This is a genomic window from Prescottella defluvii (genome assembly GCF_000738775.1).
Taxonomy (GTDB): Bacteria; Actinomycetota; Actinomycetes; order Mycobacteriales; family Mycobacteriaceae; genus Prescottella; species Prescottella defluvii.
In genome coordinates this window covers 1-57,068 of sequence record NZ_JPOC01000035.1, presented here as the reverse complement: position 1 = coordinate 57,068, position 57,068 = coordinate 1, and the positions used below count along the sequence as shown (strand labels likewise).

The following is a 57,068-nucleotide window of genomic DNA, read 5'->3' as shown; positions in this document are numbered from 1 at the left end:
GCGGCAGCGGATCCGACGACGAGGCCGAAGTGCCCTGCGCGCAAGGTCGATTCGAACACCTCCGCACGGGGTGCGGCACGCTTGATCCCACGGACGGCGAGCGGCTGACCGATGTCGTCGACCTCACCGACGAACGCCAGGATCGGGCACGAGATCTCGGCGAGACTCACCGGGGTGTCCTTGATGACGAACCCGCCGGTCATCATCCGGTTGTGGACGATGAACTGCTTGAGCAGTTCGGCGACCGCCGGGCCGGACCACGCCACCCAGCCGTCCTGCGCCAGGAATCGGCGCTGCTGCTCACGCGGCAACAGGGCCTCGCGGTCGTGCAACTGCCACAGGAAGTCGAGTCGGGATTTGGCGGTCTTCACGGGGTCGAGCAACTGGAACCCGGTGCGCGCCATCCATCCGGCGATGGACAGCCGGTTGAACACGTGGTCGGCGAGGACGTCGGCGGCCTTGGTCGCGATGCCCTCGGGGATGTTGAACGGCAACGCGGCCAGCGTGTCGACGGGAGCACCGAAGGTGATCAGGGACGCGATGTTGCGGCACCGCCGGAAGGCCGCGGCCTGGTAGCAGAACATGCCGCCCTGCGAGTAGCCCGACAGGTGGACGTCACGACCGGTGTGTTCGTGGACACGGTCGATGATCTCGCTGATCGCGACGATGTGGTCCGCGAGTGTGCGGTCCCAGCCGCCCTCCTCGGTGTCCGGGGAGCCGAAGTCGACGACCCACGGATCGAGACCCATCTCGTGGAGGATCCCGACGGCTCCCTGGTCACGGGTGACGTCGTACACGTCCGCCGACATCATCATCGGCGGCACGAGCACGACCGGCGGACCCACCGGATCCGGCCCCGCGCCCGCGAAGTAGCGGCGCAGCCGATACATCGGGGCGCGCTCGACGATCTGGAACGGGGACGGTGTCGCCCCCGTCTCCAGACCGCCGAGACGGACAACTTCGAGACCGTTCTGCGCCGTGGCAACCGCTCGCCGAAGCGAACCCACCACATAGTCGGAGCTCAGACTCACCAGCACTCCCCCAGCAACCCATCGTGACTTGAATCACATCATCGTCGATGAGCCTTTCACATTACTGCGTATGTGGGACTGCGGTTACACCGAGTCGATCTCCGGTCCGGCTAGGCGCGGGTCCACTCCCGCAACGCATCCGCCGAACGACGGACGCCGCCCAGCTGTTCGGCGACCCGCACGCCCGCCGTGCCGCCGCGCGCGTTGCGCGACGCGATGGAACCGTGAACGGTGAGCACATCGCGCACCGCGGGCGTGAGCGCCGCATCGACACCGGCGAGTTCGTCGTCGGTGAGTTCAGCGAGGCCGACGCCACGTGCCTCCGCGACCCGGACGCAGGCGCCCGCCGCCTCGTGGGCAACCCGGAACGGGACTCCCTGGCGCACCATCCATTCCGCGATGTCGGTGGCGAGCGTGAAGCCGGCGGGGGCCAGCTCCTCCATCCGATCGGTGTGGAACTCGAGGGTGGCGACCAGGCCGGCGATCGCGGGCAGCAGCAGCTCGAGCTGCGCCACCGAATCGAACACCGGCTCCTTGTCCTCCTGCAGGTCGCGGTTGTACGCGAGCGGCTGCGCCTTGAGCGTGGCCAGCAGACCCGTGACGTTGCCGATCAGTCGTCCGGCCTTGCCGCGGGTGAGCTCGGAGACGTCCGGGTTCTTCTTCTGCGGCATGATCGACGACCCGGTCGACCACGCGTCGGCCAACGTGATGTACCCGAATTCCGGTGTGCTCCAGATGATGACCTCTTCGGCCATCCGGGACAGGTCCACCGCGATCATCGCGAACACGAACGCGGCCTCGGCCGCGAAGTCCCGCGACGACGTCGCGTCGATCGAGTTCTCCGCAGCGGAATCGAACTTCAACTCCGCGGCGATCGCATCGGGGTCGAGCCCCAACGACGAGCCCGCCAGGGCACCGGACCCGTACGGGGACACCGCCGCCCGCTTGTCGAAGTCCCGCAGCCGCTGCACGTCGCGCAGTAGCGGATGCGTGTGCGCGAGCAGGTGGTGCGCCAGCAGGACCGGCTGGGCCGCCTGCAGGTGCGTCTTGCCCGGCATCACCGCGTCGGGATGTGCCGCGGCCTGCGTCGCGAGGGCGTCGACGACGTCGAGCACACCGTCCGCGACCCGGCGGGCCGCGTCGCGCAGCCACATCCGGAACAGCGTGGCCACCTGATCGTTGCGCGAACGTCCGGCGCGCAGCCGTCCGCCGACCTCCGGGCCGACGCGCTCGATCAGGCCGCGCTCGAGGGCGCCGTGCACGTCCTCGTCGGACTCCGCCGGGCCGAACGCGCCGGAGGCGACGTCCTCACCGAGCCGGGTGAGGCCGTCGAGCATCGTCGCCAGGTCGGCCTCACTGAGGAGCCCGGCCTTGTGCAGGACCTTGGCGTGCGCCTGCGAGGCCCGCACGTCGTACGGGGCCAGGACCCAGTCGAAGTGCGTCGACTTGCTCAGCGCCGCCATGGCGGCGGCCGGTCCGGACTCGAACCGGCCGCCCCAGAGGGCGCCCTCGTTTGTTCCGTGGGCGTCGGTCATGACCTAGAGACCCAGGTCGCGCTTCGCGGCGACCTTGGAGGACAGGCCGTGGATGTTGACGAAGCCCTTCGCGTACGACTGGTCGAACGAGTCGCCCTCGTCGTAGGTCGCGAGGTTGAAGTCGTACAGCGACTCGGGGCTGCGGCGGCCGTTGACGGTGATGGCGCCACCGTGCAGGAACAGGCGGATGTCGCCCGTGACCCGCTCCTGGGTCTTCGCGACGAAGGAATCGAGCGCGTCCTTGAGCGGCGAGAACCACAGGCCGTCGTAGACCAGTTCGCTCCAGCGCTGCTCCATCTGACGCTTGTAGCGGCCCAGCTCACGCTCGAGGGTGAGGTGCTCGAGCTCCTGGTGCGCGGTGATGAGCACCATCGCGCCCGGGGCCTCGTAGATTTCGCGGCTCTTGATGCCGACGAGACGGTCCTCGACGACGTCCAGGCGGCCGACACCCTGCGCGCCCGCGCGCTTGTTGAGCTCCTGGATGGCCTCGAGCACGGTGACGGGCTTGCCGTCGATCGCGACGGGCTTGCCGGCCTCGAAGCTGATGATCAGCTCGTCGGGGGCGTTCCAGTTGAGCGTGGGGTCCTGGGTGTAGTCGTAGACGTCCTTGGTCGGCGCGTTCCACAGGTCCTCGAGGAACCCGGTCTCGACGGCGCGGCCCCACACGTTCTGGTCGATCGAGAACGGCGAGCGCTTGGAGACGTTGATCGGGATGTTGTTCTCTTCGGCGAAGGCGATCGCCTTCTCACGGGTCCAGGCGTAGTCGCGGACCGGTGCGATGACCTCGAGGTCGGGAGCGAGGGCGCCGAAGCCGACCTCGAAGCGGACCTGGTCGTTGCCCTTGCCGGTGCAGCCGTGCGAGACGACGGTGCCGCCGTGCGCGCGAGCAGCCTCGACGATGTGCTTGACGATCAGCGGACGGCTGATGGCCGAGACCAGCGGGTAGCGGTCCATGTACAGCGCGTTGGCCTGGATGGTCGGCAGGCAGTACTCGTCGGCGAACTCGTCGCGCGCATCCACCACGACCGACTCGACGGCGCCGCAGTCGAGGGCACGCTGACGCACGACCTCCATGTCCTCGCCGCCCTGGCCGAGATCGATGGCGACGGCGACGACCTCTTTGCCGGTCTCCTTGCCGATCCAGCTGATGGCCACCGAGGTGTCCAGCCCGCCGGAGTAGGCGAGTACGACGCGTTCAGCCATGGTGTGTGTGCTCCTTAGAGAGAGAAGTGTTCGGGAAAGAGTCTAGTGGTCAGGCCAGGCGCTCGATCGCCGCGGCAAGCTCCGCCCCGGTGAGCGGTTCGCGGGCCACGACGAGGATCGTGTCGTCGCCGGCGATGGTGCCGACGACGTCGGGCAGCGAGGCCCGGTCGAGCGCGCTGGCCAGGTAGTGCGCGGCTCCCGGCGGGGTGCGCAGGACGGCGAGGTTGCCGCTGGCGTCGGTCGAGACCAGCAGCTCCCCCAGCAGTCGGGACAGGCGGTCGGTGCCCCCGGAGACGCCCCGGACGGGCGAGCCGTCCTCCGGCACGACGTACACCCCGGCCCCGCCGTCGGCGGCCCGCAGTTTCACCGCGCCGAGTTCCTCGAGGTCCCGCGACAGGGTCGCGTTGGAGACCTCGATTCCCTCCGCGGCGAGCAGCGCCGCGAGTTCGGCCTGACTGCGGATGTGCCGCTCTGCGACCAGAGCGGTGATCCGCGCCTGCCGGCCGGCGCGCGTGTGCGCGACGGCAGCGGCAGGCGGAGCCGAGTGGGGTCCCGGGGCGGTGGTCACGGCCTGGCCCCGGACCGATGTTCGAGCAGCCAGACGAGCAGCGCCTTCTGCGCGTGCAACCGGTTCTCGGCCTCGTCCCACGCTGCCGACTGCGGCCCGTCGAGCACCTCGTCGGTGATCTCCTCGCCGCGGTGCGCCGGCAGGCAGTGCAGCACGACGGCGTCCGCCGCCGCCTTCGCCAGCAGGTCCCCGTTGATCTGGAACGGGCGGAACGGTCCGATGCGGTCGAGACCGTCCTCCTCCTGACCCATCGACGTCCAGGTGTCGGTCACGAGGACATCCGCACCGGCCACGGCGGCCTGCGGGTCGTCGGTCAGGGTGACCATCGCGCCCGTCTGCTCGGCGCGCGCACGAGCCGCGTCGACGACCACCGGGTCCGGCGCGAACCCCAGCGGTGCGGCGATCGTGACGTGCATACCGGCCGTGACACCACCGAGCAGCAACGAGTGCGCCATGTTGTTGGCGCCGTCGCCGAGGTACGTCATCCGCAGGCCCTTCAGCTCGCCCTTGCGTTCGGCGACGGTCTGCAGATCGGCGAGCACCTGGCAGGGGTGGAACTGATCCGAGAGCGCATTGACGATCGGGATCGTCGCTCCCTCGGCCATCTGCTCGAGCCGCTCCTGCCCGAACGTGCGCCACACGACGGCGTCGACGAACCGCGACAGCACCCGGCCCGTGTCCTGCAGGGTCTCTTCGCGACCGAGCTGGGTCTTGCTGCCGTCGACGACGACGGCGTGTCCGCCGAGTTGCGCGATGCCCATCTCGAACGAGAACCGGGTACGGGTCGAGTTCTTGTCGAAGATGACACCGACGCCACGCGGACCGTCGAGCGGCCGACGCGAGAACGGGTTCGCCTTGAGCTCCCGGGCGAGCGCCAGCACCTCGGCCTGCTCGGCCGGGGTCAGGTCGTCGTCCCTCAAGAAGTGCCGGATCGTCATGCGCTACTTGCCTCCACTGGTTGCCGCGGTGGCGCTGTCGAGGATCTCGGGCAGCGCCGCGACGAATCCTTCCGCCTGCTCCTCGGTGAGGATCAGCGGGGGTGCCAACCGGACCACACCGGGCTGCGCGGCGTTCACGAGATACCCGGCCTCACGGGCCGCGGTCTCGACCGCCGGCGCGATGTCCGCGGTGAGCACGACGCCCAGCAGCAGGCCCGAGCCCCGGACGTGGTCGACGAGCGGATGCCCGAGACCCTCGATTCCGGCGGAGATGGTCTTGCCCAGGTTGTCGGCGTGCGACAGCAGATCCTCGGCGGCGATCGTCTGCAGCACCGCCAGCGCCGCCGACGCGCACACCGGGTTACCGCCGAACGTGGTGCCGTGCTTGCCCGGACCGAACAGTTCCGCCGCCGCACCGGTCGCGATGCAGGCGCCGATCGGCATGCCGCCACCGAGGCCCTTCGCCAGCGTCATGACGTCCGGCACGATGCCGGCGGCCTGGTGCGCGTAGAACCAGCCGGTGCGGCCGATGCCCGTCTGCACCTCGTCGAGGATGAGCAGCGCACCGCGGTCGGCGGTGATCTTCCGGGCGCCCGCGAGGTAGCCCTCGGGTGGAACGACGACGCCGCCCTCACCCATGATCGGTTCGAGGAACACCGCGGCGGTGTCCTCGTCGACGACCCGGTCGAGCGCCTCGAGGTCGCCGTAGGGCACGTGCTCGACGCCGGGCGGCATCGGCTCGAACGGCGCCCGCTTGTCGGGCTGACCGGTGAGCGCCAGTGCCCCCATCGTCCGGCCGTGGAACGCCTTCTCGGCGGCGATGATCTTGCGCCGGCCCGTCGCCCGGGCCAGCTTGAACGCGGCCTCGTTGGCCTCTGTGCCGGAGTTGCACAGGAACACCCGGCCGGTGACGGAACCGGCGGCGTCGCCGGCACCCAGCTGAGCGAGCAGGTGCTCGGCCAGCGCCACGGCAGGCTCGCTCGCATAGAGGTTCGACACGTGACCCAGGGTGGACAGCTGCGTGGTGACCGCCTCGACGATCGCCGGGTGCGCGTGCCCGAGGATGTTGACGGCGATACCGGCGAGCAGATCGAGGTACTGCTTGCCGTCGGCATCGGTGACGACCGCGCCCTCGCCACGGACCAACGCCACCCGGGGAACGCCGTAGGTGTTCATCAGTGCGCCGGACCAGCGCTGCTGGAGATCCGTCGTGGCAGTCATTCCAGTCCTTCCGTGGTTACCAATTGCGGGGCGGGGACGACCATCGTGCCGATGCCCTCCCCGGTGAAGAGTTCGAGCAGTACGGAATGCGCGACACGGCCGTCGATGACGTGTGCGGTGGGCACGCCGCCCTCGACGGCGCGCAGGCACGCCTCCATCTTGGGGACCATGCCGGCGTCGAGGCTCGGCAGCAGCTGACGCAGCGCGGCCGTGTCGATCTCGGACGCGAGCGAGCTGCGGTCCGGCCAGTCGGTGTAGAGACCCTCGACGTCGGTGAGGACGACGAGCTTCTCGGCGCCGATGGCCTCCGCGAGCGCCGCCGCGGCGGTGTCCGCGTTGATGTTGTGTACGACGCCGTCCTCGTCGGGCGCGATCGTCGACACCACCGGAATGCGTCCGGCCGCAATGAGATCCAGCACCGCGGCCGGGTTGACGGTGGTGACGTCTCCGACCAGCCCGATGTCGGTGGCCTCGCCGTCGACCCGGACGGTGCGCCGGGTCGCGGTGAACAGCCGCGCGTCCTCGCCGGAGATCCCGACGGCGAACGGACCGTGCGCGTTGATCAGGCCGACCAGTTCGCGGCCGACCTGACCGAACAGCACCATCCGGACCACGTCCATGACCTCGGGCGTGGTGACGCGGAACCCGCCCCGGAATTCGCCCTCCATGCCGAGGCGCTTGAGCATCGCGTTGATCTGCGGTCCGCCGCCGTGCACGACGACCGGGTGGATGCCGATGGTCCGCAGGAACGCCATGTCCGCGGCGAACGCGCGCTTGAGCTCGTCGTCGATCATGGCGTTGCCGCCGTACTTGATCACGACGACCTTGTCGTGGAAACGCTGCAGCCACGGCAGTGCCTCCGCGAGGACGTACGCCTTCTGGCTCGACGTCAGGTTCGCGATGCTCGGGTCGGTGACCGCGGCGTCTCCGATACCGCCGCTCATGACGAGTACGCCGAATTCTCTTCGACGTATGCGTGCGACAAGTCCGTCGTGCGGATGCTCGCGCTGGACGTTCCGACCCCGAGCTCGACGGTCAGTTCGATGTCCATGCCGGACAGGTCCACCTCGCGGGCGCCGGGCGCGCCAACGCCGTCGATGCAGACCGGGTTGCCGTTGAACGACACCGCGATCAGGTCGGGGTCGAGGGTGATCGGCGCGATGCCGACCGCGGCCAGCACCCGGCCCCAGTTGGGGTCGGAACCGAACAGCGCAGTCTTGACTAGGCTGTCGCGGGCGATGGTGCGCGCGGCGACGAGCGCGTCCTGCTCGGACGCGGCACCGCTGACGGTGACCCGGACCCGCTTGGTGACGCCCTCCGCGTCGGCCATCATCTGCTCGGCCAGGTCGTCGCAGACGGCGAGGACGGCGGCGTTGAGCTCGTCCTGCGACGGAGCGACGGAGCTCGCGCCGGACGCGAGCAGCAGCACGGTGTCGTTGGTGGAGGTGGCGCCGTCGACGTCGAGCCGGTCGAACGTCATCCGGGTGGCGTGCCGCAGCGCCTCGTCGAGTTGCTCGGCGGTGGCGACGGCATCGGTGGTGACGACGCAGAGCATGGTCGCCAGGGACGGGGCGAGCATGCCCGCACCCTTCGCCATGCCACCGACGTTCCACTTGTCGGCGTGGTGCAGTGCCGCCTGCTTGGGCACGGTGTCGGTGGTCATGATGGCGTGCGCGGCGTCGGTGCCACCGGAGATGCCGCCGGCCAGTTCGTGCACGATCTCGGTGACCCCGGCGAGGATCTTGTCCATCGGCAGCCGATCGCCGATCAGACCGGTGGAGCACACCGCGACCTCGATCGCACCGGTCTCGGTGCCCCAGTCGCTGAGCGACGCGGCGACGTGCTCGGCGGTCTTGTGCGAGTCCTGGAAGCCCGGCGCGCCGGTGCAGGCGTTGGCGCCGCCGGAGTTGAGGACCACGGCCCGCAGTCGTCCGGTGGTGAGCACCTGCTGCGACCACAGCACGGGTGCAGCCTTCACCTTGTTCGCGGTGAACACACCCGCGGCCGCCAGCTCCGGGCCCTCGTTGAACACGAGCGCGAGGTCGGAACGGCCACTGACCTTGATACCCGCCTTGATACCCGCGGCGCGGAAGCCGGCGGGCGCGGTGACGCCCTGCGTGCGCAGCAGCCGTCCGCCGGCGATGTCGATCGCGTCGGTGAAGTCGGATTCGGTTGTCACGGAGCAACTCCCACAGTCGAGAGACCATCGGTCTCGGGCAGGCCCAGGGCCAGGTTCATGGATTGGACGGCACCGCCGGCGGTGCCCTTGGTGAGGTTGTCGATCGCGGCGATCGCGACGAGCAGACCCGCATCGGCATCGACGGTCACGGCGATCTGCACCGCGTTGGAGCCGACCACGGCGCCGGTCTGCGGCAGCTGCCCCTCGGGCAGCACGTGCACGAACGGCTCGTCCTTGTACGCCTTCTCGTAGACGGCCCGGACCTCGTCCGCGGTCGCGGTGGTCGGCGCGGTGCACGTCGCGAGGATGCCGCGCGGCATCGGCGCGAGAACCGGTGTGAACGAGACGGTGACGTCGGTGCCCGCTGCCGCGGACAGGTTCTGCTTGATCTCGGGGGTGTGCCGGTGCGCGCCACCGACCGCGTAGGCCCTCACCGAGCCCATCACCTCGGAGCCGAGCAGGTCCGCCTTGGGCGCCTTGCCCGCTCCGGACGTACCGCTGACCGCGACGACGTTGACCCGCGGTTCGACGACGCCCGCCGCGACGGCCGGGGCCAGTGCGAGAGAGGACACCGTCGGGTAGCAGCCGGGCACCGCGATCCGAGTGGCACCGACCAGCTTGTCCCGGCCGCCCGGGAGTTCGGGCAGGCCGTACGGCCAGCTGCCGGCGTGCGGGCTGCCGTAGTACTTCTCCCACGCGGCGGCGTCGGTGAGCCGGAAGTCGGCGCCGCAGTCGATGACGACGGTGGACTCGGGCAGCTGCTGCGCGATCTCGGCGGACTTGCCGTGCGGCAGGCCGAGGAAGACGACGTCGTGCCCGGAGAGGGTCTCGATGTCGGTGGGGCCGAGGACGCGGTCCGCGAGCGGCAGCAGGTGCGGGTGGTGCGTGCCGAGCGTGCTGCCGGCGTTCCCGCCGGCGGTGAGCGCGCCGATCACGAGCGAGCCGTCACGGAAGGCGGGATGCCCGAGCAGTAGGCGCAGGATCTCGCCGCCCGCATACCCGCTCGCACCCGCGATCGCGACCTTGATCGTCGGCCGGCTACCGGCCACCGAAGCTCCAGAGTCTGCAGAAGTACCCATACGGATGATTATGCACCATCATGCAAATCTATTCATCCAGAGATGGTGACCGGTCGGCCACACGCAGGCAGCGCGCCGGTCGACCCTGTCCGATCATTCCACTCTTCCGCTACCGCGACCCGCTCCCGATCACTGCCGGACAGGTGTGAGTTCCGGGCGCTTCGCGATCCGACCGGAACCCGACGACGTCCCACGCAGGCGCCGGCCGAGCCACGGCCCGAGGAAGCGCACCGCCCACTCGGCGTCCGCGCGAAGCCGCCCCGGCACGGTGACCGGCGGGAGCGGACCCAGGCTGTCCTGCCACGTGAGGTCGGTGCCGGGCAGCCCCAGCACGGTGGCTGCGGCGGCGGCCAGCCGGTCGTGTCCGTCCGCGTTGAGGTGCAGACGATCCCAGCTCCACAGCCGCGGATCCGTGGAGACCGGGTACATCTCGAGGTCGATCACCGCGACGCCGTGCCGTGCCGCGGCCGCCCGGATCTCCGCGTTCAGCGCCGATATCCGGGCCATGATCGCGCGGCCACCCGGCATACCTGCACCGAGCGTCGGAAAGGCCATCGTCAGCACCTGCGCGCCCGACGCGGTCAGCGCATCGAACGCGATCTCCAGCTCTGCCGCGATCGCGACGGGTTCGAACTTGGGTCGCAGCAGGTCGTTCACTCCCGCGACGACCGATGCCAGGTCGGGCTGCAGCGCCAGCGCGGGAGCCAACTGCTCCTCCCGCACCTGACGGGCCAGCCGCCCCCGGATGGCGAGGTTGGCGTACCGGACGTCAGGGTCGGCCTCCGCGAGTCGTTCGGCGAGCCGATCCGCCCAGCCGCGGTAGCCCGCGTCGTCGTCCCCGTCGTTGAGTCCTTCGCTCTGGCTGTCCCCGATCGCCACGAACCGACTGAACACGGGTATCCCCCTCATCTCTACTGCACCTGTGCGACGAGCCTAGAACTTCGCCGTCACGGCCGATCCGGGGGTCACCGGTCCTTCATGGATCGGCGAATCTCGTCGAGCCTGTCGCGGCCTGCCTTCTCCCGTGCCTGCCACTGCTCGTCGAGGTCCCGGCCCGCCCGGCTCTCGCGCTCGAGTTCCTCCGAGCCGAGTGCCGTCCCGAAGCGTTCCTCGATCCGGTCACGGACCCGATCGAACATCGGGACTCCGGCCTCGGTGTAGTCCGGCGACGGAACCGACGGCCCGGAACCGGCGGCCATCGTCAACGGCGGCGGCACCTCCGGCGGGATCGCCGGACGCGAAGGGTCGGGAGGCAGGTCCGGGGTGTGGCCGCCACCCGCGGACAGCGCCGCAGCGGCCGCATGCACCGGAGACAGTCCGGGACGGTCGCCGGTGACCGCCAGCACCACCGCGAGCAGTTCCGCGTCACTCGCGCCCCGAAGCTGCGCGATCACATCATCCATCTCGACCATGAAGGGCTCCTCCCAGTAGCGCTTTCCAGGCTACCGAGAGGAGCCCCTCGTCGGTCGATCTCCGGACTCAGCCGCGGAGCACGGCTCCCACCGCGTCCGCCGCGGCAGCGACCGCCGCGTCGCGGGCCGCGCTGGCCTCGTCCTCGGTCAGCGTGCGATCGGCACCGCGGAACCGCAGCGCGAACGCCAGCGACTTGCGTCCCTCACCCACCTGCTCGCCCTCGAACACGTCGAACAGGCGGATGTCCTCGAGCAGTTCGCCGCCGCCCGAGCGGAGTGCGGCCTCGACGGCTGCGGCCGGCACCGCCTTGTCCACGACCACCGCGACGTCCTGCAGCACGGCAGGGAACGGCGACACCCGCGGGGACGGCAGCACCTCGGTGATCGGCAGGGCATCGAGGTCGATCTCGACGGCGCACGTCCGGGCCGGGAGGCCGGACCGCTCGAGCACCGCCGGATGCAGCTCACCGGCATGGCCGACGACAGCACCGTCGAACAGCACCTCGGCGCAGCGACCCGGATGCCACGGCAGGTACTGCGCGGCACGCAGTTCCACGGTGACACCGGCGGCGGCCGCGATGGTACGGACCGCGGCGAACGCATCCGACGCCTCCGCGGCACGGCCCGCACCCCACGGACCGGACGGCTCCCGCTGACCCGACAGGACGGCCGCGACATGCAGCGGCTGCGCCGGCAGCGACTTCAGCAGCTCGGCGATCTGCTCGTCGGTGGGACGGCGGTCCACCGGCAGCGCCTCGACCGGCTTGGTGTCCGGACCCGGCAGCACCACCTGCGCGATGCCGTACAGCGCCAGGTCACGCTGGCCACGAGAGGCGTTGCGTGCCAACACCTCCAGCATGCCGGGCAGCAGCGTGGTGTTCAGTTCGGGGCGGTCCGACTCGAGCGGGTTGAGTACCGCACTGGTGTTGCGACGCGGGTCGTCGGCGTCGAGTCCCCACGTGTCGAACACCGCGTGCGGCAGGAACACCGGCGGCAGGATCTCCACGTAGCCCGACGCGGCGAGCGTGCGTCCGATGGCACGGCGGCGACGCTGCCGCGGAGTCAGTCCCCGGCCCGCCGGCGCCTGCGGCAACACGGACGGGATCTGCTCGAGCCCCTCGAGGCGCAGCACCTCCTCGACCAGGTCGGCGGGCTGGGTCAGGTCCGGACGCCACGACGGCGGGGTCACGACCAGCTGACCGTGCCCGGTCTCGCTGACGCCGACCTCGACGATGCAGCCGATCTGGGTCAGGCGTCGTGCGGCGGTGCCGTTCGGGTAGGTCACGCCCGCGACGCGGTCCGGCAGGTCGATGTCCATGCGGATCTGGCCGACCCGGATCACACCGCCGACGTCGCTGAGGACGGGTTCGATGGTGCCGCCCGCGATCTCCACCAGCAACGCGGCCGCACGATCGAGAGCCGGCAGCGCCACCGCCGGGTCGACGACCCGCTCGTACCGCTTGCTCGCCTCACTCGTCAGCTTGTGCCGGCGGGCGGTCTTGAACACCGCCAGCGGATCCCACGTCGCCGACTCGAGCAGGATGTCGGTGGTGCCGTCATGGACCTCGGTGCTGGCACCGCCCATGACACCCGCGAGCGAGATGGCGCCAGAGTTGTCGGCGATGACGACGTCCTCGCCGTCGAGGGTGCGTTCCACGCCGTCGAGGGTGGTCAGCTTCTCCCCCGCCTGCGCGCGGCGGACGACGAGGCCGCCGTCGACCTTGACGGCGTCGAACGCGTGCAGCGGCTGACCGAGCTCGAGCAGGACGTAGTTGGTGACATCGACGGCCGGCGAGATCGGACGGACGCCCGACAGGAGCAGGCGCCGCTGCAGCCACCACGGGCTGACGGCCTTCGGATCGATTCCGGTGATCCGGCGGGCGGTGAAACGGGTGGCCTTCGACTCGGGCCGCAGTTCGATCGGCCACGCCTCGCCACCGTCGGCGGGCAGCGCCGGGACCACGGCGGGATCGGCGAACTCGAGATCGAACCCGCAGGCGAGCTCACGGGTCAGTCCGCGGACCGAGAAGCAGTAGCCACGGTCCGGGGTGATGTTGAGCTCGATGATGGTGTCGTCGAGGCCGAGCAACTCGTTCGCGTCGGTGCCCGGCGCAGCCGTCCCCGGCTCGAGGACCAGGATTCCCGAATGGTCCTTGCCGATGCCCAGCTCGGACGCCGAGCACATCATGCCGTTGGAGACCTGGCCGTACGTCTTGCGGGACGCGATCGCGAATCCACCGGGGAGCACGGCACCGGGCAGCGCCGCGACGACCAGGTCACCTTCGGCGAAATTACGGGCGCCGCAGACGATCTCCTGAGGCTCGTCCGCCCCGACGTCAACCTTGCAGAAACGGATCGGCTTCTTGAACTCGGTGAGCTCGGTGATCTCCAGGACCCGGCCCACCACCAGCGGACCGGACACCGGCTCGAGGACGTCGACCTCCTCGACCTCGAGACCGACGCGGACGAACCCGGCGTCCAACTCCTCGGCGGTCACCTGCCACTCGGGCGTCGCCCGCTGCAGGATCTCGGTCAGCCACGATTGCGCTACTCGCACGTCTTCTCAGCTCTCTCGTTCTCGTCGCGATCAGGCCTGGACACCGAAGGGCAGCGTGAATCGCACGTCGCCCTCGACGATGTCCCGCATGTCCGGGATGCCGTTGCGGAACTGCAGGGTTCGCTCGAGGCCCATGCCGAACGCGAAACCGGAGTACTCGTCGGGGTCGATTCCACACGCCCGCAGCACGTTCGGGTTCACCATGCCGCAGCCGCCCCACTCGACCCAGCCGGCGCCACCCTTCTTGTTCGGGAACCACACGTCGACCTCCGCGGAGGGCTCGGTGAACGGGAAGTAGTTGGGGCGCATACGCGTCCGGGTATCCGGGCCGAACAGCGCACGCGCGAACGCATCCAGCGTGCCGCGCAGGTTCGCCATCGTCAGACCCTTGTCCACAGCGAGACCCTCGACCTGCGAGAACACCGGGGTATGGGTGGCGTCGAGCTCGTCGGTGCGGAACGTGCGACCCGGGCACACCACGTAGATCGGCACCTCGCGCTCGAGCATCGTGCGCACCTGCACCGGCGACGTGTGGGTGCGGAGCACCTGACGCGAGTTCGGCGGAGCGATGTGGAAGGTGTCCTGCATCGTGCGCGCCGGGTGATCGGGCAGGAAGTTCAGCGCGTCGAAGTTGAAGTGCTCGGTCTCGACCTCGGGGCCCTCGGCGATCTCCCAGCCCATCGCGACGAACACGTCGGCGATCTGGTCGGAGATGATCGTGATCGGATGCCGGGCGCCCGCCGGACGTCGATCCGACGGCAGCGTGACGTCGATGGCCTCCGCGACGAGCACCGCGGCATCGCGCTCGGCGAGCAGAACCTCACGCCGGGCATCGAAGGCGGTGGCGACACGGGTACGCGCGACGTTGACACGTTTACCGGCGTCCGCCCGCTCGTTACCCGGAAGGGCACCCAGACCACGCTTCGCGAGCGCGATCGGCGCCTTGTCACCGAGATGTTCGACCTTCGCCTTGGCGAGCGCATCGAGGTCGGCGGCGGCCGCGAAGGCATCCTCGGCCGCGAGCGCCGCGGCGGCCAGCGCCTCCTCGGTGAGCGCGTTCGCATCGACAGTCGGCGGGGCTACGCCCTCATTCTTGGCCACGACCGGTGCAACTCCTTGTCTATCGATGGATACAGCGCGCGAGCGCAACACTCGAATCCTAGGCGATTGCCCTGCGCCGACTCGAACGAGTTCGAGGACCGGTCACGGGCTTCGATGCTGCACGCGCGCGCTGGCGTACAGACAGATGGACGCGGCCGTCGCGAGGTTGAGGCTCTCGGCGCGCCCGCGGATGGGAATCCGTACTCGGTGATCGGCGCGAGCCGCGACCGCGGGATCGAGACCGTGCGCCTCGTTGCCGAACAACCAGGCGGTGGGACGATCCAGCAGGGCGTCGGCCTCGTCGAGATCGACTTCACCGTCGGCGGCGGTCGCGAGGATCTGGATGCCGGCACCGGACAGCGAATCGAGCACGACGTCGATGTTCCGCTCACGCACGATCGGCAGGTGGAACAGACTCCCGGCGGAGGACCGCACACACTTGCCGTTGTGCGGGTCGACGCTGTCGCCCGCGAGAATCGCCGCGTCGGCGCCCACGGCGTCCGCCACCCGGATGACGGTGCCCGCGTTGCCGGGTTCACCGATCGCGACCGGCACTGCGACCAGACGCGGTGTGCCGGACAGCGCGGTGTCCAGCGGTACATCCAGCAGGTCGCAGACCGCGACGACGCCGGGAGGGGTGACCGTATCGCTCAGGGCCCGGATCGCACGATCGGTGACCAGCGAGGCCCGAACGCCGGCGACGTCCGCCTTCTCAATCAGATCGGGATAGCGCTCGGCCGCATTCTCGGTGAAGAACAACTCGTGGACCGGACCGGACGCGAGCGCCCCGGCGACCGCGTTCTCGCCCTCCGCGAGGAAGCGGCCTGCCTTCCTGCGCTCTGCGCCGCGCAGGAGCTTGACAGCAGAAACGACCCGCGGAGTCCGTTCGGTGAACGGCTCCACGGGTCGATTCCGGAACTGCTGACTCAGGCCGCTTCTCCGGCAGGAGCGTTGACGTCGGCCGGCAGAGCCGCCTTCGCAACGGCAACCAGGCCGGCGAACGCCGCAGCGTCGGACACTGCGAGCTCGGCGAGGATCTTGCGGTCAACCTCGACACCCGCAGCCTTCAGGCCCTGGATGAAGCGGTTGTAGGTGATGTCGTTGGCGCGAGCCGCAGCGTTGATACGCGCGATCCACAGCTTCCGGAAGTCGCCCTTGCGCGCGCGACGGTCACGGTAGGCGTAGGTCATCGAGTGGAGCTGCTGCTCCTTGGCCTTGCGGTACAGGCGCGAACGCTGTCCGCGGTAGCCGCTCGAGGCCTCGAGAATCGAACGACGCTTCTTCTGGGCGTTGACTGCCCTCTTTACGCGTGCCACTGCAAAATCCTGTCAATCTTCGGGGCGCGGAAGCGGCCCCGTGTGGTCAGTAGGGGGAAGGGCTCAGATGCCGAGCAGGCGCTTGATGCGAGGAGCATCCGCGTCGGCGACGACGGCCTTGCCATCGAGGCGACGGGTCACGCGGGAGCTCTTGTGCTCGAGCAGGTGGCGACGTCCGGCCTTCTGGCGCAGGATCTTTCCGCTACCGGACACCTTGAATCGCTTCGCGGTGCCGCTATGGGTCTTCGACTTGGGCATGGAGTCCTCAGTTCTTGTGTTCTCTGTACTTCGGTCTTGCGTGAAGTGGTCTCGCTAGCCGCTCGGCTCGGGAGCAGCGCCAGCGTCACCGGTCGCCGGATTCGACGACGCAGCCTGGACGCCTTCCTGGGCCTTGGCGCGCGTCTTCGCACCCTTGTGCGGTGCCAGCACCATCGTCATGTTTCGACCGTCCTGCTTCGCGGAGGTCTCCACGAAGCCGAGGTCGGCGACGTCGGCACCGAGACGCTGCAGCAGACGGAACCCGAGTTCGGGCCGAGACTGCTCACGACCACGGAACATGATCGTGACCTTGACCTTGGATCCGGCCTCGAGGAAGCGGATGACGTTGCGCTTCTTGGTCTCGTAGTCGTGATCGTCGATCTTCGGACGGAGCTTCTGCTCCTTGATGACGGTCTGCTGCTGGTTCTTGCGCGATTCGCGCGCCTTCTGCGCCGTCTCGTACTTGAACTTGCCGTAGTCCATGATCTTGCAGACCGGCGGACGGGCATCAGGAGCCACCTCGACCAGGTCGAGGTCTGCCTCGAGGGCGACGCGGAGCGCATCTTCAACACGCACGATCCCAACCTGCTCACCGCCGGGTCCGATGAGGCGAACCTCGGGAACGCGGATGCGATCGTTGATGCGGGTCTCAGTGCTGATGGGGCCTCCTAGGTTGAGCGGTGCAGTCCGGTGACCGCGCCGCAGCCCGTGCGCCCTCTACCCCAACAAGAAAGCCCCGCGTCAGCGACTGATGTCGCCGTGCGGGGCCCGATGTCGACCGGCCAGACGCCACTCCCGATCCATCGGGACTGCCATCCCCTTCGCGAGAACGAAGGAGCCGACGGATGCTAATCAACTGACCGATACGATCAGCATTGATCCGTGCGGCGACCGGACCACTGAACTGCACCTGACGGTGCCGCGCAGAGGTGGGAGTCGGACTCCACTTTGCTGCCCTGGCCGAAGCCGAGGGCGGTCGTGAGGAACAGCGTAGCATCGATCGAGGCGCGGATCGAATCGCCCCCGCCCGCATCACCCTGCCGCGGCGGCCCCACACGCGGATGGAATCCTCTTCACCATGACGCAGAACCCTGATCCGGCCGATTCCGTCCAGCATGCCGAGGACGATCTCGACGACGTGCGCGATCTCGCCGAGGTTCCCGCGATCGAGGTGATCAGCCGCGCCGCCGTGATGCTGATGAGCTCGGCCGCGGAGAAGCTCGGCCTGTCGGATCCGAACCCCGACAACAGCCCCCACCTCGACCTCGACGAGGCCCGCCGCCTGATCACCGCACTCGCCGGACTGGTCACCTCCTCGGTCGAGTACCTCGGCCCGCACGCCGGCCCGATCCGCGAGGGCCTGCAGGCTCTGCAGCGCGCCTTCCGGGAGGCCTCGGCGCACCCCGACGAGCCCGGCAAGGGCCCCGGCGAGAAGTACACCGGCCCGGTCTTCTGACCGTCCAGCGCCCCCCTGGCCCCACTGGCCCCCTGCGGCACGCCAGCTATTGGACATATGTCCGGTTTCCCCCTGACCGGCGGAAACACCCGAAAAAGGTGCCGGATAATCGGTTCGGCAAAACCGCTCCCGTTACAGCTCCGCATTGATACCGTGATCGCCGTGTGACACAGGTCACGCGCCACCACGCAGGGTTCTCCCGCTCGGGGAATCCGGTATCGAAGGAGCTCCACATGGACACGGCATCGCTCACCAGCCTGCTCGGCGGCCTGCTCGGCAACCTCGACCTCGGCTCGCTGACCAGCCTGCTCGGCAACGTCGACCTCGGCTCGCTGACCAGCCTGCTGGCGTCCTAGCAGTAGGTCGTCAGGCAGGTCCGGTACCGCAAGGACCGGACCTACGGATCCACGAAAGCGGTGGGGGACCTCGGTCCCCCACCGCTTTCGTGTGTCACTTCTAGCCGACGGCAGCAGCCTTCGCGACCCGCTTGCGCGGCGTCACTCCGGCCTTGCGGCCGGCGGCCTTGGGGGCCGCCCCGTTGCCGCTCGCGGACGGTGCTTCGAGAACTTCCTTCAGGAACCTGCCGGTGTAGCTCTCAGGCACCGCAGCGATAGCTTCCGGTGTCCCCTCCGCAACCACCGTCCCGCCGCCGGACCCGCCTTCCGGGCCCATGTCGATGATCCAGTCCGACGTCTTGATCACGTCGAGGTTGTGCTCGATCACGATGACGGTGTTGCCCTTCTCGACGAGCCCGTTCACGACCTTCAGCAGCTTGCGGATGTCCTCGAAGTGCAGACCTGTCGTGGGCTCGTCCAGCACGTAGACGGTCCGTCCCGTCGACCGCTTCTGCAGTTCCGCGGCGAGTTTGACGCGCTGCGCCTCGCCGCCGGAAAGGGTGGGCGCGGGCTGCCCCAACCGGACATAGCCCAGTCCGACCTCGACGAGCGTCTTCAGGTACCGGTGGATGGACGTCACCGGTTCGAAGAACTCGGCGGCCTCGTCGATCGGCATGTCGAGGACCTCGGCGATGGTCTTGCCCTTGTAGTGCACCTCGAGGGTCTCGCGGTTGTACCGCGCGCCGTGACACACCTCGCACGGCACGTAGACGTCGGGCAGGAAGTTCATCTCGATCTTCAGGGTGCCGTCGCCCGAACACGCCTCGCAGCGACCGCCCTTGACGTTGAACGAGAAACGTCCCGGCTGGTAGCCACGGACCTTCGCCTCGGTGGTGGCCGCGAACAAGGTGCGGATCTTGTCGAAGACACCGGTGTAGGTGGCCGCGTTGGACCGCGGCGTGCGACCGATCGGCGACTGGTCGACCTGCACCAGCTTGTCGAGTTGGTCGAGCCCGTTGATCCGGGTGTGCCGGCCCGGCACCTGACGGGCACCGTTGAGCTTGTTGGCCATCACCGTGGCGAGAATGTCGTTGACCAGCGTCGACTTACCGGAACCCGACACGCCGGTCACCGAGGTGAGCACGCCGAGCGGGAAGCTGACATCGATGTCCGCGAGATTGTTCTCACGGGCGCCGACGACGGTGACCTGACGCTTGCGATCGACTGCCCGACGTTCGGCGGGAACGTCGATGGTGCTGCGCCCGGACAGGTAGGCACCGGTGAGCGATTCCTTGTTGCGCAACAGTTCCTTGTAGGTACCGCTGTGCACCACCCGGCCACCGTGCTCCCCGGCGAGCGGTCCGATGTCGACGACCCAGTCCGACGTGCGGATGGTGTCCTCGTCGTGCTCGACGACGATGAGCGTGTTCCCCAGGTCGCGGAGACGGGTCAGGGTTTCGATCAGTCGGCGGTTGTCGCGCTGGTGCAGACCGATGGACGGCTCGTCGAGCACGTACAGCACGCCGACGAGACCGGAACCGATCTGCGTGGCCAGTCGGATGCGCTGGGCCTCGCCGCCCGACAGCGTGCCGGCCGCGCGGGCCAGCGAGAGGTACTCGAGTCCGACGTCGAGCAGGAACCCGAGCCGCGCCTGCACCTCCTTGAGGACCTGGCCGGCGATGGCCTCCTCACGGGAACCGAGCGTGAGGCTGTTCAGGAAGGCGGCGCAGTCCGCGATCGACAGTTCACAGACTTGGGCGATCGACTTCTTTCCGTACGTCGCCGACGCGATCGTCACCGAGAGGATCTCCGGCCGCAGGCGGGCGCCGTTGCACGCGGGACACGGGGTGTCGCGCATGTAGCCGTCGTAGCGTTCCTTCATCTGTTCCGACTCGGTCTGCTCGAGTCGACGGTGCAGGAACGGCATGACGCCCTCGAACTCGGCGTAGTACGAGCGGGTGCGGCCGTAGCGGTTCTTGTACTTGACGTGGACCTGCTCGGTACTCCCCTCGAGGATCGCCTTGCGCGCCTTGGCCGGGAGTTTGTTCCACGGCGTGGTCATTTCGAAACCCATGATGTCGCCCAGACCGGACAGCAGGCGTCCGAAGTACTCGGCGCTCTGCCCCATCGACCAAGGCGCGATCGCTCCGTCCTCGAGCGAGAGTTCGGGGTCCGGGACAACCAGATCGGGGTCGACTTCCTTGCGGATCCCGAGTCCGGTGCACTCCGGGCAGGCTCCGTACGGCGAGTTGAAGGAGAACGAGCGCGGCTCGAGATCGTCGATGGCCAGCGGGTGGCTGTTGGGGCACGCGAGCTTCTCCGAGAACCGGCGTTCACGATCGGCCGCGTTCTCGTCGCGGTCGACGAAGTCGAGAACGACGATGCCCTCGGCCAGACGCAGCGCCGTCTCGACCGAGTCGGTGAGCCGCTGCTTGGAACTCGCCTTGACGGTCAGGCGGTCGACGACCACCTCGATGTCGTGCTTCTCCTGCTTCTTCAGCTTCGGAGGATCGGTCAGCGGATGCACGACACCGTCGACCCGCACCCGCGAGTAGCCCTGCGAATTGAGCTGCTCGAACAGATCGACGAACTCACCCTTGCGGGTCCGGACCACGGGGGCGAGCACCTGGAAACGGGTGCCCTCCTCCATCTCGAGGACCTGGTCGACGATCTGCTGCGGCGACTGCCGCGCGATCGGTTCGCCACAGACCGGACAGTGCGCGGACCCGGCGCGCGCATACAGCAGTCGTAGGTAGTCGTACACCTCGGTGATGGTTCCGACGGTCGACCGCGGGTTGCGGTTGGTCGACTTCTGATCGATCGACACCGCGGGCGACAGACCCTCGATGAAGTCGACGTCAGGCTTGTCCATCTGACCGAGGAACTGGCGCGCGTACGCGGACAGCGACTCGACGTAGCGGCGCTGGCCCTCGGCGAAGATCGTGTCGAACGCGAGACTGGACTTGCCGGATCCCGACAGCCCGGTGAAGACGATGAGGCTGTCCCGGGGCAGATCGAGATTGATCCCTCGCAGATTGTGCTCACGTGCACCTTGCACGATCAGGCGATCCGCCACACGTAGTCCCTTCTCGGTTTCGACCATGGCGCGGACATACGCGTCCGGGCGCAAACCATGGTAGGCGCGGGTACCGACAAACTTCCCGACCAGCAGCTTTCCCGGTGATCGGTGGGTACCATCCGCGATGCCTCCCCTCGACGGTAGCCTCCCGATCATGGAGCAGCAGCGCATCACCATCGACGACGACTACACCGGCGACCTCTCCGCGGCCCAGGGTGCCCAGCGTCGCACTGTGCCGGGCGCGACGATCGTGAAGATGTCGGTGGGCCCGATGGACAACAACACGTACCTCGTCACGTGTTCCGAGACCGGAAAGTCGCTGCTCATCGACGCTGCGAACGATGCCGCGCGCATCGCCGCGCTCATTGCGCAGGAGGCGCCGCAGCTCGAGTTGATCGTCACCACGCACCAGCATCACGACCACTGGTTCGCGCTCGCCGAGGTCGCCGCCGCAACCGGTGTCCCCACCGCGGCGCATCCGCTGGATTCCGAGATCCTCTCCGTCACCCCGGCCCGCGCGCTCAACGACGGCGACCTCGTAACCGTGGGTGATCTCACCCTCGAGGTGATCCATCTGGCCGGGCACACCCCCGGCGGGATCACACTCGCCCTCACCGCGAAGCACGACGGCGGTCGCGTCCACCTGTTCACCGGGGACTCGCTCTTCCCCGGCGGTGTCGGCAAGACCCCGGATGCCGAACGGTTCGCGTCACTCATGGACGACGTCGAGTCCAAGCTGTTCGAGCGCTTCCCCGACGACACCGTGTTCTACCCGGGCCACGGCAAGGACTCCACCCTCGGAGCAGAGCGCCCGCATCTGGCCGAGTGGCGCGAGCGCGGTTGGTGAAACGGGACGATCGAGACCGGTCTGCCTCGCATTCGTCTCGTCCCGTGCCGGATCGTCGCCACCTGGATACGGTGGGACGAGAATCCAGGTTGGGAGGCCGTCCATGATCGTTCGCCGAATTGCCCGCCCGTTGCTGTCGACCGTGTTCATCGCCGGTGGGATCGATTCCCTGCGCAGCCCCGCGCCGAAGGCGCAGGCTGCAGCGCCATTCTTCGAGAAGAGCATCGAGACCCTGCCGGGCACCGTCACGGACCGGATCCCGTCCGACCCCGAGACGCTCGTGAAGATCAACGCAGCGGTGCAGATCGGGGCCGGCGCGATGCTGGCGCTCGGTAAGGCGCCGCGCGCATCGTCGCTCGTCCTGGCCGGGACACTGGTCCCGACGACACTCGCGGGCCACGACTTCTGGAATGTCGACGATCCCCAGCAGCGTGCGATGCAGCGCATGCAGTTCTACAAGAACATGACGATGCTCGGTGGGCTCCTGCTCGCGGCCGTCGACACCGAGGGCAAGCCGTCGCTCGGGTGGCGTGGTCGACGGGCGGCCCGCAAGGCCCAGGCCAAGGTCGCCGAGGTCGTCTCCGGCAACGACGAGACCGACCACGCGCTGGCCGTCGTTTCGGATCGCGCCCGCACCGCAGCCGAGCAGGCCGGGGAACGCAGCGGTGAGCTGCTCGATGCCGCCCGGCACCGCGGCGTGGAGCTTGCTCACCTTGCCCGGGAGCGGGGATCCGAACTCACCGAGATCGCGCGGGAGCGCGGCCCCGTCCTCGCCGAGTTGGCCAAGGAGCGCGGCACCGAGTTCGCGCACCTCGCGCGCGAGCGCGGCACCGAGTGGGCTGCCGCTGCCGGCGAACAGGGCGAAGTGCTGAGTCGACGCGCGCGGAAGCAGGCCGAGAAGGCGCTCGCCACCGCGCGGGCGAAGGCCGCCGAACTGCAGGACTGACCTACCGACCCGACTCGGGAGCTCCCACCGCGAAACGAGGTGATCACGTTGCCCGGCAATCGATCGAACGATTCGGACCCGCATCTGAAGGACCAGGAGCTGTACGAAAAGCTCAGGGAAGAAGGCGAACCCAAGGAGAAGGCGGCCCGGATCTCCAACGCGGCCGCCGACGAGGGCCGTTCCGCGGTGGGACGCAAGGGCGGCAAGGCCCAGAACTACGAGGACCGCACCGTCGACGAACTGCGTGACCGCGCCGAGGAACTCGGGATCACCGGGTATTCGTCGATGAACAAGTCCGAACTGATCTCCGCACTGCGCGACCACTGATCGGTCCCCGGTGAACTCGCTCGGCGCGAGGCGCCGATCATCCGGTGGCCGCGGGTGTCTTCGCGCCGCCCGAAGGCACCGCGCGGATCAGCTTGCGGTTGGCGAACTCGAACAATCCCAGGTCACCGAGTTCCCGTCCGAATCCCGAATTCTTCACGCCGCCGAACGGCAGTTCCGGTTCCGTGGACGTCGGATGATTGATCCACACCATTCCACTACGGATGCGATCCGCCACCGCCCGCGCGTGGGCCTCGTCGGAGCCGAAGACGGTGCCACCCAGCCCGTAGCGGGTCCGGTTCGCCAGTTCGACCGCCTCGTCCTCGTCGGCGACTCGGTACACCACCGCGACCGGGCCGAACAGTTCCTCCTCGAAAGCCCGCATGCCCGGTGTGACGTCAGTGAGGATCGTTGCGTCGACGAAGGCTCCCGATCCGTCGGGGCCCCGATGCGCCGGGCGGCCGCCGCCGGCCGCGACGGTGGCGCCCTTGTCGAGGGCGTCGTCCACCTGCTCGAGCAACGTCTGCGCCGCCGATTCGGACGACAAGGGGCCGAGGGTGGTGTCGGGGTCCGACGGATCCCCGACGACCAGGCCTTCGAACCGTTGCGCCAGGCCTGCCACGAAGTCGTCGTAGATGGCCTCGGGAACGATGAACCGCTTCGCAGCAACGCAACTCTGGCCGGTATTGCCGAGTCTTCCTGCCGCGGCAGCGTCAAGTGTTCGATCGAGATCATCGGCGTCGAGGACGATGAACGGGTCGCTCCCACCGAGTTCGAGGACGCACTTCTTGAGATGGCGCCCGGCGATCTCGGCCAGGGAGGCGCCCGCAGCCTCACTCCCGGTGAGGGACACACCCTGCACTGCAGGATTCTCGACAACCCGTTCGATATCCGAGATCCGCAGGTAGATATTGGTGTACACCCCCTCCGGAGCACCTGCGTCGACGAACAACCGATCGAGTTCCGACGCGGTCCGGGCGCATGAGCTGGCGTGTTTGAGAAGGATCACGTTTCCCAGCAGGAGGTTGGGGGCCGCGAACCGTGCGACCTGATAGAGCGGGAAGTTCCACGGTTCGACCCCGAGCAGTACGCCGATCGGCTCGTTGACCAGATCCGCCGAGCCTTCCTCGACATCGATACGTTGCGGGCGCAGATACTGCGGCCCCCGCTTGGAGTAGTAGTCGAGAATGGCGGCCGCGATGTCCACCTCCGCACGACTCTCCCCGATGAGCTTCCCCATCTCACGGGTGACCAGAGTGGCGAGTTCCTCCTTGCGTTCGCGCATCAGTTCCGCCGCGCGGGCGAGCACTCCCGCCCGCTGCTCCACCGGCACTTCACGCCACGCCTCGAACGCGTCCGATGCACGGTCGACAATGGCATCGAGTTGCTCGCCTACGAGGTAGGGATACTCGGCGATCGGCCGACCCGTGTACGGATCGACGGTATGGAACGGGGTGGCGTCGGGACCCGACGCACTGGTCGGCTGCATATTCGTGGACGTCATCGAGACTCCTTCCTTGTGGCCGGCACCTACCGACTACCCGGATCGGCTGCACGCTAACCCCGGGGTGCCGGTGTGCGGACGTTCTCGACCGGATCGAGGCAGCCCTCTCAGGACCGGGACGGGAAACACCGTTCTCATCTGACCGGTTCGACCACGGATTCTGCGGCGGACGAGCGGGCGCACTAGACTACTTGGGCGCTTTTCTGCTGTTCCCGAACCTAGGAGACCTCTTGTCGGACGAGGCCCGTGTGCACCCCGAACTCGAACACGAGCAGGGGTACGTGACGATGCTGTACGAGCGTCTCGACGGTCTCCGCGAGTACGCGTCGAACCGTCTCGCGCGTGTTCTCCTCGAGACCGGGGGGACGCCCCAGGCCCGCAGCGAACGCGAGTCGTTCACCCAGATGTACGCCGAGGACATCGCCCGCTACGACGCCGCCGAGAACGGTCTGTGCTTCGGTCGCATCGACGGCGCCGACGAGCCGCGCTATGTGGGCCGGGTCGGCATTCTCGACGAGGCCGACGACTACGAGACCCTGCTGCTCGATTGGCGAGCTCCGCTGGCGCGGCCGTTCTATCTGGCGACCCCGGCGGCACCCGAGGGTGTGACCCGCCGACGGCACATCCGCAGCCGCAGCCGGACCGTCACGTCCATCAGCGACGAGTACCTCGACCTCGCCGCTGCCGAAGCGAACGGCGGCGGTGCCGGCGCGGGGGGTGTCGCCGGAGAGAGCGCCTTGCTGTCCGCGCTCAACGCCGCGCGGACCGGGCAGATGCACGACATCGTCGAGACCATCCAGAGCGAGCAGGACGCCATCATCCGGTCCACCCACAAGAGCGTGCTCGTGGTTCAGGGCGGCCCCGGTACCGGCAAGACCGCGGTGGCTCTGCACCGTGCCGCGTACCTGCTCTACACCTACCGGAAGCAGCTCGAGAAGGCCGGTGTCCTGATCATCGGACCCAATGCCACGTTCCTCGACTACATCAGCCAGGTGCTGCCGTCACTCGGCGAGACCGGCGTGCTGCTCTCCACGATCGGCGACCTGTACCCCGGCGTCCGGGCCACCCGGGAGGATTCGCTCGACGCGGGCGCACTCAAGGGCTCACTCGCGATGATCGACGTGCTGAAGAAGGCGGTCCGCGACCGTCAGGAAGTTCCGAAGACTCCGATCGAACTGCGCTTCGACACCTACCCGATCAGGCTGGATCGCAAGATCGTCACCCGGGCCCGCGGGCGGGCCCGGTCGTCGCGGCGCCCGCACAACCTGGCACGGCCGATCTTCGTGTCCGCGGCCATCGAGGCCCTGGCCGATCAGCTCGCCGCCACGATCGGCGCCAACATCGTCGACGGCGGCAACCTGCTCAGCCGTGACGACATCGCGGACATGCGTGACGAGATGCGTGAGGACCCGTCGATCATGGCGGCGCTCGACGGCCTGTGGCCGGACCTGACGCCGCAGCAGGTGCTGACGGATCTGCTCCGTTCCCCCGAGCGGTTGGCCTCGGCGACACCCGAGTTCACCGACGACGAGCGGGCCGCTCTCCTCCGCACCCGCGGCATCGGATTCAGTACCGCGGACGCTCCGCTGCTCGACGAGCTCGCCGAACTGCTCGGAATCGACGACGCAGCAGAACGCGAACGTGCGCAACGGCGCTGGCGGGCACAGATCGCCGATGCGCAGGGCGCGTTGGACATCCTCACCGGATCCGCGCCGCAGGATCTCGAGGACGACCTCGACCCCGAGATCCTCATGGCCTACGACCTCATCGACGCCGGCCAGCTCGCGGAACGCCAGGATCTCGGGCACCACCAGACCACGGCTGAGCGTGCCGCCGCCGACCGGACCTGGACGTACGGGCACGTCATCGTCGACGAGGCGCAGGAGCTGTCGGAGATGGCGTGGCGAATGCTGATGCGCCGCATCCCGAATCGGTGGATGACGCTCGTCGGGGACACCGCGCAGACCGGCGACCCTGCGGGCAGTTCCTCGTGGCAGGACGTCCTCGGCCCCTACGTGGCCCAGCGCTGGAAGCTGACCGAACTGACGGTCAACTACCGCACGCCCGCCGAGATCATGGAGCTGGCCCACCGGGTCCTCGAGGAGATCGATCCCCAGCAGACGGTGCCACGGTCGGTGCGCGAATCGGGATTCGCCCCGTGGGCCGAACGCGTCGACGAATCCGATCTCGGCGAGGCCGTGCGGCGCCGCGTCGCCGCGGTGACGGGGCCGGGCCTGACGGCGGTGCTCGCCGGGCACCAACTGGTCGACGAGCTCGCCGATCTGCGATCGGACTCGGTCAGTGTCCTCACCGTCAAGGATGCGAAGGGCCTCGAGTTCGACAACGTCCTGATCGTCGAGCCCCAGGATCTGTTGGACGAATCGCCGCGTGGTCTCAACGACCTCTATGTCGCGTTGACTCGCGCGACGCAGCGGCTCGGAATCGTGCACGCGCGTCCGCTGCCGGCAGTCCTCGGCGCCCTCGACGCGTCCGTCGTCGTTTCCGGAAGCTGATCGCCGAACCCGCCCTCACCGGCGGAACCGAAGCGGTACGGTGCCAGGGGCGCCGGGCTGATCCACGTCGACCAGGCGATGGCAGCTCCCATCAGACAGCACAGAGGACGGGAAGAATCGTGTCCACTCCGATGACGCATCGACGCGGTCCGGGTGCAGTGGCGGTGGGGATGATCGGCGTCCTCGGGATGGTCGCCTCGGTCACCGGATGCGGCACCCCCGCGGCCTCCGACGACACGGCCGTGCTGGAAACCGTCACGACCGCACCGTCGTCGGAGCCTGAGACAGCGGTCGGCTCGGACGCCCGCACCGTCCGCTACGCGCGCGCGGTACTCGTCGGCGGATTTCCGGCGGTGGTCCCGGATCCGACTCTGTTCGCCCTCGGTACGGGGGTGTGCCAGCAGTTGGGCGCCGGCACACCCGACGAGGTGATCCTCGAGCAGCTCCGCCCGGTGAGCGCCTACGCCGCGAGCCAGTCCGGGGGTGCGTTGACCGGTGCGAGCGCCGCCCAACTGCTCTTGAGCGCCGCTCGCACCGACTTCTGCTGAAACGCCGCCGATCAGCGCACGGTGTGCACGATCAGGACGTCCGATGTCGATTTGCGGGCCGCATCGGACGGCACCGATCCGAGCAGTCGACCCGTGATCGTGTTGAGTCCGCGGTTGCCGACCACCAGCAGGTCCGCCTCGACCTCGTCGACCAGCGCGAGCAACGAGTCGACCGGGGCCCCCACGACGGCACGTTCGACGATCTTCTTCGCGCCGGCCGCGGTGGCACGCTCGCGCGCCGTTCGCAGGATCTCGTAGGTGGGTGCGGATCCGGTCACCTGGTAGGCGTCCTCACGCAACGTGTCCTGCGCCGCCTCGGTGTCCTTGGGATCGGCCGGGTAGTACGCGCACGCGATCACCAACTCCGCATCGGCGGCGCCTGCGAGAGCCGCAGCCTTGTCGACAGCACGAAACGACGAATCCGATCCATCGGTTCCGACGACGACGGTCCGGTAGGCGGTCATTCATTCCTCCATGTGTGCAGTTGATCGAGGACGGTGACTGCAGTGCCCTGTTCGACCGAGATCACCCTTCGCTGCGCTGACATTAGCCGTACCGGCGCAGAACCAAGCGGAATTACGGCACAACATGCGTCCCCCGGTGGACGATCCACCCCTGGAACTCATTTCACCACGGGCGGCGGCGTGCGCGGGTGTCCCCCGTCAGCGCGGCTCGCCGTACCGCGGACCGAACAGTGAGTCCGGGAAGAGCCTGGACTCCCGAACGGTGCGACTCCAGGGCGCCGCAAGCTCCGCCAACCGTGCAGTGCCGTCCTCGCCGAGGTGCGTCCACGGCGCCGACGCCAGCTCGTCGGTGAGATCCTCGATCACCTCACGCAGTTCGCGCCCGTCCCCGGTCAGTCCGCCGCGCTCGTCGAGCAGTTCTCGATCGCGTAGGCCCGCCGCAGCACCGTCCCACTGGCCTTGCGACCATCCGCGCCGGCTCTGCGCGAACTTCTTCTGGAAGCCGATACCGGTGGCGGTGTGCGTGATCAGCGCCTCGAGGCCTCCCAGTCCGGCGGTCTGCAGCGCCGCGACGTGGCCGTCGCCGCGGTACTCACGAAGCAGCGTCAGGGCGTGCCACAGGACGAGATGAGGTGTGTCGGGCCACTCGAGTGCCGCGTAGCCCGCGTACAGGGGACGACCGTCGACGCCCGGAATTCCCTGTGCCGCAATGGCCGCCAGCTGGGCCACCTCGGACATCTCCTGCGACGCCGTGACGGCCTCTCCGAAGATCCTCCGGTACGCGGCGTCGACACCGCGGTACCGCGCGCGGACGATCTCGTCCGGGTCAGCGAGCGTCCATGCCCGCGGGACGACGTCACCGACGAGGTCCGGGTTGAAGTTGTAGAAGGTCGCAGCGACGACTCCGGCGCCGACGGCGCCCATCGGCGCAGCCCGACCCGCGAAGTAGGTCATTCGGCCGGATTCGAGTCCGGCCCCGACGAGTTCCTGCTCCACCTCGGGCGCGAAGTAGGCGAGCGAGTGCAGCAGTTCGAGCGACCGAGCCGTGCGTCCGGCGACATGTGGGTCCATGACCGAGAACGTTAGCGGGCGTTACTTCAGTCCCGCCGCGTCCATCCCCCGCAGTTCCTTCTTGAGGTCCGCGATCTCGTCGCGCAGACGGCCCGCGAGCTCGAACTGCAGGTCTCGCGCCGCGTTCATCATCTGATCCGTCAGCTCCTTGACCAGGTCCGCCAGCTCCGCACGAGGCATCGACTTGACGTCCCGCCCCTCGTACACCCCGGCACTGACCGCCCGGCCCGCCTCACCCTGAGCACGCCGACCACGGCTGGCGTTTCGCCCGGAACCGCCGATCTCGACCTCCGTGTCCTCGGCCTCCTCATAGACCTTGTCGAGGATGTCCGCGATCTTCTTGCGGAGCGGCTGCGGATCGACCCCCTTCTCGAGGTTGTAGGCGATCTGCTTCTCTCGGCGGCGCTCGGTCTCCTCGATGGCACGCTGCATCGAATCGGTGATCTTGTCCGCGTACATGTGCACTTCGCCGGACACGTTGCGCGCGGCGCGACCGATGGTCTGGATGAGGCTCGTGGTGCTGCGCAGAAACCCCTCCTTGTCGGCGTCGAGGATCGCGACGAGCGAGACCTCGGGCAGGTCGAGACCCTCACGCAGAAGGTTGATACCGATCAGAACGTCGTACTCGCCGAGGCGTAGTTGCCGCAACAACTCGACACGCCGCAGCGTGTCGATGTCGGAGTGCAGATACCGCACCCGGATGCCGAGCTCGAGGAGGTAGTCCGTCAGATCCTCGGCCATCTTCTTCGTCAGGGTCGTGACCAGAACCCGCTCGTCCTTGTCGGTCCGCTCCCGAATCTCGTGGATGAGGTCGTCGATCTGCCCCTTCGTCGGTTTCACGACCACCTCGGGATCCACGAGACCGGTGGGCCGGATCACCTGCTCGACGAACTCACCGCCCGCGCGCCCCAACTCGTACGCGCCGGGAGTGGCCGACAGGTACACCGTCTGGCCGATCCGATCGGCGAACTCCTCCCAGGTGAGAGGCCGGTTGTCGACGGCGGACGGGAGACGGAAACCGAACTCGACCAGGTTCCGCTTACGGGACATGTCGCCCTCGTACATGGCGCCGATCTGCGGCACCGTCACGTGCGACTCGTCGATGACGAGCAGGAAGTCCTCCGGGAAGTAGTCGATCAGCGTGGCCGGCGCCGAGCCCGCCGGCCGATTGTCGATGTGCCGCGAGTAGTTCTCGATACCGGAGCAGAACCCGACCTGTTTGATCATCTCCAGGTCGTACTGGGTCCGCATCCGCAATCGCTGGGCCTCGAGCAACTTCCCGCGGCTCTCCAGGTCGGCGAGCCGCTCCTCCAGCTCCGCCTCGATGCTCTGGACGGCGTGCTCCATCCGCTCGGGCCCCGCGACATAGTGCGTTGCCGGGAAGATGCGCACGGTATCGACCTGTCGCACAACGTCACCGGTCAGCGGGTGCAGGTAGTAGAGCGCCTCCACCTCGTCGCCGAAGAATTCGATCCGCACCGCCAGTTCCTCGTAGGACGGGATGATCTCGACGGTGTCGCCCCGCACCCGGAACGATCCGCGAGTGAACGCCATGTCGTTGCGGTTGTACTGCACGTCGACCAGCAACCGCAGCAGCGCATCGCGGTCCACCTCGACGCCCACCTCGAGTTCGATCGACCGATCGAGGTACGACTGCGGGGTGCCGAGGCCGTAGATGCACGACACCGACGCCACCACCACGACGTCGCGCCGGGACAGCAGGCTGGACGTAGCGGAGTGCCGTAGCCGCTCCACGTCGTCGTTGATCGACGAGTCCTTCTCGATGTAGGTGTCCGTCTGCGCGATGTACGCCTCGGGCTGGTAGTAGTCGTAGTACGAGACGAAGTATTCGACGGCGTTGTTGGGCAGCATTTCCCGCAACTCGTTGGCAAGCTGCGCCGCGAGCGTCTTGTTGGGCGCCATCAGCAGAGTGGGTCGCTGCAGCTTCTCGATCAACCACGCCGTGGTGGCCGACTTGCCGGTGCCCGTCGCACCGAGCAGCACCACATCCTTCTCCCCCGCGCGCAACCGGCGCTCGAGCTCCGCGATCGCCTCCGGCTGGTCACCGGCAGGCTCGTACTCGCTGACGACCTCGAAGCGCGCGTCGGATCGTTCGATCTCGCTGACCGGGCGAAACTCTGAGTGCGCGACCACGGGGTGCTCGGATGCAAACGCCATGCGTCCAGGGTATGCGCAGCTTCCGACAAGTTCTGATAACGCCTCGGCGCTCCCCGTCCATCGCCCCTGACGAAGCATGGGAATCCCTGTAATTTCTTGCGGTATGGAGAACGTCGAACAGCGCACGACCCGAGCCACCCAGGCCAACCCGGCCACCACCGTCGCACCCCCGGGTCCCGTGTTCGTTCCCGCGCTCGACATGGTGCCCGCGCACCGTCCGAAGATCGAGCACTTCAACATCACCGAGCGCACCAACACCGACCCCAAGGGATTCGTCCGGCCCGTCGAACACTATCGCCGCGAGCCCTGGGGGCTCTACATGGCGCGGACGGCCGATCACCCCGCATTCCATTACCTGGAGTCGTGGCTGATCCCGGATCTGGGGATCAGGGCGTCGATCTTCCACTTCCACCCGTATCACGAGCGGGATCAGGACCGGTACATCGACATCGGCGACTTCACCGCGGGCCCGGACGTGTGGACGTCGGAGGACCACTACCTCGACCTCGTGGTGCGGACAGGCAAGGAAACCGAACTCCTCGACGTCGACGAACTGATCTCGGCGACTGCACACGGGCTGATCTCGCCCGCGACGGCCGACCGGGCCGTCCAGACGGCCATGCGTGCGGTGGACGGGATCGCCGCCCACGGGCACGACACCGACGCTTGGCTCGCGTCGAGAGGGATGCCGGTCAGCTGGCGGTGATACGCGGCTGTCGTCAGCCGGCCGCGGTCCACCCGGTGCGCTCGGCCCACGCCCACGCCCGCTGGTAGCCCTGGTCGAACCACGGCGCCATCGCCTCCGAGTACGCCGTCTCGGCGGCGCCCTCGTGAGTGTTCTCTGCGGCCGTCGCCGCCGCCAGCTTCTTCACCTCGACGAACTCCGCACGCGCCTGGGGGTCGGCCCGCAACCAGTCCCGGAGCAACAGGGCGAACTGCTGACCGGGCCACCCGTCGACCCGGATGTCGATCCGGACGGGGCGGCCCGGGTCGGCGCCGCCATGGGTTCGCTTGTCCCACAGCGCCGGATCCGCCTCCCCACCGACGCCGTACGCGGGCTTGGGCTCGTCGCGCGTGACATCGGTGACCCGGGGGAAGCCCGCTGCCTCCAGGGGCTCGGCGAGGGCCTCTGCCGTCGCGAGATCCGGGACCGTGATCTGCAGGTCCATCAGATCCCGCGCGTCGAGCCCCTCGACCGCGGTGGAGCCGACATGGTCGACGCGGACAGCTCGATCGCCGCACACGAGTTGCAGGCGCGCCACCAGGCGCTGCCCCTGCGCGGACCATGCGGGGTCCGACGGACGTAGTACCGCGGGGACCGACACCACCGTCCGTGTGCGCACGTTCCGCTCGAACGGCACCAGCCGGTCCTCGAACAGGGCGCGGGCCTGAGCCTCGATCAGCTCCGGGGCACCGGTGTTGTCGAGCCAGACATCGGCGGCCGCGCGACGTTGGTCGTCCGACGCCTGCGCCGCGATCCGTGCCCGCGCATCAGCCTCGGGCATCCCCCGGAGTTCGACGAGTCGCCGAACGCGCTCGCCCTCGTCGACGTACACGACGACGACGAGGTTGAACGCCGGCCCCATCCGTCCCTCGACGAGCAGCGGGATGTCCTGCACGACAATGCCGTCGGAGGCTGCGCCGTCCACGAGTTCCGCAGTGCGGGCACCGATCCGGGGGTGCAGGATCGAATTCAGGAGCAGCCGCGATTCCTCGCTGCCGAACGCCCGTTCGGCCAAGGCCGGGCGGTCGAGCGAACCGTCGGGATGCAGGATGCCGTCACCGAAGGCCTCCACGAGCGCCGCGAGTCCCGGGGTTCCGGGCTCGACGACCTCACGCGCGATCAGGTCCGCGTCGACGATCACCGCGCCCAGCGACGCGAGGACCTTCGACACGGTCGATTTGCCGGCTCCGATGCCTCCGGTGAGGCCCACTCTCAACACGCCGACCAGTGTCGCACTAAACACGCCGAAGATCATCAAGCGACCAAATGTCGCCGTTCCACGACCTGGTCGGATAGCCTTCCGTAAGCCGTCCGACCAGCCGATCCGCGACCCGAGTAGGAGACGCTCATGAGCAGCAATCCCACCCGCCCCGGTCGGCACCGTCTCGGCATGGACAACGGCATCCACGCCATCCTCATCCCCGAGGTGGCCACGGCACTCGCGGAACACCGCCGCAACTGGTTCACCAGTGTGCTCACGCCCGCCCGCCACAGCTTCGCATCGATCCGGAAGCGCACGGCGACCATGCCGACCCGATGGGTGCCGGCCGCGGCGAACTGACCGCCCGCGTACGACGCACACAGTGGCCCCGCTCCCGCAAGGGAACGGGGCCACCGTCGTATCTACGAGAAGTGCGGAACATACAGAAGACCCCGACCCTGTGTACCAGGGCCGGGGTCTTCCGGTTGCTCAGGCCTGAGTGATCAGGCCGCTGCTATCAAGCGTTGCCCGACAGCTTCTCGCGCAGAGCGGCGAGCTGTGCATCGCTGGCCAGCGAGCCACCAGCGGACTCGGTGGACACAGCCGCACCCTCGTCGGCACCCGACTCGGAGGAGTAGTTGGTGCCGGCAGCGCCGGCAGCAGCCTCGGCAGCCTCGTCGGCGGCCATCTTCTCCATCTGAGCGGTGTGCATCTTGTGGCGACGCTCAGCCTCGGCGTAGCGGGACTCCCACTCCTCACGCTGCTTGTCGAAGCCCTCGAGCCATTCGTTGGTCTCGGGATCGAAGCCCTCGGGGAAGATGTAGTTGCCCTGCTCGTCGTACGAGTCGGCCATGCCGTACTTGGACGGATCGAACTCGGCGTTGTAGTCCTCGTTCGCCTGCTTCAGCGACAGCGAGATACGACGACGCTCCAGGTCGATGTCGATGACCTTCACGAGTGCATCGTCGCCGACGCCGACAACCTGGTCCGGAACCTCCACGTGGCGCTCGGCCAGCTCGGAGATGTGGACGAGGCCTTCGATTCCCTCTTCGACGCGCACGAACGCACCGAACGGAACCAGCTTGGTGACCTTGCCGGGCACGATCTGGCCGATGGCGTGGGTGCGGGCGAACTGACGCCACGGATCTTCCTGGGTCGCCTTCAGCGACAGGGAGACGCGCTCGCGGTCCAGGTCGACGTCGAGAACCTCGACGGTGACCTCGTTGCCGACCTCGACAACCTCGGACGGGTGGTCGATGTGCTTCCAGGACAGCTCGGAGACGTGAACCAGGCCGTCGACGCCACCCAGGTCCACGAAGGCACCGAAGTTGACGATGGAGGACACGACGCCCTTGCGGACCTGGCCCTTCTGCAGCTGGTGCAGGAACTCGCTGCGGACCTCGGACTGGGTCTGCTCGAGCCATGCACGACGCGACAGGACCACGTTGTTGCGGTTCTTGTCGAGCTCGATGATCTTGGCCTCGATCTCCTTGCCGACGTACGGCTGGAGGTCGCGGACACGACGCATCTCGACGAGCGACGCGGGCAGGAAGCCACGGAGACCGATGTCGAGGATGAGGCCACCCTTGACGACCTCGATGACGGTGCCCTTGACGGCCTCGTCCTTCTCCTTGAGCTCCTCGATGGTGCCCCAGGCACGCTCGTACTGAGCGCGCTTCTTCGACAGGATCAGTCGACCTTCCTTGTCCTCCTTGGTGAGGACCAGGGCTTCGACCTCATCGCCCACGGAGACGACCTCATTGGGGTCGACGTCGTGCTTGATGGAGAGCTCGCGGGAAGGGATGACACCTTCGGTCTTGTAACCGATGTCGAGCAGGACCTCGTCGCGGTCGACCTTGACGATGGTGCCTTCGACGATGTCACCATCATTGAAGTACTTGATCGTTGCGTCGATGGCGGCGAGGAAGTCCTCGGCGGAGCCGATGTCGTTGACGGCTACCTGCGGCGAGGTCACGGTGTTGGAGGGCATGTGTTGAGTTGCTCCGGACGGGTTGATAGTCGGTTGATGGTGTTCTGTCAGACAGGTGGACCGGCATGCCGTAGATCCCGGCCGAGCGCCGAAATCGACCCGACTTCCAGTCCCCCACGAGGCTTCTGCGTAATCCACCGGTCAATCTGCAACCGGTAGGGCGTACACCGAAGACACTCGCGAGCAACAGGGTACGCGACCTCGAGCTAGCTGGGCAAACCCTCAGGACGCCCGGTCGATTCACCTGGCGGTTCGACGCGCCCGGGCGGTCTCTACGCTTGACCCATGTCCGACGATCGCCATGCCGCCGCCATCTCCACTCTCGGTACCAGCGGGGTGACCCGCTCCCGGATAGGCACGGAGGACAGCGAACGCGCGAGCCGCGCGTGGTGGGATGCCGACGCCGACGACTACCACCGCACCCACGGCGAGTTCCTCGGTGTCGATTCCACGGCCGGCGAGTTCGTGTGGTGCCCGGAGGGGCTGCACGAGGGCGACGTGCAGTTGCTGGGCGACGTGGCCGGCAAGCGCATCCTCGAGGTCGGCTGCGGGTCGGCTCCGTGCTCGCGCTGGCTCGCCGGGCAGGGAGCGGATGTCGTCGGGCTCGACATCTCCATGGGCATGCTCGCGCGCGGCCTCGCGGCGATGGATCAGAGCGGCCGGTCGGTTCCGCTGGTCCAGGCCGGCGCCGAGTCCCTGCCGTTCCGTGACGCGAGCTTCGACCTCGCGTGTTCGGCTTTCGGGGCGGTTCCGTTCGTCGCGGATTCGGCGCGGGTGATGGCCGAGGTGGCCCGGGTGCTGCGGCCGGGCGGGCTCTGGGTGTTCGCGGTGAACCATCCGATCCGGTGGATCTTCCCGGACGATCCGGGCCCGCAGGGGCTGACCGCGACGCTGCCCTACTTCGACCGCACGCCGTACGTCGAGGTCGACTCCGACGGTGTCCCGACGTACGTCGAGCATCACCGGACGATCGGCGACCGGGTCCGCGAGGCCGTCGCGGCCGGGCTCGAGGTCCGTGACATCGTCGAACCCGAGTGGCCCGAGTGGCTCGACCGCGAGTGGGGCCAGTGGAGTCCCCTGCGCGGGCAGTTGTTCCCCGGCACGGCCATCTTCGTCACCCGCAAGCCGAACTGACGCGCCCGCCGCTCACAGCAGCTTCGACAGGAACGCCTTGGTCCGTTCCTGCTGCGGGTCGGTCAGCAACTGCCCCGGCTCGCCCGATTCGACGACCACGCCGCCGTCCATGAACACCAGCTGGTCGGCGACCTCGCGGGCGAACCCCATCTCGTGGGTGACGACGACCATCGTCATGCCGTCCTTCGCGAGTTGCTTCATCACACCGAGCACCTCACCGACCAGTTCCGGGTCGAGGGCGGACGTGGGCTCGTCGAAGAGCATGAGTTTGGGGTCCATCGCGAGCGCCCGCGCGATGGCGACGCGCTGCTGCTGGCCTCCCGACAGCTGCGCCGGGTAGGCGTCCGCCTTCGCGGAGAGCCCCACCTGGTCGAGCAGGTCGCGGGCCCTCTGGACCGCCTTGGCGCGGGGCACCTTCTTCACCTGCATGGGTGCCTCGATGATGTTCTCGAGGGCGGTGCGGTGCGGGAACAGGTTGAAGTGCTGGAACACCATGCCGATGTCGCGGCGCTGACGGGCGGCCGCCCGCGGGCTCAGTTCGTGCAGCTTGCCGCCGCGTTCGGCGTAGCCGACGAGTTCACCGTCGACGTACAGCCGGCCCGCGTCGACGCGTTCGAGGTGGTTGATGCAGCGCAGGAACGTCGACTTTCCGGAGCCGGACGGGCCGATCAGGCACAGCACCTGGCCCGCCTCGATCTCGAGGGAGATCCCCCGCAGCACCTGCAACGCGCCGTAGTTCTTGCACACACGCTCGGCGCGGACCATCGGTGTCGTCACGCCGCGCCCCCCTCGTCCTGCCGCTGTGCCTTCGCGAGGGCCTGCAACTGTCCGGCGGTGAGGGTGCGTGAGGCACCCTTCGAGTAGTGCCGCTCGATGTAGTACTGACCGATCATCAGGATGCTGGTGATCGCCAGGTACCAGGTGGACGCGACCAGCAGGAGCGGCACCGGGTAGAAGTTGGCGCCGGAGATGTCCCGGGCCCGGCCGTACAGTTCGCCGCTGTACGGCACCGCCGAAACCAGCGACGTGGTCTTGAGCATGCTGATCAGCTCGTTGCCCGTCGGTGGAATGATCACCCGCATCGCCTGCGGCAGCACGGTACGGCGCATGGTCTGCGCCCACGACATCCCGAGCGCGGTCGAGGCCTCGATCTGGCCTTCGCTCACCGAGCCGACGCCGGCGCGGACGATCTCGGCCATGTACGCGGCCTCGTTGAGGGCCAGGCCGATCACCGCGAACATGAAGGCGGCCTCGAGCGTCTTGATGTCGAGGTGCACGAACTGGGGTCCGAACGGGATGCCCAGGTCGATCGTCTGGTAGATGACCGGGAACAATCCCCACAGCACCAGCTGGACATAGACGGGTGTTCCGCGGAACACCCACAGGTAGACCCAGGCCGCGGACCGCAGGACGGGGTTGGGCGACAGGCGCATGACGGCGAGCAGCACGCCGAGCACGATCGCGATCGCCATCGCCAGCACCGTGAGCTGGATCGTCTTCACGGCGGCCTCGGTGATCCTCGTGTCGAAGAGGTACTGGCCGTACACCTCCCAGTGGAAGGACTCGTTGGTGGCGGCCCCGTAGACGAACAACCCGAACAGCCCCACCACGACCACCGCCGCGATCCACCGGCCGGGGTGCCGCAACGGGACCGCCTGGATCGGCTCCGGCTCGGCCGCCGTGTCCGGCGGCCGACTCTCGTTGGCTGGCATGCCTGTTCCCTCTCCCGTGCTCACTGGGTTGCGCCGTTGATGACCGAGGTGTCGATGATTCCCGCTTCGACGCCCCACGCTTCGGCGATCGCGCGGTACTGGCCACCGTCGATGAGGTACTGCAGGGCCTGCTGCAGGGTCGGCCCGAGGGGTGAGCCCTTCGCGATCACCCACCCGTAGGGGCTCGCGTCGTACACGCCGCCGGCCTCCTCGAGACGCCCGTTGCTGCGCTTGATCGCGTACGCGGTGACCGGCGAATCGGCCGACAGCGCGTCGACGCGGCCGAGGATCAGCGCATTCGCGACATCGTCCTGGCTGTCGTACTTGACCTTCCGGATCGGCGGTTTGCCGGCGGCTTCGCAGGCCGCGCTCTTGGCCGGAACCTCGTCGATGTCCTCGATGGTGGTCGTCTGCACACCGACCCGTAGTCCGCAGGCGTTGTCCGGATCGACGTCGTCCCCCGTCCGTTGCGCCCACTGCACGCCGGCGCTGTAGTAGGTGACGAAGTCCACCGATTTCTCGCGTTCGAGGGTGTCGGTGAACGACGACATGCCGACGTCCAGATTTCCCGCCTGCACGGCGGGAATGATCTTGTCGAAGTCGGTCTGCTTGACGTCGAGGGTGAGGCCGAGGACTGCGGCCACAGCCGTCAGGAGGTCGACGTCGAATCCGACGATCTCTCCGTCCTCGTCCTTGAACTCGTTGGGCGCGTAGGGCGGATTGGTACCGACCCGGAGGTGCCCGGATTCGGCGATCGCGGGAGGCAGTTGGTCGGCGATCGAGTCGACGCGGTGGACGTCGAGCGGCGGCAACTCGGGAACGAGTCCCTCGTTGTTCGTGACGCATCCGGTCGCCGTCATCGCGACCGACACCAGCAACGCAGCGACGACCGTCCGGACCGACCGTGTTCGCCGACCGCCGGTGGCTGCGGCCACTCGTCCGAACATCGGTCACTCCTCCCATTTCCGGCGGTTTGGACCCCGAAACCCTACTGGCTCGACGCCCTACCACGGAAGTTGATCATGGTCAACGCCTGAACACCCGCGCGATCACCGATTCCGTGAACTCGCTCGTCGATGCGAGCCCGCCCAGATCCGCGGTGGCCACGCCCGCCTCGACGGTGCGTTCGACGGCGCTGCGGATCCTCGCGCCCGCGGCGGCGAATCTCTGGTCGTGTCCGGTCGACGCCAGCCAGTCGAGGAGCATCGCCGCCGACAGCATCAGCGCCGTCGGGTTGGCACGGTTGCGTCCGGAGATGTCCGGGGCGGCGCCGTGCGCCGCCTGCGCCATCGCCTTCGATCCCGACGCGTTGATCGACGCCGCCGTGCCGAGCGACCCCGACAACTCCGCGGCCAGGTCCGACAGGATGTCCCCGAACATGTTCTCGGTGACGACGACGTCGTACTCCTCGCCGCGGCGCACCAGGTACGCGGCCGTCGCATCGACGTGCTCGTCGTCGAGTCGGACGTCCGGGTAGTGCGCGCCCACCTCCCGGCAGACGTCCCGGAACAGACCGGTGGTGGCGCGGAGGACGTTGGCCTTGTGCACCACCGTCACTCGCCGGCGTCGGCGGCGCGCGAGATCGAAGGCGGTGTGCGCGATCCGCTCGCACGCGTGCCGGGTCACCACCGCGACCGCCATCGCGACGTCGGGGGTGGGCATGAACTCGCCGCTGCCGGCGAACATGTTCCGGTCGGCGTAGAAGCCTTCGGTGTTCTCCCGGACGATGACGAGATCCATGTGCGGCGACATCGCGCGCACACCTGGCAGTGCCCGCGCCGGGCGGATGTTCGCGTAGAGGTCGAACCGCTTGCGGATCATCCCGCCGGGCGTCAATTGCGTCCGGAACGGCTCGGGATACGACGCGCTGTCGTGTGGGCCGAGGATCCACGAATCGAGTTCGGCGAGGGCGACGAGGGTGCTCTCGGGCGTCGGTGACCCGTGAGTGGCGATCGCGTCGCGTCCGATCGGGAGGGGCACCCACTCCACCCCGCCGAGTCCCACCGCGGCCACCGCCGCGTCGACGACGTCCCGGGTGGCCGGCACGATTTCGCGTCCGATGCCGTCGCCTTGCAGCAGACCGATCCGCGATTTCGGCAGATCTCCTGTACTCGCGCTCCCCATCAGGCAATCATTACTCACGATGGTCCAGTCCGTGGAGTTGCTGCTCGACCGCGATGTCGACGCGACCGTACGAGCCGAGTGGCGTCGGCTGTCGTCGGCGCGCCTACCGAGTCAGGACCGCATCACCGCGGAGTCCAATCGGCCGCACATCACGCTCGGCGTCGCGCACCGGGTTCCTCCCGAAGTGGAGGTCGCGCTGGTCCGCGAATTGCCGTCGGCCCCGCTGTCCCTGCGCCTCGGTGGTGTCGTGGTGTTCGGCAGCCGCCGGCTCACTCTCGCCCGACTGGTGGTGCCGACCACCGAGCTGCTGACTCTCCAGCGGATCGTCTACGAACTGATCGTCGACTGCGAGGGTGTGCCCTCACACATCGTTCCGGGCGAGTGGACGCCGCACGTGACGCTGTCGCGGCGGATCCAGGCGACGGATCTCGGGACCGCGATCGTGGTGACGAGAGCCGGGAGCCGGGACGTCGTCGGCCGGTCGTACGGCATCCGACGGTGGGATTCGGACGCCAAACGTGAGTGGCTGATCACACGGCAGCCCTGATCCGACGCGGCCGACGATCTCGCGCCGTTCGGATGCGGAAGAATTCGCGGAACGGGAGCGTTGAACGGGCCAACGGGCCGATCATCCTGAACGACTCCCCGACGATTCCCACCGGAAGGACCCCTGTGGCTACGCAGACTCTGACTCAGCAGAACTTCAAGCAGATCGTCGACGACAACGACATCGTTCTCGTCGACTTCTGGGCTTCGTGGTGCGGGCCGTGCCGCTCCTTCGCGCCCACGTTCGAGGCTTCCGCCGAGAAGCACACCGACGTCGTCCACGGCAAGGTCGACACCGAGGCGGAGCAGGAGTTCGCTGCCGGTGCCGGGATCCGTTCGATCCCGACCATCATGGCGTTCCGCGAGGGTGTGCTGGTGTTCAACCAGGCCGGCGCCCTGCCCCCCGCCGCGCTCGAGGACCTGATCACCCAGATCAAGGCCCTGGACATGGACGAGGTGCGCAAGCAGATCGCCGAGCAGGCGCCGTCGGGGAACTGACCGAACACCTCACGCAGCAACCTCTGGGACGCCGGCCGGCGCACGTCAGTGCGCGGCGGCGTCCCAGCTGCGTCCGGTGCCGACCGACACCTCGAGCGGCACCGACAGTTCGATGGCCGACGCCATCTTGTCCCGCACCAACTGCTCGACCCGCTCGCGCTCGCCGGCGGCGACTTCGAGGACCAGTTCGTCGTGCACCTGCAGCAGCATCCGCGACGCGAACCCACCGTCCTGCAGCGCGCGCTGGACGTCGATCATCGCCACCTTGATGATGTCGGCCGCCGTGCCCTGGATGGGCGCGTTGAGCGCGGCACGCTCGGCGACCTCACGGCGCTGACGGTTGTCGCTGGTGAGGTCGGGCAGGTACCGGCGACGACCGAACAGGGTCTCGGTGTACCCGACCTTGCGGGCCTGCTCGACGACCTCGTGCAGGTAGTCGCGGACGCCGCCGAACCGCGCGAAGTACGCGTCCATCTGCTGCTTGGCCTCGTCGGTGGAGATCTTGAGCTGCGAGGCCAGGCCGAACGCACTCAGTCCGTAGGCCAGGCCGTACGACATCGCCTTGACCCGGCGACGCAGTTCCGGCGTGACCTCGTCCATCGGCACACCGAATGCGCGGGAGCCCACGAAACTGTGCAGGTCCTCCCCCGTGTTGAACGCCTCGATCAGGCCCTCGTCGCGCGACAGGTGGGCCATGATCCGCATCTCGATCTGGCTGTAGTCGGCGGTGAGCAGCGTCTCGAAGCCGTCGCCGACGACGAAGCCGTCGCGGATCTGCCGGCCCGCGTCGGTCCGAACCGGAATGTTCTGCAGATTCGGCTCGGTGGACGACAGGCGTCCGGTGGCCGCGACGGTCTGGTTGAACGTGGTGTGGATCCGGCCGTCGTCGGCGACGGTCTTGAGCAGTCCGTCGACGGTCACCTTCAGGCGCGTCGCGTCGCGGTGCGCGAGCAGGTGCTCGAGGAACGGGTGCTGGGTCTTCTCGAACAGCGACTGCAGCGCGTCGGCATCGGTGGTGTAGCCGGTCTTGGTCTTCTTCGTCTTCGGCATCTCGAGCTCGTCGAAGAGCACCACCTGCAGCTGCTTCGGCGAGCCCAGGTTGATCTGCTTGCCGATCACCTCGTACGCCGCCTCGGCGGCCTCTGCGACGCGGGCCGCGAACGTGCTCTGCAGGTCGTACAGGTGTGCCGTGTCGACGGCGATGCCGGTCGCCTCGAGTTCGGCGAGCACCGCGAGCAACGGGAGCTCCATGTCGGCGAGCAGTCCGGTGCCCTCGATGTCGGCGAGTTCGGTGTCCAACGCGGCCGCGAGGTCGACGACGGCCCGCGCCCGCAGAATCTCGCCCTCGGCCGCCTCCGCGTCCGCCGCCTCTTCGTCGTCGAGCAGCGAAAGCTGTTGCTGGCCGGACTCTTCCACCCGAAGCTCCCGCTTGAGGTACCGCAGCGACAGGTCGTCGAGGTTGAAGGTGCGCTGCCCGGGTCGCACCAGGTAGGCGGCCAGCGCGGTGTCACTGGTCAGCCCTGCCAGCGTCCACCCCCGGCCCCACAGGGCGTGCATCGCCCGCTTCGCCTCGTGCAGGGCCTTGGGCTGCGCCGGGTCGGCGAGCCACGCAACGAGCGCCGCCTCGTCCTCGGGGGTCACCGTGGCCGCCGGAATGTAGGCGCCCTCACCGTCGGAGGCCGCGATCGCAATCGCGGTGACGTCGCCCCCGTAGGGGGTGCCCGCGCCGACGACGGACAGCCCGTGCCGCTCACCGGTCGACGCGTGGTCCGCGATCCACGCGGCGACCTCGCCGGGCTCCAGTGCCCGACCGCGAACCTCGAAGCCCTCCTCGGCCTCCGGTTCGGCGGAGGCCAGGGTCGCGAAGAGCCGGTCCCGCAGCACCTTGAACTCCAGGTCGTCGAACAGCGCGTGGATCCGCTCCCGGTCCCACGGAGCGAGCGCCAACTGGTCCGGCGTGTAGGGCAACGCCACGTCGCGCACCATCTCGGTGAGCTGACGGTTGAGGACCACGGCGGGCAGATTCGCCCGCAGCGACTCACCCACCTTGCCCTTGACCTTGTCGACCTCGTTCACCAGGTTCTCGAAGGACCCGTACTCCCGGATCCACTTGGCGGCGGTCTTCTCCCCGACACCCGGGATGCCCGGGAGGTTGTCGCTGGGGTCGCCGCGCAGGGCCGCGTAGTCGGGGTACTGCTGCGGGGTGAGCCCGTACTTCTCCTCGACCGCTTCGGGGGTGAAGCGGGTGAGGTCCGAGACGCCCTTGCGGGGGTACAGCACGGTGACGTCGTCGGTCACCAACTGCAGCGCGTCCCGGTCGCCGGTCACGACCAGCACCCGGTAGCCGAGAGCAGTCGCCTGCGTCGTGAGCGTGGCGATCACGTCGTCGGCCTCGAAGCCCTCGATTGCCATCACCGGGATGCCCATCGCGCCCAGGACGTCCTTGGTGATCTCGACCTGACCCTTGAACTCGTCCGGAGTCTTGCTGCGGTTCGCCTTGTATTCGGGGAACGCCTCCGCACGGAAGGTCTGCCGCGAGACGTCGAACGCGGCCGCGACATGCGTGGGCTGCTCGTCGCGCAGCAGGTTGATCAGCATCGACGTGAACCCGTAGACCGCATTGGTGGTCTGCCCACTCTGCGTCTTGAAGTTCTCGGCCGGCAGCGCGAAGAAGGCGCGGTAGGCGAGCGAGTGCCCGTCGAGCAGCAGCAGCGTCGGCCGCGCCGCGCCGGACGCGTCGGAGGTGTCGGCGGCAATCGAGGGCGAGGACGAGGGCGTGGATGCGGGGCTCACGGTTGACCAGTCTAGGGAGCCGTGCCGACAGCGCAGCCCTTCGTCCCCGCGCGTCGGCCCGCGGGCGGGCTCAGGACACCGTCGGACCGCCCTCAATCACCCGCGGTGTCGGCACCCAGCGTGTCGAGGACCACCTCGGCGACGGCCTTCATCGTCGTCCGACGATCCATCGCGGCGCGCTGCATCCACTTGAACGCCTCGGGCTCGGACAATCCCTGGGACTGCATCAGAATGCCCTTGGCGCGTTCGATCACCTTGCGGGTCTCGAGCCGATCCGACAGGTTCGCGACCTCGCGTTCGAGCAACGCGATCTCCGCGAACCGGCTCGCCGCCAACTCGACCGCCGGCACCAGGTCCGCCTTCGAGAAGGGCTTCACGAGGTACGCCATGGCGCCCGCATCACGCGCCCGCTCGACCAGCTCGCGCTGACTGAACGCAGTCAGGATCACCACCGGCGCAATCCTTTTCGCGGCGATCTCCGATGCCGCATCGATCCCGTCGCGGCGCGGCATCTTCACGTCCATGATCACCAGATCCGGACGCAACTCCTCCGCCAACTCGACGGCCCGCTGGCCGTCGCCGGCCTCACCGACGACGTCGTAGCCCTCCTCACGAAGCATCTCGACCAGGTCGAGCCTGATCAACGCCTCGTCTTCCGCCACCACCACACGCCGCGGCTGTCGTTCGGCACCCTGCGTGGCGGAGGCATTCATAGTCACCAATCTCCTCGAGTAGGCGCCCGCTGATCGGGGCGCGAACGGTTCGAGGGTACCGGTGGTTTGACTGGGGCCCGCGATCTTCTAGAGTAGGAACGCGCAACACGCCCTCGTATCCCAATTGGCAGAGGAAACGGATTCAAAACCCGTGCAGTGTGAGTTCGAGTCTCACCGAGGGCACCACGAAACACCACGGAACCGACAAGATCATCAGCCGGGGTTCACCGCGAACGTGGGACCCCCGGGATACCTATGAACCGAACCGGTACCTCATTCCGTTGCCTACTCCGAATACCGAGGGACACAACGGTCGACGGCACCGAGGATCTCGTGTCGCCGCGCAGTCCTCGCCGCCAGATCTGATAGCAAGACATCATGTGGCTGAACCGGATCGTGGCGATCGTGCTGGCGATCGCGTGCGCAGCAAGCCTGGGGCGACATCTGGTCGATGCGGCCGACGCACCCGGGTGGACATTCGCCTACCTCGAACTCTGCGTCGTGGCCGCGGCCGTCGCGGCCGTGCAACTCCTGCGCAACGCCGAGCGCGAGCCCGCCCTGTTCGCTGCTCTGGCCTACACGGCTTTCGGCGCGATCGTCATCGTCGGTGACGCGATAGCGGGTGACCACACCCGCGCCGTCATCACCGCGGTGACCCTGCCCCTCGTCCCGGGGTTCCTCCTCGGGGAGCCGCGCACGCGAGGGTGGATCAACCGAATGGCCACGTACCGCACCTGAACTGTCGGCCCTCGCCTCTAGGCTGAACTCGACCAGTACCGATCCGGGAGGTTCCCTGTGCCACCGAACGAGGTCCATCTGAGCCGTGAGATCGACGCGTCACCCGAGGCTGTGTGGCGGGTTCTCACCGATATCGATCACACCGCCGACACGCTGACCGGGGTGTCACGCATCGAACGGGTCGCGGGAACCGGGTACGACGTGGGCACACGCTGGCGGGAGACGCGGCGGATGATGGGCAAGGAGGCCACCGAGGAGATGTGGGTCTCCGAGGTGGATCCGCCGCGTCGGACCGTCGTCGAGGCAACCTCGTCGGGCACCGCCTATCGGACGACGTTCGAGCTCACCGGGCGCGACGGTCGAACCGATCTGACGATGACGTTCTCCGCCCGCCCCGACAATCCGACGCTGTTCACCCGACTGATGACGCTGCTGTTCGGGCGACTCGGTATGCGGGTCACGACGAAGGTGATGACGCAGGACCTCGACGACATCGCCGCGAGGGCTGAACGGCCCTGACCTGCACGCTCAACCGAGTACCCGTAGTCGATCCGATCATGCCGCCTCGGCGAGCGAATCCAGGATCGCACGATAGTGCAGGTGCGCGAAGAAGTGGCCACCCGTTCCGATGTTCAAGGTGGACTTGGGAATTCGATTGGCCAACTCGGTGACCCATTCCTTCGGGACGAGCCGGTCGGCATCGCCCCACCACACGTCGACCGGCACCTCGAGGTCCTCCGGAGCGAATCCCCAGGGCCGCGCCCACGCCCGGTAGTCCTCGACGACACCGGACGGGATGCGCAACCCTTCGCCGGTCATCGCGACGTAGTCCTCGAGATCGTTTCCGACGACCTCGGCGTCGGCCGACCCGAGTGTGCGGGCGAGCAGACGCGCGAACCGCTTCGGCATCGACCGTGACAGGAGTGACATCCCGTGGAACCATCCGGTTGCCAACCGGGGACTCCGTTGCGACAGACAGGTACACCAGCGGTCCATCGCTCCCAGCCGCGAGATCGCATCGTCCTCGGCCAACGGCAACGCCCCGGAGACGATGGCGACGCGACTGATCCTCGGCCCCAACGCGTAGCCCAGGCCGGCGGCGTACTGACCGCCCATCGACCAGCCCAGAACACCCACGCGTTCGACCCCGAGGCGATCGAGCAGTTCCTCGACGTCCGCCGCCCAGTCCAGCACCGTGCGGCCCGGGCTGGGATCGGACAGACCGATCCCGGGACGATCGGGAGAGATGAGCCGGATCCCGGCCGCCTCAGCCACGGGCGCCGCCGCACGGACGTCGAGCCGACACGACAATTCGCCGTGGGCATTGACCACGACGAAGCCGTCTGCGGGTCCGTAGTCGGCGAATCCCATCGACCGACCGTCACGCAGACTGATCACCCGATCCTCAGGCCTGACAGTCACTCTGGGCACAACGCACCTCCGACGTCCGCATCACGATAACGGTCGGTCGCCCGACTGTGACGGACTTCGCCACTTCGAGTTTCCGGCCGTGTCGGCGCAGGCCAGGCGACTGCCGGGCCCCACTGCGCGGCGCCCTTCGACGACCGTGTCGCTTTTGGTCGTTTGTTCGGATTCCGTCGAGCCGACGGCGCTGCACGAGTCCCGCTGGGCGGACACCCACGACGGAATCCGGTCGCCGCGCAGTCCGCCGATCCGGACCGCCGTCCGGTGGATGGGATCGCACATCGGGAATCAGTTAACTCATGCAATACTGCAACCCGTTCCGACGCCGGTCGCCGACCAGACCGGCCGATCAGGCTCGACAAGCAGATGAGGTTTGCATGAGCGACACCGCCACACCGGCCGTAGAGGGCTGGTTCACCACCGGGCCGGAGCCGGCCCTGATCGGCACCAAGTGCCGGTCCTGCGGCACGATTTCGTTCCCGCGGGAGACCACCTTCTGCAAGAATCCGGCGTGCTCCGGCGAAGAGTTCGACGACGTCGAGCTGTCGCGCTTCGGCACGGTGTGGTCGTACACCGATGCGCAGTACAAGCCGCCGGCGCCGTACATCGCGACGACGGATCCGTACGTGCCGTTCGCGCTCGCCGCAGTCGAGCTGCCCGAGGGACTGGTCGTGCTCGGTCAGGTCGCCGACGGCTTCGGTGTCAAGGACCTCAAGGTGGGCAACCCGGTGGAACTGGTCGTCGAGACCCTCTACACGGACGAGACGGGCGACCGCAGCATCTGGCGTTGGAAGCCGGTCGCGGCAGCGCAGAACGGGGCACAGGCATGAGCAAGAACGATGTGGCCGTCCTCGGTGTCGGCATGCACGCGTGGGGCAAGTGGGGCCACTCCTTCGTCAAGTACGGCGTGGCCGCTGCCCGTGCGGCACTGGCCGATTCGGGCATCGACTGGCAGGACGTCGACCTGATCGTCGGCGGCGAGACGGTCCGCAACGGCTACGGCGGCTACGTCGCCGGCGCGACGTTCGCACAGGCGCTCGGCTGGAACGGCGCCCGTGTCGCGACGTCGTACGCGGCGTGCGCGACGGGTGCGCAGGCACTCGACACCGCCCGGGCCCGCATCCTCGCCGGCCTGTCCGACGTCGCGCTCGTCGTCGGCGCCGACACCACTCCGAAGGGCTTCCTGGCTCCGGTCGCCGGTGAGCGCTGGGACGACCCGGACTGGCTGCGTTTCCGCCTGATGGGCATGACGAACCCGGCGTACTTCGCGCTCAACGCGCGTCGTCGTATCGACCTGTACGGCGCGACGGTCGAGGACTTCGCGGCGGTCAAGGTCAAGAACGCCAAGCACGGCCTCAACAACCCGTACGCGCGCTACCGCAAGGAAGTTTCGGCGGCCGACGTGCTCGCGTCGCCCGTGGTCGCGGATCCGCTGCACCTGCTCGACATCTGCGCGACGTCGGACGGTGGCGCAGCCATCATCCTGACCTCGATGGAATACGCCCGCAAGAAGGGCATCGTGGATCCCGTTCGGATCAAGGCGATTTCGACTGTCACACCGACGTTCCCGCAGACCATCATGGACATGCCGAACTTCTCGACGGAGTCGGCGTCCGCGGTCCCCGCACCCGAGCGCACGTTCAAGGAGTCGATCGGCGACGCGGCCTACGAAGAGGCCGGCATCTCGCCCGAGGACGTCGACGTCGCGGAGGTCTACGACCTCGCCACGTCCGTCGAGCTCGACTGGATCGAGGACCTGGGACTGTGCAAGCGCGGCGAGGCCGAGCACCTGCTGCGCGCCGGTGACACCACGATCGGTGGCCGGATCCCGGTCAACCCGTCCGGTGGTCTCGCCTGCTTCGGCGAAGCCGTTCCGGCACAGGCACTCGCACAGGTCTGCGAGCTCACCTGGCAGCTCCGCGGCCAGGCCGAGGGACGCCAGGTCGAGGGTGCGCGCGTCGGCATCACCGCCAACCAGGGCCTGTTCGGCCACGGCTCCTCGGTGATCGTCTCCGCCTGACCGATACCCGGCGGCATCGAAGCGCCCTTCTCCCCACCGGGAGAGGGGCGCTTCGCTATGTTCGACGGCATGACGGACACGGCGGACACCCTCGACGATCACGTTCGCCCACATCTTGATTCGTCCGCACTCGTGGTCATCGACATGCAGAACGACTTCATGGACGAGGGGGCGCTCCCGGTTCCCGGAACCGCTGCGCTGCTCCCCAACCTGGTCTACCTCATCGACGCGTACCGCCGGGCCCGGCGCCCCATCGTGCACGTCGTTCGGATCTACGCCGGCGACGACGTCGACCTCGTGCGGCGGGCGGCCGTCACTCGTGACGGCGCACCGCTGGCGCGGCCGGGTACCGCCGGCTCACAGGTGGTCGCCGGTCTCCTACCGGCCGACTCGGGGCCACTCGAGCCTGGACTCCTCGTGGAGGGCGGGTTCCAGGCGGTCGGCCCGTCCGAGACCGCCATGTGGAAACCACGCTGGAGCGCGTTCCACCGGGCCCGCCTGGACGAGCACCTGTCCGGACTCGACGTCGACACCGTTGTCGTCGCCGGCTGTAATTTCCCGAACTGCCCGCGCGCCACCCTCTTCGATGCGAGCGCACATGACTACCGGACCATCCTCGCCTCCGACGCAACATCCCAGGTCACCCCCGATCACCTCACCGACGCCCAGTCGATCGGAGTGGTGCCGATGCCTGTAGCAGCGATCGCCGCCCGCCTCGGCACCGTGTGAAACGGTCTATCACGCGGGATCCTCACAGTTGCGCAGTTCGCCACGGGCGCACGGTTTCTGGCCGTGTGGTCGCTTCACGCACCTCCAGATGTGACCCCCATCACCACGTTGCAGGTGACCCTGATCACGAATTGCACCGTAGTCCAAACCGAGAATCGGGCCCGTTCCGGTCGCCTACCTCCCGATACCGCCGGGCGCCGAGCGTCATCGTGGACGGCCGTACCGGAAAATCGACGGGTGACGCCGCACCCGATCCGACCTAGCGTCGTCAACGGCTCGACACGAACGAGCCACTGCCGTCCCGCTTCTCGTATCACTGCCCCGCGGGACCAGATTCGAAGACCTTCCAGGGCAGAAGCGAGGAAATCGCTTCCGGCGCCCACCGACGGGCCCCGGAACCCTCGTCATCCACCACGGAGAGGACATCACGCATGGCTGACATCACTGTCAAACGCGCACTCGGCACCGTCGCCGCCACCGCCGCGATGATCGCAGCACCACTGGTCATAGGCGCCGGCACGGCCACCGCCGCCTCCGGCGACTGGGATGCCGTCGCACAATGCGAAAGCGGCGGCAACTGGGGCGCGAACACGGGCAACGGCTACTACGGCGGCCTGCAGTTCAGCGCCGGAACATGGAGCGCCAACGGCGGATCCGGCCTTCCACATCACAGCTCGCGCGAGGAACAGATCCGGGTTGCCGAGAGCGTCCTGGCGACCCAGGGCAGTGGGGCGTGGCCGTCCTGCGGCGGGTACCTGTGATTCGTCCCTGAGCGAAGGGATCCTTCATGCGCTCTCAGCGTGTGAAGGGTCCCTTCAGCTCGGCAGGGTCAGTTGACCGTCACCGCCGAGAGTCGCCAGGGTCCGTCGCCGAGCAGTTCGAGTTGCCGGGTGTGGTGCTGGTCGACGGTGCTGCGGTGGCTGACGCTCACGAGCATGCAGTCCGGCACTCGTTCACGGATCAGGTGGTAGAGCGCGAACTCGAGGCCCTCGTCGACCGCCGACGTCGCCTCGTCGAGGAAGACGACCTGCGGGCAGATCAGCAGGATGCGGGCGAAGGCGATGCGCTGCTGCTCGCCGGGCGACAGGATCTTCGCCCAGTCCGCTTCCTCGTCCAGGCGGTCGGCGAGGTTGCCGAGTTGGACCGACTGCAGCGCCTCGACGATCCGGGTGTCGGTGAGGTCGTCGGGGGCTGCCGGATACGCGACGGCGCGGCGCAGATCCCCGAGCGGCAGGTAGGGAAGTTGGGACAGGAACAGCGCACCCTGCCCGGTGGGGCGGCGCACCCGGCCGTCGACGAACGGCCACATCTCGGCGAGGGCACGCAGCAGTGTCGTCTTACCGCTGCCCGACGGTCCCTTCACCAGCAGCGCCTCGCCCGGTTCGAGGTGCACGTCGAGGCGGTCGATCAGCACTCGCCCGTCGGGTGTGCGGACCGACACCCGGTCCAGGTCCACCGAACCGTCGTGTCGCTGGGTGCGCAGAGTCGGGAGTTGTCGGGACTTCTCGTCGGCGTCGAGCAGTCCGTCGAGCCGGATCAGGCTGGCCCGGTACCCGGCGAACACGTCGTACGACTGACGGAAGAACGACAGCGCGTCCGAGACCTGGCCGAACGCCTGCGCGCTCTGGGTGATGTCGCCGAGGGTGATGGTGCCGGCGAAGAATCGGGGTGCCTGGATGACGATCGGGAACACGACGGAGACCTGACTGACGCCCAGGTTGAAGCCGTTGAACTTCAGGGTCCGGAAGACGGTCTGCCACGCGTTGGCGATCACGCCGGCGAACCTGCCGAGTAGTCCGTGTTTCTCGACGCCCTCGCCGCGGTAGAAGGCGACGTTCTCGGCGCTGTCCCGCAGACGCACCAGGGCGTAGCGGAAGTTTGCGGTCAACCTTTCCTTCAGGAAGGTCAGCGAGATCAGCGGGCGGCCGATCCAGAACGCGATCACGGTGGCGGTCAGGATGTACGCGTAGACGAGCACGACCATGGCTCGGGGTATCTCGATCCCGAGAATCTCCATCGGACCGGACAGGTCCCACAGGATCCCGGTGAAGGACACCACCGTCACCACCGAACTGACCAGACCCATCGACAGGCTCTGCGTCGTGGTGGCGACCTCGGTGATGTCGGCCTCGATCCGCTGGTCCGGGTTGTCGATCGACTTGTCGATGAACCGTCCGCGGTAGTAGGCCCGGCCGCCGAGCCAGTCGGTGGTGACCCGATCGGTGAGCCAGCCGCGCCACAGGATCTCGAGCGCCTGCGCCACGTACTGGGCCAGCAGGGTCCGCACCACGTGCACGGTCGCGAGCACCGTGAACACCACGATCGACCGCCAGAACAGCGATTTCGCGTCGTCGAGCATGACGGGGTCACCGGCCTGGATGCCCTGCGCGATCAACTGCAGCGAGGTGTACATCTCGTTGCTCTGATACGACAGCAACACCATCACCCGGACGCCCAGGATCGTCAGGAACAGCAACACCACGATCAGCGACCACGGGCGCCAGCTGTCCCGCGTCGAGAAGTAGCGTCCGGTGATTCGCCAGAACTGCCGACCCCATCGGGTGTGCCGGGCGAGCAGGGCGCCGACCACCACGAAGCACACCAGTGCCAGCACGAACGCCCGGGAGGTCCACAGCACACTGGCCACGACTTCGTGGTTCCAGTCGATCGGTTCGTTTCGCATGAGGCTCCCCCATCAGGGATGGCATGCCGTGAATCGCGAACCAGAATTCTATCCGCCCCGGTGACCGCCGAGGAGACTCATGACCGAACCGGCTTCACCGCCGGGCCGGAAAGTGCCGAATGACGCCTTCCTGCACCACAGTTGCGATCAGCTGACCGTCGTGTGTGAAGAAGCGACCGGTCGCGAGGCCACGCGAACCGGCCGCAACCGGCGATTCGGTGGAGTACAGCGCCCACTCGTCGAACCGGAAGGGGCGATGGAACCAGATCGAGTGGTTGACCGTCGCGGCGACGATGCGATCCAGCCCCCACGACAGGCCGTGGGTGGTGAGGATCGAATCCAGCACGGTGGTGTCCGACGAATACGCCAGCGCCGCGGTGTGTACTCGGGAATCGTCGGGCAGGGCGCCGTCCGTGCGCATCCAGACCCGGTTGTGGGTCAGTCGTTCGCCCGAGTCCCGGAGCACCCACGTGGGGTCGTTGGCGTACCGCATCTCGATCGGTTTGAGGGCGTCGACGAACATCCGCAGCCGATCCTCGTACCCGACGAGGTGGTCCCCGATCGACGGCAACGCGTCCGGCCCCGCCACGTCGGGGATGTCGACGCTGTGTTCGAGACCCGTGCCCCAGTCCTGGAACGCAGCGAACATCGAGAACAGGACATTGCCGTCCTGGTACGCGGTCACCTGACGGTTCGCGAACGCCCGCCCGTCGCGATGACGGTCGACGCGGTACTCGATCGGCGCCTTCACGTCGCCCCCGCGGATGAAGTGGGCGTTGATCGCGTGGACCGGACGGTCGCCGTCGACCGTCCGTCCCGCCGCGACCAACGCCTGCGACACCAGTTGGCCGCCGAACGTGCGGCTGCCGACCTGCTCGGGGTGCCGACCGAGGTAGGTGTCCTCGCCGATCTGCTCGAGATCCAGCAACGCCAGCAGCGTCTCCAGATCGGCCGATCTCGACGGACGTAATCCTGTCCCCGCGTCGGTCACCCGAGTAGCCCCCTTCTAGTGGTCTTCCTCCCCGATCCGGTGCACGTGGATCAGGTTGGTCGAGCCTACTGTGCCGGGCGGGGAGCCGGCGACGATGACCACGAGGTCACCCTTGTTGTAGCGGCCGAGCGAGAGCAGCGCGTGATCGACCTGCGTGAACATCTGATCGGTCGACGCGACCGCCTCGACGATGAACGTCTCGGTACCCCACGACAGCGCCAGCTGGCGGCGCACCGCCTCGAGCGGCGTGAATGCCAGCAGCGGCAGCGGCGAGTGCAGGCGCGCCAACCGTCGGACCGTGTCACCGGACTGCGTGAACGCCACCAGCGCCTTCGCATCGAGACGCTCACCGATGTCGCGGGCACCGTAGGAGATGACACCGCGCTTGGTGCGGGGCACGTGGGTCAGCGGCGGAACGCGCGCCGGATCGGTCTCGACGGCCTGGAGGATCCGGGCCATCGTCTGCACCGTCTCCATCACGTACTTGCCGACCGACGTCTCACCCGAGAGCATCACTGCGTCCGCGCCGTCGAGCACCGCGTTCGCGACGTCCGACGCCTCGGCGCGGGTGGGCCGCGAGTTCTCGATCATGGATTCGAGCATCTGCGTCGCGACGATCACCGGCTTCGCGTTCTCGCGGGCGATCTGGATGGCACGCTTCTGCACCAGCGGAACCTGCTCGAGCGGAAGTTCGACGCCCAGGTCGCCGCGGGCGACCATGACCGCGTCGAATGCCAGCACGACGGCCTCGAGATTCTCGATCGCCTCGGGCTTCTCGAGCTTCGCGATGACCGGGACGCGTCGACCGACACGATCCATCACGGCATGCACCAGTTCGACGTCCGCCGGTGACCGCACGAACGACAGCGCGATGAAGTCGACACCGAGCGACAGCGCGAACTCGAGATCGGCGACGTCCTTCTCGGACATCGCCGGAACCGACACGTTCATGCCGGGCAGCGACACGCCCTTGTTGTTGCTGACCGGACCACCCTCGGTGACCCGGCACACGACATCGTCGCCATCGACGGCCTCGACCACCAGGCCGACCTTGCCGTCGTCGACGAGTAACCGGTCCCCTGGCTGCGCGTCCTGCGCGAGCTGCTTGTACGTGGTCGAGACGCGGTCGTGCGTGCCCTCGCAGTCCTCGACGGTGATGCGGATCTGCTCGCCGGTCTCCCAGTACGTCTTGCCCTCGACGAACCGGCCGAGACGGATCTTGGGGCCCTGCAGGTCGGCGAGAATGCCGACCGCGCGTCCCGTCACCTCGGATGCGGCACGCACCCGCCGATAGTTGTCCTCGTGATCGGAGTGATCACCGTGGCTGAAGTTCAGCCGCGCTACGTCCATCCCGCTCTCGACGAGCTCACGTACACGGTCGCCAGAGGCAGTCGCAGGGCCAAGTGTGCAGACAATCTTCGTACGTCGGGTCACGGGGAAAGCCTAGTCAATGTGAGGAACGAACTCTATTCGGCAGGGGAACGTACGGTGACGACCCGATGACCGTCAGACGACGGTCAGCGGGAGTGCCGTCGGATGGACGGGGGCGGGCAGTTCCGAACTCCCGGTCAGGTAGACGTCGACGCCGCGTGCAGCGGACCGCCCCTCCGCGATGGCCCACACGACCAGGGATGCCCCACGGTGTGCGTCACCACACACGAAAACGCCGGGAGTCGCCGTCTGCCAATCGGATCCGCACGAGAGCGATCCTCGACGATTGGTCCCGAGTTCCAGGTCGTCGAGCAACGGTCCCGGTTCGACCCCTTCGAATCCGATTGCGAAAAGCGCGAGGTCGCAAGGCAGTTCGATCTCCTCACCGACCGGCACGATCACCCTTCTGCCCGAATCGTCACGCCCCAGCCGAACCTCCGCGAGGATCATCGACCTCACGTGACCGTCGGCGTCACCGAGGAAGCGCTGGACCGCAACCTCGTATCGGCGCACGCCGCCCTCCGCATGCGCCGGGGACGTACGCAGCACCATCGGCCAGGCCGGCCACGGAGTGGCGGATTCGTCCCGTTCCGCGGGCAGGGCCGGGTGGTAGTCCAGTTGAGTGACGGACGACGCACCCTGCCGGTGCGCGGTTCCGAGGCAGTCCGCTCCGGTGTCGCCGCCGCCGATGATCACGACGTGTTTGCCGCGCGCGGTGACCGGCGTCGGACCGTCACCCTCGCACTCGTGGTTGGAGGCGACGAGGTACTCCATCGCCAGGTGCACACCGTCCAGATCGCGGCCCACGACGTCGCGGTTGTCCCGCGCGTACAGGGCCCCCGTGGCGAGCACGACGGCCTCGTATCTCTCGCGCAGCGCCGACACCGACAGGTCGATGCCCACCTCGACCTCGGTGACGAAATGTGTTCCCTCCACTCGCATCTGGGTCAGCCGCTGGTCCACCACCGACTTCTCGAGCTTGAACTCGGGAATCCCGTACCGCAGCAGACCCCCGAGTCGGTCGTCGCGCTCGTACACCGTCACCTCGTGTCCGACGCGGGTGAGTTGTTGCGCCGCAGCAAGTCCGGCAGGTCCCGAGCCGACGACGGCGATGTGCCGTCCGCTGCCGAGCGCCGGCAGCACCGGCCCCACGTCGCCCTTCTCCCAGGCGGTATCGGCGATCGCCTGCTCGATCCGCTTGATCGTGACGCTGCCGGTGGTGTGGGTGTCGGCGAGCGAGAGCACGCAGGCGGCCTCGCACGGTGCCGGGCACACCCGCCCCGTGAACTCCGGGAAGTTGTTGGTCGCGTGCAACCGTTCCGCCGCCGCGCCCCACCGACCGCGGCGCACCAGGTCGTTCCATTCGGGAATCAGGTTCCCCAGGGGACATCCAGCGCTGCCGGAGTGACAGAACGGGATGCCGCAGTCCATGCACCGCCGGGCCTGCTCGGACACCTCCCGGGCACGGTCCTCGGCCGACTGCGGCTCGTACACTTCACGCCAGTCGTGGACCCGTTCCTCCACGGGGCGCTTGCGCGCCTCCTGCTTGCCGACGTGTAGGAAACCCTGCGGATCAGCCACGTGCCGCCTCCATGATCGCGGTGTCGACGTCCAACCCTTCGGCCCGTGCCATCCGGGTCGCCTCGAGCACCCGCTGGTAGTCGACGGGCATCACCTTCGTGAACAGTGCCGACCGCCGCGGCCAATCGGCCAGCACCGACGCCGCCACCGCGGACCCCGTCCACCGCAGATGCTGTTCCACCACCACCCGCAGCCACTGCAGATCGTCACCGTTCGGTGTCTGCAACGTCACCATCGCCGTGTTGATCTTCGACGGGTCCGGATCCAGGACGAAGGCGATCCCGCCCGACATGCCCGCGGCGAAGTTCCGGCCGATCGGCCCGAGCACCACGACCCGGCCCCCGGTCATGTACTCGCACGCGTGGTCGCCGA

Annotated in this window: 54 protein-coding genes and 1 tRNA gene (1 of these 55 running past the window's edge); 19 read left to right on the top strand and 36 right to left on the bottom strand. The window is 68.2% G+C overall.

What is annotated here, in order from left to right; genetic code table 11:
• The 17 genes from IJ15_RS0113865 to infC form a co-directional block, all read right to left on the bottom strand.
• A protein-coding gene (locus IJ15_RS0113865) for an acyl-CoA synthetase (protein ID WP_051918873.1) crosses the window boundary here: on the bottom strand, positions 1-1,037 show its beginning. Its footprint begins 1,975 nt before the window's first position; the window shows 1,037 of its 3,012 coding nt (coding positions 1-1,037); the start codon lies at positions 1,035-1,037; its stop codon lies beyond the left edge, outside the window.
• A gap of 104 nt (positions 1,038-1,141) precedes the next feature.
• Complete coding sequence (gene argH, locus IJ15_RS0113860) at positions 1,142-2,566, bottom strand: argininosuccinate lyase (RefSeq protein WP_031938942.1); 1,425 nt, start codon at positions 2,564-2,566, stop codon at positions 1,142-1,144.
• A gap of 3 nt (positions 2,567-2,569) precedes the next feature.
• A complete protein-coding gene (locus IJ15_RS0113855) occupies positions 2,570-3,769 on the bottom strand; it encodes an argininosuccinate synthase (protein ID WP_031938941.1) in 1,200 nt (399 codons plus the stop codon).
• A gap of 49 nt (positions 3,770-3,818) precedes the next feature.
• Complete coding sequence (locus tag IJ15_RS0113850; RefSeq protein WP_031938940.1) at positions 3,819-4,337, bottom strand: arginine repressor; 519 nt, start codon at positions 4,335-4,337, stop codon at positions 3,819-3,821.
• The gene (argF, locus tag IJ15_RS0113845) at positions 4,334-5,275 is read right to left on the bottom strand and encodes an ornithine carbamoyltransferase (protein ID WP_031938939.1); all 942 of its coding nucleotides are present in this window, start codon (positions 5,273-5,275) and stop codon (positions 4,334-4,336) included. The genes IJ15_RS0113850 and argF overlap by 4 nt, the downstream gene beginning before the upstream one ends.
• A 3-nt stretch (positions 5,276-5,278) precedes the next feature.
• Positions 5,279-6,496, bottom strand: coding sequence for an acetylornithine transaminase (locus tag IJ15_RS0113840; protein ID WP_031938938.1), 1,218 nt, complete (start codon positions 6,494-6,496; stop codon positions 5,279-5,281).
• Positions 6,493-7,440: an acetylglutamate kinase gene (argB, locus tag IJ15_RS0113835; RefSeq protein ID WP_031938937.1), complete on the bottom strand. Its 948-nt coding sequence runs from the start codon at positions 7,438-7,440 to the stop codon at positions 6,493-6,495. Before argB ends, IJ15_RS0113840 begins: the two co-directional genes overlap by 4 nt.
• Positions 7,437-8,675 carry a bifunctional glutamate N-acetyltransferase/amino-acid acetyltransferase ArgJ gene (argJ, locus tag IJ15_RS0113830; RefSeq protein ID WP_031938936.1) on the bottom strand — a complete coding sequence of 413 codons (1,239 nt, stop codon included), beginning with the start codon at positions 8,673-8,675 and terminating at the stop codon, positions 7,437-7,439. Before argJ ends, argB begins: the two co-directional genes overlap by 4 nt.
• On the bottom strand, positions 8,672-9,754 hold the full coding sequence (gene argC, locus IJ15_RS0113825; protein ID WP_051918871.1) for an N-acetyl-gamma-glutamyl-phosphate reductase: 1,083 nt from the start codon (positions 9,752-9,754) through the stop codon (positions 8,672-8,674). The genes argJ and argC overlap by 4 nt, the downstream gene beginning before the upstream one ends.
• A 129-nt stretch (positions 9,755-9,883) precedes the next feature.
• The gene (locus IJ15_RS0113820; protein WP_456238385.1) at positions 9,884-10,648 is read right to left on the bottom strand and encodes an SGNH/GDSL hydrolase family protein; all 765 of its coding nucleotides are present in this window, start codon (positions 10,646-10,648) and stop codon (positions 9,884-9,886) included.
• 71 nt (positions 10,649-10,719) lie between these two features.
• Entirely contained in the window at positions 10,720-11,166 is a 447-nt protein-coding gene (locus IJ15_RS0113815) for a hypothetical protein (protein ID WP_031938933.1), read from the bottom strand.
• A 67-nt stretch (positions 11,167-11,233) separates the two neighbouring features.
• Entirely contained in the window at positions 11,234-13,723 is a 2,490-nt protein-coding gene (pheT, locus tag IJ15_RS0113810; RefSeq protein ID WP_031938932.1) for a phenylalanine--tRNA ligase subunit beta, read from the bottom strand.
• A 30-nt stretch (positions 13,724-13,753) separates the two neighbouring features.
• The gene (gene pheS, locus IJ15_RS0113805) at positions 13,754-14,824 is read right to left on the bottom strand and encodes a phenylalanine--tRNA ligase subunit alpha (RefSeq protein WP_031938931.1); all 1,071 of its coding nucleotides are present in this window, start codon (positions 14,822-14,824) and stop codon (positions 13,754-13,756) included.
• Between the two features lie 102 nt (positions 14,825-14,926).
• Entirely contained in the window at positions 14,927-15,727 is an 801-nt protein-coding gene (locus IJ15_RS0113800; protein WP_031938930.1) for a TrmH family RNA methyltransferase, read from the bottom strand.
• Between the two features lie 23 nt (positions 15,728-15,750).
• Positions 15,751-16,140: a 50S ribosomal protein L20 gene (rplT, locus tag IJ15_RS0113795; RefSeq protein ID WP_031938929.1), complete on the bottom strand. Its 390-nt coding sequence runs from the start codon at positions 16,138-16,140 to the stop codon at positions 15,751-15,753.
• Positions 16,141-16,203: 63 nt separating this feature from the next.
• Positions 16,204-16,398 carry a 50S ribosomal protein L35 gene (rpmI, locus tag IJ15_RS0113790; protein ID WP_031938928.1) on the bottom strand — a complete coding sequence of 65 codons (195 nt, stop codon included), beginning with the start codon at positions 16,396-16,398 and terminating at the stop codon, positions 16,204-16,206.
• 54 nt (positions 16,399-16,452) lie between these two features.
• Positions 16,453-17,103 carry a translation initiation factor IF-3 gene (gene infC, locus IJ15_RS0113785; protein ID WP_231569534.1) on the bottom strand — a complete coding sequence of 217 codons (651 nt, stop codon included), beginning with the start codon at positions 17,101-17,103 and terminating at the stop codon, positions 16,453-16,455.
• A gap of 373 nt (positions 17,104-17,476) precedes the next feature.
• On the opposite strand from infC, the gene IJ15_RS0113780 reads away from it, so the two are divergent.
• The gene (locus tag IJ15_RS0113780; protein WP_031938926.1) at positions 17,477-17,854 is read left to right on the top strand and encodes a DUF1844 domain-containing protein; all 378 of its coding nucleotides are present in this window, start codon (positions 17,477-17,479) and stop codon (positions 17,852-17,854) included.
• A 233-nt stretch (positions 17,855-18,087) separates the two neighbouring features.
• Positions 18,088-18,210: a hypothetical protein gene (locus IJ15_RS26945; protein WP_269321483.1), complete on the top strand. Its 123-nt coding sequence runs from the start codon at positions 18,088-18,090 to the stop codon at positions 18,208-18,210.
• A gap of 100 nt (positions 18,211-18,310) precedes the next feature.
• On the opposite strand, the gene uvrA is transcribed toward IJ15_RS26945, so the two are convergent.
• Positions 18,311-21,265 (bottom strand): excinuclease ABC subunit UvrA, encoded by a 2,955-nt coding sequence (gene uvrA / locus IJ15_RS0113770; protein ID WP_031938925.1) that lies wholly within the window; start codon positions 21,263-21,265, stop codon positions 18,311-18,313.
• A 157-nt stretch (positions 21,266-21,422) separates the two neighbouring features.
• On the opposite strand from uvrA, the gene IJ15_RS0113765 reads away from it, so the two are divergent.
• From IJ15_RS0113765 to IJ15_RS0113755, 3 genes are all read left to right on the top strand, one after another.
• Entirely contained in the window at positions 21,423-22,115 is a 693-nt protein-coding gene (locus IJ15_RS0113765; RefSeq protein ID WP_031938924.1) for an MBL fold metallo-hydrolase, read from the top strand.
• A gap of 103 nt (positions 22,116-22,218) precedes the next feature.
• A complete protein-coding gene (locus IJ15_RS0113760; protein WP_031938923.1) occupies positions 22,219-23,061 on the top strand; it encodes a DoxX family protein in 843 nt (280 codons plus the stop codon).
• Positions 23,062-23,109: 48 nt separating this feature from the next.
• Entirely contained in the window at positions 23,110-23,388 is a 279-nt protein-coding gene (locus IJ15_RS0113755; protein ID WP_031938922.1) for a DUF7218 family protein, read from the top strand.
• Positions 23,389-23,425: 37 nt separating this feature from the next.
• On the opposite strand, the gene IJ15_RS0113750 is transcribed toward IJ15_RS0113755, so the two are convergent.
• A complete protein-coding gene (locus tag IJ15_RS0113750) occupies positions 23,426-24,889 on the bottom strand; it encodes an NAD-dependent succinate-semialdehyde dehydrogenase (RefSeq protein ID WP_051918870.1) in 1,464 nt (487 codons plus the stop codon).
• Between the two features lie 287 nt (positions 24,890-25,176).
• Between IJ15_RS0113750 and IJ15_RS0113745 the strand changes: the two genes are divergently transcribed.
• Positions 25,177-27,402 carry a HelD family protein gene (locus IJ15_RS0113745; protein ID WP_051918879.1) on the top strand — a complete coding sequence of 742 codons (2,226 nt, stop codon included), beginning with the start codon at positions 25,177-25,179 and terminating at the stop codon, positions 27,400-27,402.
• Positions 27,403-27,521: 119 nt separating this feature from the next.
• Entirely contained in the window at positions 27,522-27,950 is a 429-nt protein-coding gene (locus tag IJ15_RS25280) for a hypothetical protein (RefSeq protein ID WP_231569530.1), read from the top strand.
• Positions 27,951-27,961: 11 nt separating this feature from the next.
• Here IJ15_RS25280 and IJ15_RS0113735 read toward each other — a convergent pair whose 3' ends face one another.
• The 3 genes from IJ15_RS0113735 to uvrB form a co-directional block, all read right to left on the bottom strand.
• Positions 27,962-28,414 carry a universal stress protein gene (locus IJ15_RS0113735; protein WP_031938918.1) on the bottom strand — a complete coding sequence of 151 codons (453 nt, stop codon included), beginning with the start codon at positions 28,412-28,414 and terminating at the stop codon, positions 27,962-27,964.
• Between the two features lie 198 nt (positions 28,415-28,612).
• Entirely contained in the window at positions 28,613-29,485 is an 873-nt protein-coding gene (locus IJ15_RS0113730; protein WP_031938917.1) for an SCO6745 family protein, read from the bottom strand.
• Between the two features lie 21 nt (positions 29,486-29,506).
• On the bottom strand, positions 29,507-31,663 hold the full coding sequence (gene uvrB, locus IJ15_RS0113725) for an excinuclease ABC subunit UvrB (RefSeq protein WP_031938916.1): 2,157 nt from the start codon (positions 31,661-31,663) through the stop codon (positions 29,507-29,509).
• Positions 31,664-31,862: 199 nt separating this feature from the next.
• On the opposite strand from uvrB, the gene IJ15_RS0113720 reads away from it, so the two are divergent.
• On the top strand, positions 31,863-32,369 hold the full coding sequence (locus IJ15_RS0113720) for a DUF402 domain-containing protein (protein WP_031938915.1): 507 nt from the start codon (positions 31,863-31,865) through the stop codon (positions 32,367-32,369).
• Positions 32,370-32,382: 13 nt separating this feature from the next.
• On the opposite strand, the gene coaE is transcribed toward IJ15_RS0113720, so the two are convergent.
• Positions 32,383-33,606 carry a dephospho-CoA kinase gene (coaE, locus tag IJ15_RS0113715; RefSeq protein ID WP_197059825.1) on the bottom strand — a complete coding sequence of 408 codons (1,224 nt, stop codon included), beginning with the start codon at positions 33,604-33,606 and terminating at the stop codon, positions 32,383-32,385.
• Positions 33,607-33,735: 129 nt separating this feature from the next.
• Here coaE and IJ15_RS0113710 point away from each other — a divergent pair, with 129 nt between their 5' ends.
• Complete coding sequence (locus IJ15_RS0113710; protein ID WP_031938913.1) at positions 33,736-33,948, top strand: hypothetical protein; 213 nt, start codon at positions 33,736-33,738, stop codon at positions 33,946-33,948.
• A gap of 157 nt (positions 33,949-34,105) precedes the next feature.
• On the opposite strand, the gene rpsA is transcribed toward IJ15_RS0113710, so the two are convergent.
• Positions 34,106-35,578 carry a 30S ribosomal protein S1 gene (gene rpsA, locus IJ15_RS0113705; protein ID WP_031938912.1) on the bottom strand — a complete coding sequence of 491 codons (1,473 nt, stop codon included), beginning with the start codon at positions 35,576-35,578 and terminating at the stop codon, positions 34,106-34,108.
• Between the two features lie 285 nt (positions 35,579-35,863).
• On the opposite strand from rpsA, the gene IJ15_RS0113700 reads away from it, so the two are divergent.
• Entirely contained in the window at positions 35,864-36,712 is an 849-nt protein-coding gene (locus IJ15_RS0113700) for a class I SAM-dependent methyltransferase (RefSeq protein WP_031938911.1), read from the top strand.
• A 12-nt stretch (positions 36,713-36,724) separates the two neighbouring features.
• On the opposite strand, the gene IJ15_RS0113695 is transcribed toward IJ15_RS0113700, so the two are convergent.
• The 4 genes from IJ15_RS0113695 to IJ15_RS0113680 all read right to left on the bottom strand — a co-directional run bounded on the left by IJ15_RS0113695 (position 36,725) and on the right by IJ15_RS0113680 (position 40,548).
• Positions 36,725-37,477 (bottom strand): amino acid ABC transporter ATP-binding protein, encoded by a 753-nt coding sequence (locus IJ15_RS0113695; RefSeq protein ID WP_031938910.1) that lies wholly within the window; start codon positions 37,475-37,477, stop codon positions 36,725-36,727.
• Between the two features lie 8 nt (positions 37,478-37,485).
• Positions 37,486-38,424: an amino acid ABC transporter permease gene (locus IJ15_RS0113690; protein ID WP_031938909.1), complete on the bottom strand. Its 939-nt coding sequence runs from the start codon at positions 38,422-38,424 to the stop codon at positions 37,486-37,488.
• A 20-nt stretch (positions 38,425-38,444) separates the two neighbouring features.
• Positions 38,445-39,371, bottom strand: a complete 927-nt coding sequence (locus IJ15_RS0113685; protein ID WP_031938908.1) for an ABC transporter substrate-binding protein — start codon at positions 39,369-39,371, stop codon at positions 38,445-38,447.
• A gap of 79 nt (positions 39,372-39,450) precedes the next feature.
• Entirely contained in the window at positions 39,451-40,548 is a 1,098-nt protein-coding gene (locus IJ15_RS0113680; protein ID WP_051918865.1) for an isocitrate/isopropylmalate dehydrogenase family protein, read from the bottom strand.
• Between the two features lie 19 nt (positions 40,549-40,567).
• On the opposite strand from IJ15_RS0113680, the gene IJ15_RS0113675 reads away from it, so the two are divergent.
• Entirely contained in the window at positions 40,568-41,095 is a 528-nt protein-coding gene (locus IJ15_RS0113675; RefSeq protein WP_031938906.1) for a 2'-5' RNA ligase family protein, read from the top strand.
• Positions 41,096-41,220: 125 nt separating this feature from the next.
• Entirely contained in the window at positions 41,221-41,592 is a 372-nt protein-coding gene (gene trxA, locus IJ15_RS0113670; RefSeq protein WP_031938905.1) for a thioredoxin, read from the top strand.
• A 45-nt stretch (positions 41,593-41,637) separates the two neighbouring features.
• On the opposite strand, the gene polA is transcribed toward trxA, so the two are convergent.
• A complete protein-coding gene (gene polA, locus IJ15_RS0113665; protein ID WP_031938904.1) occupies positions 41,638-44,385 on the bottom strand; it encodes a DNA polymerase I in 2,748 nt (915 codons plus the stop codon).
• Positions 44,386-44,477: 92 nt separating this feature from the next.
• Entirely contained in the window at positions 44,478-45,098 is a 621-nt protein-coding gene (locus IJ15_RS0113660; RefSeq protein WP_031938903.1) for an ANTAR domain-containing response regulator, read from the bottom strand.
• Between the two features lie 109 nt (positions 45,099-45,207).
• On the opposite strand from IJ15_RS0113660, the gene IJ15_RS0113655 reads away from it, so the two are divergent.
• The 3 genes from IJ15_RS0113655 (at position 45,208) to IJ15_RS0113645 (ending at position 46,355) form a co-directional block, all read left to right on the top strand.
• Positions 45,208-45,284 (top strand) — tRNA-Leu (locus IJ15_RS0113655).
• Positions 45,285-45,476: 192 nt separating this feature from the next.
• Positions 45,477-45,836: a hypothetical protein gene (locus tag IJ15_RS0113650; protein ID WP_031938902.1), complete on the top strand. Its 360-nt coding sequence runs from the start codon at positions 45,477-45,479 to the stop codon at positions 45,834-45,836.
• 57 nt (positions 45,837-45,893) lie between these two features.
• A complete protein-coding gene (locus tag IJ15_RS0113645) occupies positions 45,894-46,355 on the top strand; it encodes an SRPBCC family protein (protein ID WP_031938901.1) in 462 nt (153 codons plus the stop codon).
• Positions 46,356-46,391: 36 nt separating this feature from the next.
• On the opposite strand, the gene IJ15_RS0113640 is transcribed toward IJ15_RS0113645, so the two are convergent.
• Positions 46,392-47,207 carry an alpha/beta fold hydrolase gene (locus IJ15_RS0113640; protein ID WP_197059823.1) on the bottom strand — a complete coding sequence of 272 codons (816 nt, stop codon included), beginning with the start codon at positions 47,205-47,207 and terminating at the stop codon, positions 46,392-46,394.
• 431 nt (positions 47,208-47,638) lie between these two features.
• Between IJ15_RS0113640 and IJ15_RS0113635 the strand changes: the two genes are divergently transcribed.
• The 4 genes from IJ15_RS0113635 to IJ15_RS0113620 all read left to right on the top strand — a co-directional run bounded on the left by IJ15_RS0113635 (position 47,639) and on the right by IJ15_RS0113620 (position 50,771).
• The gene (locus tag IJ15_RS0113635) at positions 47,639-48,091 is read left to right on the top strand and encodes a Zn-ribbon domain-containing OB-fold protein (RefSeq protein ID WP_031938899.1); all 453 of its coding nucleotides are present in this window, start codon (positions 47,639-47,641) and stop codon (positions 48,089-48,091) included.
• Positions 48,088-49,281, top strand: coding sequence for a lipid-transfer protein (locus IJ15_RS0113630; RefSeq protein WP_031938898.1), 1,194 nt, complete (start codon positions 48,088-48,090; stop codon positions 49,279-49,281). Before IJ15_RS0113635 ends, IJ15_RS0113630 begins: the two co-directional genes overlap by 4 nt.
• A 69-nt stretch (positions 49,282-49,350) precedes the next feature.
• Positions 49,351-50,010 carry a cysteine hydrolase family protein gene (locus tag IJ15_RS0113625; protein WP_031938897.1) on the top strand — a complete coding sequence of 220 codons (660 nt, stop codon included), beginning with the start codon at positions 49,351-49,353 and terminating at the stop codon, positions 50,008-50,010.
• A 431-nt stretch (positions 50,011-50,441) separates the two neighbouring features.
• Positions 50,442-50,771, top strand: coding sequence for a transglycosylase family protein (locus IJ15_RS0113620; protein ID WP_031938896.1), 330 nt, complete (start codon positions 50,442-50,444; stop codon positions 50,769-50,771).
• Positions 50,772-50,839: 68 nt separating this feature from the next.
• On the opposite strand, the gene IJ15_RS0113615 is transcribed toward IJ15_RS0113620, so the two are convergent.
• From IJ15_RS0113615 to IJ15_RS24880, 5 genes are all read right to left on the bottom strand, one after another.
• Positions 50,840-52,693, bottom strand: a complete 1,854-nt coding sequence (locus IJ15_RS0113615) for an ABC transporter ATP-binding protein/permease (protein WP_031938895.1) — start codon at positions 52,691-52,693, stop codon at positions 50,840-50,842.
• Positions 52,694-52,787: 94 nt separating this feature from the next.
• Positions 52,788-53,684 carry an acyl-CoA thioesterase II gene (locus tag IJ15_RS0113610; RefSeq protein ID WP_031938894.1) on the bottom strand — a complete coding sequence of 299 codons (897 nt, stop codon included), beginning with the start codon at positions 53,682-53,684 and terminating at the stop codon, positions 52,788-52,790.
• Between the two features lie 15 nt (positions 53,685-53,699).
• Positions 53,700-55,118: a pyruvate kinase gene (pyk, locus tag IJ15_RS0113605; RefSeq protein ID WP_081880727.1), complete on the bottom strand. Its 1,419-nt coding sequence runs from the start codon at positions 55,116-55,118 to the stop codon at positions 53,700-53,702.
• Between the two features lie 72 nt (positions 55,119-55,190).
• Positions 55,191-56,696 (bottom strand): glutamate synthase subunit beta, encoded by a 1,506-nt coding sequence (locus IJ15_RS0113600; RefSeq protein ID WP_031938892.1) that lies wholly within the window; start codon positions 56,694-56,696, stop codon positions 55,191-55,193.
• Positions 56,689-57,068, bottom strand: a 380-nt coding sequence (locus IJ15_RS24880; RefSeq protein ID WP_037135480.1) for a GltB/FmdC/FwdC-like GXGXG domain-containing protein, incomplete at its 5' end; no start/stop codon positions are given. The genes IJ15_RS24880 and IJ15_RS0113600, both read right to left, overlap by 8 nt.

What these genes read in the sequence shown, in the direction of transcription:
- argH (WP_031938942.1), bottom strand. Translation starts at nt 2,566, where the DNA reads ATGACCGACGCCCACGGAACAAACGAGGGCGCCCTCTGGGGCGGCCGG.
- IJ15_RS0113855 (WP_031938941.1), bottom strand. Translation starts at nt 3,769, where the DNA reads ATGGCTGAACGCGTCGTACTCGCCTACTCCGGCGGGCTGGACACCTCG.
- argF (WP_031938939.1), bottom strand. Translation starts at nt 5,275, where the DNA reads ATGACGATCCGGCACTTCTTGAGGGACGACGACCTGACCCCGGCCGAG.
- IJ15_RS0113840 (WP_031938938.1), bottom strand. Translation starts at nt 6,496, where the DNA reads ATGACTGCCACGACGGATCTCCAGCAGCGCTGGTCCGGCGCACTGATG.
- argB (WP_031938937.1), bottom strand. Translation starts at nt 7,440, where the DNA reads ATGAGCGGCGGTATCGGAGACGCCGCGGTCACCGACCCGAGCATCGCG.
- argC (WP_051918871.1), bottom strand. Translation starts at nt 9,754, where the DNA reads ATGGGTACTTCTGCAGACTCTGGAGCTTCGGTGGCCGGTAGCCGGCCG.
- IJ15_RS0113815 (WP_031938933.1), bottom strand. Translation starts at nt 11,166, where the DNA reads ATGGTCGAGATGGATGATGTGATCGCGCAGCTTCGGGGCGCGAGTGAC.
- rpmI (WP_031938928.1), bottom strand. Translation starts at nt 16,398, where the DNA reads ATGCCCAAGTCGAAGACCCATAGCGGCACCGCGAAGCGATTCAAGGTG.
- IJ15_RS0113780 (WP_031938926.1), top strand. Translation starts at nt 17,477, where the DNA reads ATGACGCAGAACCCTGATCCGGCCGATTCCGTCCAGCATGCCGAGGAC.
- IJ15_RS26945 (WP_269321483.1), top strand. Translation starts at nt 18,088, where the DNA reads ATGGACACGGCATCGCTCACCAGCCTGCTCGGCGGCCTGCTCGGCAAC.
- IJ15_RS0113765 (WP_031938924.1), top strand. Translation starts at nt 21,423, where the DNA reads ATGGAGCAGCAGCGCATCACCATCGACGACGACTACACCGGCGACCTC.
- IJ15_RS0113760 (WP_031938923.1), top strand. Translation starts at nt 22,219, where the DNA reads ATGATCGTTCGCCGAATTGCCCGCCCGTTGCTGTCGACCGTGTTCATC.
- IJ15_RS0113750 (WP_051918870.1), bottom strand. Translation starts at nt 24,889, where the DNA reads ATGACGTCCACGAATATGCAGCCGACCAGTGCGTCGGGTCCCGACGCC.
- IJ15_RS0113745 (WP_051918879.1), top strand. Translation starts at nt 25,177, where the DNA reads ATGCTGTACGAGCGTCTCGACGGTCTCCGCGAGTACGCGTCGAACCGT.
- IJ15_RS0113735 (WP_031938918.1), bottom strand. Translation starts at nt 28,414, where the DNA reads ATGACCGCCTACCGGACCGTCGTCGTCGGAACCGATGGATCGGATTCG.
- IJ15_RS0113730 (WP_031938917.1), bottom strand. Translation starts at nt 29,485, where the DNA reads ATGGACCCACATGTCGCCGGACGCACGGCTCGGTCGCTCGAACTGCTG.
- uvrB (WP_031938916.1), bottom strand. Translation starts at nt 31,663, where the DNA reads ATGGCGTTTGCATCCGAGCACCCCGTGGTCGCGCACTCAGAGTTTCGC.
- IJ15_RS0113720 (WP_031938915.1), top strand. Translation starts at nt 31,863, where the DNA reads ATGGTGCCCGCGCACCGTCCGAAGATCGAGCACTTCAACATCACCGAG.
- IJ15_RS0113710 (WP_031938913.1), top strand. Translation starts at nt 33,736, where the DNA reads ATGAGCAGCAATCCCACCCGCCCCGGTCGGCACCGTCTCGGCATGGAC.
- rpsA (WP_031938912.1), bottom strand. Translation starts at nt 35,578, where the DNA reads ATGCCCTCCAACACCGTGACCTCGCCGCAGGTAGCCGTCAACGACATC.
- IJ15_RS0113700 (WP_031938911.1), top strand. Translation starts at nt 35,864, where the DNA reads ATGTCCGACGATCGCCATGCCGCCGCCATCTCCACTCTCGGTACCAGC.
- IJ15_RS0113695 (WP_031938910.1), bottom strand. Translation starts at nt 37,477, where the DNA reads ATGGTCCGCGCCGAGCGTGTGTGCAAGAACTACGGCGCGTTGCAGGTG.
- IJ15_RS0113690 (WP_031938909.1), bottom strand. Translation starts at nt 38,424, where the DNA reads ATGCCAGCCAACGAGAGTCGGCCGCCGGACACGGCGGCCGAGCCGGAG.
- IJ15_RS0113685 (WP_031938908.1), bottom strand. Translation starts at nt 39,371, where the DNA reads ATGTTCGGACGAGTGGCCGCAGCCACCGGCGGTCGGCGAACACGGTCG.
- IJ15_RS0113680 (WP_051918865.1), bottom strand. Translation starts at nt 40,548, where the DNA reads ATGGGGAGCGCGAGTACAGGAGATCTGCCGAAATCGCGGATCGGTCTG.
- IJ15_RS0113675 (WP_031938906.1), top strand. Translation starts at nt 40,568, where the DNA reads ATGGTCCAGTCCGTGGAGTTGCTGCTCGACCGCGATGTCGACGCGACC.
- IJ15_RS0113660 (WP_031938903.1), bottom strand. Translation starts at nt 45,098, where the DNA reads ATGAATGCCTCCGCCACGCAGGGTGCCGAACGACAGCCGCGGCGTGTG.
- IJ15_RS0113650 (WP_031938902.1), top strand. Translation starts at nt 45,477, where the DNA reads ATGTGGCTGAACCGGATCGTGGCGATCGTGCTGGCGATCGCGTGCGCA.
- IJ15_RS0113640 (WP_197059823.1), bottom strand. Translation starts at nt 47,207, where the DNA reads ATGGGATTCGCCGACTACGGACCCGCAGACGGCTTCGTCGTGGTCAAT.
- IJ15_RS0113635 (WP_031938899.1), top strand. Translation starts at nt 47,639, where the DNA reads ATGAGCGACACCGCCACACCGGCCGTAGAGGGCTGGTTCACCACCGGG.
- IJ15_RS0113630 (WP_031938898.1), top strand. Translation starts at nt 48,088, where the DNA reads ATGAGCAAGAACGATGTGGCCGTCCTCGGTGTCGGCATGCACGCGTGG.
- IJ15_RS0113625 (WP_031938897.1), top strand. Translation starts at nt 49,351, where the DNA reads ATGACGGACACGGCGGACACCCTCGACGATCACGTTCGCCCACATCTT.
- IJ15_RS0113620 (WP_031938896.1), top strand. Translation starts at nt 50,442, where the DNA reads ATGGCTGACATCACTGTCAAACGCGCACTCGGCACCGTCGCCGCCACC.
- IJ15_RS0113615 (WP_031938895.1), bottom strand. Translation starts at nt 52,693, where the DNA reads ATGCGAAACGAACCGATCGACTGGAACCACGAAGTCGTGGCCAGTGTG.